Here is a 57,194-nt window from a genome sequence, read left to right as displayed (position 1 = left end):
ACCGAATCGAACGGCCTCGGCCTGGCCATCGTGCGCGCCATCATGCTGGTGCATGGCGGCAGCGCGGATGTCGCCTGTTCGGGCGAAGGGCTGATCCGCTTCAGCCTGTATTTCCCGGATAGCGCGGCGGCAGCCTGACAGCGCAGGCTGCGCCGGCACGGGTTTACCGTATGCGCGCCATTTCCAGCGCCATGCTCAGCTTGCCGAAACGTGCGGTAATTTCTTCAAAGGCTTTCTGCTTTTGCGCCGTGCTCAGTTTGCTGTCGTACATGTTGCTGCGCAACAGGCCGAACATGGTGAGGTCGGCGATCGGCTTGAGCTGGGCGTCGGTGGAATGCTGGAAGCCGGACAGGTCGAGGATGTTTTGCAGGACGTCGGGCTGGCTGGCCGGATTTTTCGGCTTGCCGTAGGTGACGAAGAACTCTTCGATCCTGGCCTTGGACGCGGCCGGCAGGTCCTTGCGGTACAGCAGCGGATCATTCGGAATCAGGGGCGACGACCAGATCACGCGCAGCTTGCTGAACTGCTCCGGCGATTCTTTTTTCAAGCGGTCCAGTTCCTCGGTATTGTTGGTCGCGACGTCGACCTGGCCGGCGATCACCGCCTGCAGGTTCTTCTTGTGGTTGCCGACCGTAATGGTCTTGAACAGCCGTTCCGGCTCCACCTTGTTCTTGGCGAAGGCGTAGTAGGCCGGCACCAGGTAGCCCGAGGTCGAGCTCTTGTCGCCGTCGTAGAAACTGTAGACGCCCTTGTTGGCCACAATGTCGTCGAACGATTTGAGCGGGCTCTTGGCCGGCGTGATCAGCACCGAGTTATAGCCGTGCGAACCGTCCTTCTTGACCATCTGCGCAAAGACAGTCGACTGGTTGTCTTCCACCGCTTCCAGCGCGATCTTGCTGCTCAGCCAGGCGACCTGGATGGTGTTGGATTTGAGGCCGGCCAGGATCTCGCTGTAGTTGGTGGACACCACCGCGCGGACTTCCATTTTTGTATATTTCGCGAAATCGTCAAGCACCGGCTGCCAGCGTTTCTGGGTATCTTCCGCGGTGGTGGTGGCGATCAGGCCGATGGTGATTTTCCTCGGCGCGTCGTCGTCCTTGGCGAATGCGCAGGATGCGAGCATGGAACACAATACAAGTACGGTTTTCAGTAATCTCTTCATAAATGCCTATCTGGTTATTGCGGGTGGTGATGGAAAACGGGTGCATCGGCCGCGCCAAGGCAGCGGCCGGGTGGTTCGATATGGGGAATGACTGCAGGGACCGGCTGCCTGACTGCTGGCAGCCGGCGTGCAACAGGCTCAGCCGAGCAGCGTTTCGCCGGTCTTGCCGTACTTGATGCTGGCTTCCGACGGCATCCAGTTGCCGGTCTGCTCGTTGCGGCCTTGCAGCAGGAAACGCGGCGACTTGGCCGGGATCTGCTCGGCGGCCAGCTTCGAGAGATCGCCGATCTTGCCCTTCTTCATGCGGTTGACGATCACGCCCAGCTGGGTGTCGGCGAAATCGCGCAGCATGTCGTAGTCGCCATCGCTGTCGCCGGCGACGAAGACCGGGCCGTAACCCTTGGCCGCTACCAGTTCTTTCTTGATGACTTCGGTTTTTCCCGGGCCCCAGTTGAGCGGCCAGCCCGCTTTATAGCGGTTGACGAAGACGCCGTTGGCGGTTTCTAGGCGCAGCCCGAGCACGTGCTCGCGCTTGACGTTGTAGCCGTATTTCGGCGTTGTCGCAAACACCGCCACCACGTCTTCCAGCGAGGCCGAACTGACGTAGACGTCGATCCCGCTTTGCTCGAACGCATTCATCAAGGTTGCGACCTCGGTGCACAGGCGGATCCCGTGGAAGTGCGTCACGCTGACGACGCCAGCCTGGCCCGGCTGCGCCGCCGGGCTGGTGTACTTGGTCTTGACCAGCCCCAGGCCCAGGTTGTGGTCGTTGGAAGCTTCAGCCAGCTGCTGCACTTCGGCCACCGACATGTTGGTGAAGAAATAGATCACCCACGGATAACCGACGTTCACGCCGTAAGTCTCGTTGACGGCTTCGTACAGGTAATACAGCTTGGCGCGGAAATCCTGGAACTGGGCGGTTTCGCGGATTTCTTCCAGCTTCCTGCTGCCCTTCAGCTTTTCATAATTGTCGTACAGGTACTGGTAGTCGTCATCGATATCGCTGCAGATGGCTTCCAGTTCGACGGCCTTGCCGGCAGCGTTCTTGAAGTCGGCGGCGAACGGCCCGGCCGGCACGTTCTGGCGGATGATGGCGCCCATTTCCTGCGGGCTCAGCTTGAACGACAGGGTGTTGATCTGGTACATGAGCAATGCCTCTTCGGTATCGTTCATGATGCTGGTGTTGTCCCAGTCGAATACCGCGTAGGGGCGGCGCTTGGGATTGTAGCCGGCGCTGCCGTTGCCGTTGCGCGCCAGCAGCGCTTGCAGCTGCTGATGGTTGCGCGCGCCCCACTTGGCGCGGTCCAAGGCCAGGCCCGCGGCCTTGCTGTCCTTGGCCAGCAGCTCAGACGGCAGCGCCGTCGCCGCCAGTCCCGCCGCCAGGCCGCCGGTCAGCAGTGCGCGGCGTTTTTGCAGCATGCTGTTGTCTTCTGTTTTTTTAACGCTTTTCATGGATACTCCCTGTGCCGGTTGAAATATTGTCCCTGTTCCATACGTTTTTTTATCTGCCGTTCGAGCAGCCGAATACACTAGCATGTTTCTAATCTGAAACGTATAGAAAAGGTAAAAGAAAAGCTCTATCCGCCGCTCGCAAGAGACATGCCTGCACGCACCGGAATTGCCGTTTTCAGCTATGCTGGCGGTGCCGCCGGACAACAGGGGTTGCCATGGCCGGCGATTGATCCAGACACGAGGCGCTGCTGATGAAAACGTCAAGAAGTCGAGCTGTGATTCAAGTTGTAACCCAAGCTGTAGAGCACGCTGTGAAGCATTCCCCGGGATTTGCCGGCTCGCATGGCCAGGTGCGGCGTCGCCATGTCTTTTGACGACACCGTGGCCGACGTGCTGATCGTCGGCGCCGGGCCGGCCGGCTCACACCTGGCTTACCTGCTGGCAGGGCAAGGCTTGGAGGTAACCCTGATCGACAAGCAGGCTTTCCCGCGCGCCAAGGTATGCGGCGGCGGCCTGTCGCGCAAGGCGATGGACCTGCTTGGTTTCGACCTGGGACCGGTAATGCACCGGGCGATAGGCGGCGCCATCCTCAATTACCGCAACCGCGACGCCATCCTCAAGGAAGTGCAGCCGATGGCGGCTTGCACCGTGGTGCGCAGCGAATTCGACCAGTTGCTGCTGGACCGGGCTTGCGCCAGGGGCGTGCGTTTCCTGGCCGAAACCGGGTTTGTCGATGCGACCGAGACGGCCGACGCCGTCAGCGTCGCCACCAGCCGCGGCGTCTTGCGCTGCCGCCTGCTGCTGGCCGCCGACGGCGCCGCCAGTGCGGTGCGCAACAAGCTGTTCGGCAAGGACCTGGTGGCTTACGTGCCGGCCATGGAAGCCATGCTATGGCCGGCGCCAGGCATGCTGGAGCGTTTCGGCGACCGCGCCCTGTTCGATTTCGACGGCATGCCGCGCGGCTACGGCTGGATCTTCCCCAAGCGCGATCATTTTAATGTCGGTGTGTACTCACCTTTCGGCGGCGCTGCATTGCGCCAGCACCTGGACCGTTTCATCGCGGCCTACGCCAGCTTGCGGCAGCCGTTGCGGCTTGAATGCCAGGGTTACGTCATCCCGCTGCAAAACCGCCGCCAGCTATACCAGCGCGGCCGGGTCTGGCTGCTGGGGGATGCGGCCGGCCTGGCCGAGGCCTTGTTCGGCGAAGGCATTTATTTCGCGCTGAAGAGCGCCACCATCGCCGCCAAGGCGATTGCCGCCGACGGCTTGCGCGCCGAGTCGGTGCTATACAGCCGCCTGCTGCGGCGCGAGCTGTTGCCCGAACTGCGCGCCGCCGCCTGGATGGCGCGCCTGATCTACCGCTTTCCGAAACGGGCTTTTTCGCATCTCGTGCTCAACCAGCAGATCAACCACGACTTTGCGGGCCTGATCAGCGGCCAGGTGGGCTACCGCGATTGCCTGCTGAAAACCGCGCTCGGTTTTCCGCGCTGGCTGCTGCCGAGCAAGGCGCCGGACAGCGCCGCCGACAATGCCTGTTAAGCAAACCGAGCTGGCTGTTGCATCGATGTTTCAAGCATTTCCCAAAAACCGCTTTTATGGATAATCCAATGGTCGCGAATTTCAGGCAATTCACTTTAAAAAACTCCAAGGCGCTTGTCGTTGACCGGCTGCCGGCGCTCCTGGCCGTGCCGCTGCTGCTGGGGGCCGCCCTGGCCTGCGGCCATGCCCTGGCTGCCGCCAAGGACAAAGGGGCGGACAAGCACGTCGATACCGATTCCATCATCAGCACCATCAGCGCTTCGGAACGCACGCGGCCGTTCCCGGTCGGCGAAAAGCTGGCTTATTTTGTCAACATCAAGGATGGCGACCAGGTCCGCTCGCCGTTCCGGGTCGCTTTTGCGGTGACCGGCATGGGCGTTTCCCCGGTCGCTGCCGGCGATATCCACGACACTGGCCATCATCACATCCTGATCGACATGCCGATGCCGGCCGATATCAAGGCGCCGATCCCGTTCGACAAACCGAATGAATACCAGCACCAGCACTACAAGCATTTCGGCAACGGCGAAACCGAAACCCTGCTCGACCTGCCGGCCGGCAAACATACGCTGCGCCTGCTGTTCGCCGACCATAACCACGTGCCTTACTATATTTCCAGCAAGGAGATTTCAGTGGTGGTGCTGGACAAGCCGCATTAGGCGCTAGAAACCCGGCAAGCGCAGGGTTTCGGGATCGCCTGCTTCGGCGCGTTCATGGCCGAGCAGCCAGGCCTTGCGCTCCAGCCCGCCGGCAAAACCGGTCAGCTTGCCGTCGGCGCCTACCACGCGGTGGCAAGGCACGATGATGGCGATCGGGTTGGTGGCGTTGGCGCTGCCTACCGCACGGGCGGCGCCGTTGTGCTCGCCCAGCTGCAGGGCGAGCTTGCCGTAGGTGGTCATGCGGGCCGGGGGAATCCGGCGCAGCGCCGCCCATACGCGGTGCTGGAAATCGGTGCCGTTGGTGGCGACCTCGATATCTTTCAGCGCATCCAGCTCGCCTGCGAAATACCGCTGCAGCGCCGGTTCCGCGCTGGATGGTTCAGTGGCGGGCTGCAAGTCGTAGTGGCCGTAGTGGGTCGCCAGCAGGCTGCGCATGCGCGGTTCATAATCTTCAAAATCCAGCGCGCGCACGCGGTGCTGGCTATCGGTAACCAGCAGGATGACGCCGATGGGCGAAGCGATCCGGTGCAGGAATAATTTCATGGTGATAATCTCGTCAGATAACAGGGTGTAGTTTATCGGCAGCCGCCGTTCCGTGCACCCCGCTGCTTGCTTTTAAATTCGATAAATGCCAGTGTAACGGTGAAGCCGTCTTTGTTTTTCATGTTTCGCTGTCTATAGTGGTGAAACAGCCATATGGCTGTGTGACAACGCAAAAGAATCCGCCTCAACCTCTTGGGAGAAATCGCAATGATCAGTCTTCAGGTGAATGGCCTTACGGTGGAAGTCGATGTCGCCGAGGATACCCCCTTGCTGTGGGTGCTGCGTGAAAACCTCAAGCTGACCGGCAGCAAGTTCGGCTGCGGCATCGCTGCCTGCGGCGCCTGCACCGTGCATGTCGGCGGCAATGCGGTGCGTTCCTGCTCCTATCCTGTTTCCGCGGTCGGCCAGCAGCCGGTGACCACCATAGAAGCGGTCGCCGCCGATCCGGTCGGCAAGGCGGTGCAGGTGGCCTGGATCAAGCACGATGTGCCGCAATGCGGCTACTGCCAGAGCGGGCAGGTGATGACCGCGGTCGATTTCCTCAAGAAGAAGCGCCATCCGAGCGAGGCCGAAGTGGTGGCCGCCATGGGCGGCAACCTGTGCCGCTGCGGCGCCTACCAGCGCATCAAGGCGGCGGTGCTGGACGCTTCCAAATCCTTGGCGTAAGGAGTCCATCATGTCCCCAGAATCCCTCGTGGCGAATGCGCAGCCGCTGAAACACTCGCGCCGCAAATTCCTGAAAGCATCGGCTGCCGGCGGCGCCGGCCTGGTGCTCGGTTTCTTTATTCCGGGCCTGGGCCGTATCGCCGAGGCCCAGGCGGTTGCGCCCAAGGTTTACCAGCCGAACGCTTTCTTGCGGGTCGGCGCCGACAATAGCGTGGTGGTGCAGGTATCCAAGGTTGACATCGGCCAGGGCACCCTGACCGCGCTGCCGATGCTGCTGGCGGAGGAGCTGGATTGCGACTGGGCCAATGTGCGGGCCGAACTGGCGAAGGGCGAAGACGTGTACCGCGACCCGGCGTTCGGCATGCAGATGGTGGGCGGCTCTACCAGCGTCGCCCACAGTTTCCAGCAATACCGCGAAGTCGGCGCCCGTGCGCGCAGCATGCTGGTGGCGGCGGCCGCCAGCGAGTGGAAGGTCGATCCGGCCAGCTGCAAGACCGCCAAAGGCGTCATCACCGGCCCGCGCGGCCAGCGCCTGAGCTACGGTTCGGTGGCCAACGCGGCGATGCAGCTGCCGGTGCCGGACAAGGTGCAGCTGAAGGACCCGAAGCAGTTCACCATCATCGGCAAGGCGACGCCGCGGCTGGATACGGCCGCCAAATCCAGCGGCCAGCAGAAATTCGGCATCGATGTCGACCTGCCTGGCATGAAAGTGGCGATGCTGGCCAGGGCCGTGCCGTGGGGCGCCAAGATCGGCAAGCTCGACGACAGCGCCGCCAAGGCGATTCCCGGGGTGCGCAAGATCTTCACGATTCCCGGCATCCGCGGCGGCCAGAGCGTGGTGGTGGTGGCGGACGGCTACTGGATCGCCAAGAAGGCGCGCGATGCGCTGAAGATCGAGTGGGACGTGACCGGCGTCGAGCAGCCCAGTTCGGAACAGCTGTTCGCCAGCTACCGGGAAGCGGTAATGAAACCCGGTACGCCGGCAACCAAGGCCGACGTATCGGCGCTGGCGGCTTCGCCCAAGATCATCGACGCTATCTTCGAGTTTCCCTACCTGGCGCATGTGCCGATGGAGCCGCTCAACATGACGCTGCACTTCACCGGCGACGCCTGTACGGTGTGGGCCGGTTCGCAGTTCCAGTCGATGGACCGGCAGGCGATCGCCAAGGTGTTGGGCCTGGCGGTGGCCAAGGTCGAATTCAACACCATGATGTCGGGCGGCGCGTTTGGCCGGCGCGCCTTGCCGGAATCGGAGAATGCGGTGGAGGCGGCGTATGTGGCCAAGGTCATGCGCGGCACGCCGGTCAAGATCATGTATGCGCGCGAGGACGATATCAGAAGCGGCTATTACCGGCCGATGCATGTGCACCGGGTCCGCGTCGGCTACGACGCGCACGGCAAGATCGCGGCCTGGGAGCACGTGATCGCCGGCCAGTCGATCCTGCTCGGCAGCCCGTTTGAATCGTTCCTGGTCAAGGACGGCGTCGACGGCACCATGACCGAGGGCGTGCTGGAGTCGCACTATGCGATCCCGAACCTGGCGCTGTCGGTGCACAACATGAAGGTCAATGTGCCGGTGCTGTGGTACCGCTCGGTGGGCCATAGCCACAATGCGTTCGTGATGGAAACCCTGGTCGACGAGATCGCCCGTTCGGTCGACCGCGATCCGGTCGAGTACCGGGCCAGCCTGTTCGACAAGTCGGCCAAGCGCAGCAAGCAGGCGCTGGAGCTGGCGGTGGCCCGTTCCGGCTACGGCAAGCGCAAGCTGCCGGCCGGCCAGGCCTGGGGCGTCGCCGTGCACCATGGCTTCAACACCTCGGTTGCGTATGTGGTGGAAGTGTCGTTGAAAGACGGCAAGCCGCAAGTGCATCGGGTGACCGCAGGCGTGCATTGCAACATGGCGATCAATCCGCGCACCATCGAAGCGCAGATCCAGGGCGGTGTGGTGTTCGGCATCTCGACCACCTTGCCCGGCAATGAAATCACCTTGAAGAACGGCGTGGTGCAGCAATCCAATTTTTCCGATTACACGCCGGCCTACATGGGCAGCTGCCCGCAGGTCGATGTTTACGTGGTGCCCAGCGCCGACGCGCCGACCGGAGTCGGCGAGCCGCCGGTGCCGCCGATTGCGCCGGCCATCGCCAATGCCGTTGCTGCCCTGACCGGCAAGCGTTTGCGCAAGCTGCCGTTCGCGGTCATGACCTGACCGGCATGTAAAAATGGCGCCGGAAGGCGCCATGATGAGACAGATGGGCAGGCACGCTGCGCCTGCCCTGCATGTCAGGGTTTTCTCTTAATGCTTGAAGCGTGCTTCAGCCAGCTTGTCCGCCACCACGCTGGTAGGCAGGCTTTCGGCCTCGGCGCGCTTGAAGATTTCGGCCAGGGTCACGCCGATTTCGCGCACGTGGGCTTCGACGTCGGCTTCCGGCTTGTCGTAGTACTCGTAGCACACCTTGATGATGCCGCCGGCGTTGATCACGAAATCCGGTACGTACAATATTTCCTTGCGGCGCAGCAGCTCGCCCACTTCGGCCGTGGCCAGCTGGTTGTTGGCGGCGCCGGCGACGATCTTGGCTTTCAGGCGCGACAGCGTGGCCGGGTTGAGCGTGGCGCCCAGCGCGCACGGTGCGTAGATGTCGGCCTGCACGTCATAGATGGCGTCGGTCGCGACGACTTCGGCGCCGAATTCGGCGCGTGCGCGTTCCAGCGCTGCCTGGTCGATATCGGTGACGACCAGCTTGGCGCCGGCGGCATGCAGGCGGCGCGCGTAGTCGTAGCCGACGTTGCCCAGGCCTTGCACGGCGACCGTCAGGCCTTCCAGCGAATCGCGTCCCAGGTAGTGCTTGACCGCCGCTTGCGCGCCGACGAAACAGCCGAGCGCGGTGAACGGAGAAGGATCGCCGCTGGCGCCGAGGCCGGCGACGTATTTTGTCTTGGCGGCGATGTGCGCCATGTCGGCCGGGCTGGTGCCGACGTCTTCCGCCGTGATGTAGCGGCCGCCCAGGCGTTCCAGGGCTTCGCCCATGGCTTCGAACAGGGCAGGGGTCTTGGCGGTTTTCGGATTGCCGATGATCACGCTCTTGCCGCCGCCGATAGGCAGGCCGGCTACTGCATTCTTGTAGGTCATGCCGCGCGACAGGCGCAGCACATCGTTGACGGCGACAGCTTCGCTGGCGTAGTCCCACATGCGGCAACCGCCCATGGCCGGGCCGAGGTTGGTGTTGTGGACAGCGATGATGCCTCTGAGGCCGGATTTTTCTTCTGCGACGAAGACCACTTGCTCGTGGTTGTCGAAATTCAATTCATTAAAAATGAAGGTGCTCATGCTTTTGGCTCCGTGCGGATAACATTTACCGTCCGGGTAGGGCGGGTCATGGTTTTCCGGTGTTCTAGGGTTAAGGACAGTAATGCGCATGTCTGCGGCGGGTTGTTGCCGGCAAACGGTATGGCCGTGATTGTGTCACGCAGGCGAGAGTGTAATTTATCGCTATGTGAAACTCAATCGGGTTCGGAGTTTTGTGCGGAAATTATATTATTGTTAATTTATTGGCTTGCAATAAACGTAATCAAGGCATGCTGCCTTTGCCGCCGTCAATTATCCGGTTCGCCGCGCGCTGCCGCTTCACGCAGCTTGTCTTTCTTGCTCTTGCGTTTGCCTTTGATGCCGCCGTTGGAGTTGTCGGCGGGAGATGCGGCGCCCGCGGCGTTTGCCGGAGCCGCCGCGACGACAGGTTCAAAACCGGGGATCTGCTCGCGTTCGCATTTCAGCGCGTGGCGTTTTTCTATGAGACGGAAATGGGCTTCCGTGTCGGCGCTGACGAAGCTGATGGCGATGCCGCTCTTGCCGGCGCGGCCGGTGCGGCCGATGCGGTGCGTGTAGTCCACCGCCGAGCGCGGCAAATCGTAGTTCAGGACCACCGGCAGCTGCGCGATATCGATGCCGCGCGCGGCGACGTCGGTGGCGACCAGCACCTGCAGCTTGCTGGCCTTGAAATCGGCCAGCACTTCGTCGCGCGCGCCCTGGCTGAATTCGCCGTGGAAGGCGGCGGCCTTGATGCCGGCGCGATGCAGCTTGTCGGCAATATGTTCCGCCGCGTATTTGGTGGCGACGAACACCAGCACCCGGCCCCATTTGTTTTCTTTCAGCAGGTGCCGCAGCAATTGCGTGCGGCGGCTGGCGTCGACCATGATCGCGCGCTGTTCGATATCCGGCTGGTTCTGCTCCAGCGCCGGGATCGCGATGCGCACCGGCTGATGCAGCATCCTGGCGGCCAGCGCATGTACCGCGGGCGGGAACGTCGCCGAGAAAAACAGGTTCTGGCGCCGGCGCGGCAACAGCGCCAGGATGCGGCCGATTTCGTCGGCAAATCCCATGTCGAGCAAGCGGTCGGCTTCGTCCAGCACCAGCGACGACACCGCCGCGATGCTGAGGGCGTTGTGCGCGATCAGGTCGAGCAGGCGGCCGGGAGTCGCCACCACGATATCGGCGCCGCCGCGCAGGTCCATCATTTGCGGATTGATCGAGACGCCGCCGAACAGGGCCGCGATCTTCGGCGCTTGCTGGCCGGCTTGCGCCAGGAGCCGCATGGCTTCAGCCGTCTGCTGCGCCAGTTCGCGGGTGGGCACCAGCACCAGCACCCGCAGCCGGCGCGGTTTTTCGCCGGGACTGTCTTGCAACAGCTGCAGCAGCGGCAGCGCAAACGCCGCAGTCTTGCCGGAGCCGGTCTGCGCCGCCGCCAAAACATCGCCGCCGCCCAATATCGCCGGAATGGCGGCGACCTGGACCGGCGTCGGCACGGCATACCCGCGCTCGGCAACGGCTTGCAAAATGGCAGGGGACAGGCCCAGGGAAGAAAATGACATGGCAACGGGCCGCAAAGCGTATAGGGACGCCATCTTACCATTTACCCCAAACCGACAATCCTCAGCATTTAATTAGGGTCAGAGTTGAATTGTTGACCGGTCAACAATTCAACTCTGACCCTAATTAATCTTGGAATAATTTGACTCTGACCCTAATTAATCGGCTGCGGCGTGTGTGTGCTGGTTTCAGGCTAGAGGGGCCAGCAGTAGCTGCAGATCCTCGCTGCTGAACTTGGTTGCCAGTGCGGCGTCGCTGCCGAGTACGCCTTCTGCTAGCGCCGCCTTGCGGGCTTGCAGTTCGATGATGCGTTCTTCTATGCTGCCTTCGACCACGATTTTATAGACAAACACGGTCTGTTCCTGGCCGATGCGGTGGGCGCGGGCGGTTGCTTGTTCTTGCACTGCGGGGTTCCACCATGGGTCGACGTGGATCACGGTGTCGGCGGCGGTGAGGTTGAGGCCGACGCCGCCGGCCTTGAGGCTGACCAGCAGCAAGGGTACGGTTTTGCTCTGGAACTCGGCCACCAGCGCGCCGCGTTTGGCCGGCGGCGTCTTGCCGGTGAGGGCCAGCCAGGGCAGCTGCATGGCGTCGAGTTCGGCTGCGATCAGGTCCAGCATTTCAGTGAATTGGGAAAACACCAGGATGCGCCGGCCTTCGGCCACCAGGGCCGGCAGCATGTCGCGCAGCAGCTCCAGCTTGGCGCGCTCGATGCCGGGCTGGTGTTCCATGCCTTTCAGCAGGAATGGATCGCAGCACACCTGCCTGAGCTTGAGCAAGGCATCGAGGATCGTGATCTGGCCGCCGCTGAAGCCTTTGCGCTTGAGGACGCGGCGTACCTGTTCGTCGGCGGCCAGCCGGACGCTTTCGTACAGGTCGCGCTGCTGTCCCTGCAGCTGCACCAGCTTGAACGTCTCGTTGCGCGGCGGCAGTTCGCTCGCCACCTCATCCTTGCGTCGCCTCAAGATAAACGGCCGGACCCGTTGCGCCAGCAGCTGCGCGCGCAGGGTCTGGCCGCCGATCTCGATCGGCTTGCGCCACAGGCGCGTGAAACTGCGCATGTCGCCGAGGAAACCGGGCATCAGGAAATCGAATTGCGTCCACAGTTCGCCCAGGTGGTTTTCCAGCGGCGTGCCGGTGATGCACAAGCGATGCCGCGCGCGCAGCCGCCGCACGGCGCCGGCGCTGCGGGCGGTGGCGTTCTTCACGGTCTGCGCTTCATCCAGGATCAGCATGTGGAAGGGCTGGGCTTCCAGCGCTGCGCGGTCGCGCCACAGCAGCGGGTAGGTGGTGAGCACCAGGTCGTATCCAGCCATGCGCGAGAAATCGCGATGGCGCTCCGGTCCTTGCAGGGCGAGCACGCGCAAGCCGGGCGCCATGCGCCGGGCTTCGGCCTGCCAGTTGAACACCAGCGAGGTCGGCAGCACGGCCAGCGTCGGCAAGTCAAGGCGGCCCGCCTGCTTTTCGATCAGCAAGTGCGCCAGCGCCTGCGCGGTCTTGCCCAGGCCCATGTCGTCCGCCAGGATGCCGGCCAGGCGATGCTCGCGCAGATACTGCAGCCAGGCGACGCCGTGCAATTGATATGGCCGCAAGGTGACGCCGAGTCCAGCCGGCGCCGCCACCGCTTGCGGCGTGCCGGCGCCTTGCAGCCGTTGCGCCAGCGCGCGCAGGCCGGCGTCGCCTTGCAGTTGCCAGGCGCCATGGACGCCGGCGCGCTGGCGCTGCGTATCCAGCAGGCTCAGGCGCATCGTTTCAAGCCGGTAGGCATCCCAGGAAGAGAGCTGCAGCGGCCCATCCTTGCGCAAGGGATCGGTCAGCAATTCCAGCATGTTGCCGACGATCGCCTTGAGCGGCGCCGCCAGCGCTTCGATCCGCTTGCCGCCGGGCGCCCGCAGCATGATCAGGGCGTGGTCGTCGATCAAGGCGATCTGCCTGGCGTCCAGCCAGCGGGCGTCGCGTTGCAGCAGGTGCGCCAGCAGCGGCACCAGGTCCACCAGTTCGCCGTCGATTTCGATGCCCAGGGTCAGCAGCCAGGAGCCTTCGCCGGCGGGCAGGCCGAGCGCAGTCACCTCCTGTTCGCGGCCGCGCATGCGCGCTGCGACCTGCTTGCCCAGCAGTTCGCCGGTCGCCGGGTTGACGATCAGGTGCCAGGCATCCACCGCCACGCTCTCATGGGCAAAACCGGGGCGCACCACGATCGCCCAGCCCTTGGCCTGCAAGGCGGGCAATTGCTCGGCCCAGAAATCGCCGAAGAAATCTTCCTGCACCAAGGTCCAGAGCGAGGCCAGGGAAGACTCTGCTTCCTGTGCGGCGGCATCGGTGCGCCATTGCAAGGTATCGCCAGGCAGCGGATACAGGCCCAGCTCCCACACCAGGTCCAGCGCATCGGCTTCGGCGCCCAGGTCGCGCAGCAACAGGCGCTGGCCGTGTTCGTTTTCCACTGTTTGCGAGGATGCCGGACGGCGGTTCAGCAAGGCGGTCGGCGCCGCGGTCTCCCATTGCAAGCCATCATCGGTGACATAAGTCCAGCTGATCTGCGCCACCGTTACGTTGGGGCCGCGCGGGCCGAACGGGCCGGAAGGCCGCATGCCGAGCAGGCCGTCGCCGCGGCCCAGGGTCTGCAGCGTCAGGCGCGGCCGGAAACGGCCGACGGAGCTTGCCGCCGGATTCATCGCGGCGAAAAATGCACAGCGAGCTTGCCCAGTGCGCCATATTGGATAACCAGGTCCTGCGCCACGGGCAGGCTGAAACTGCCGGCATAGGAGCCGGTGATGACGGCTTGTCCGGCTTGCAGCCCTTGTCCGCCGCCGCGCAGGAATTCGGCCAGCCAGTACAGCGGCGCGCGCGGGTCGGCGGCCGGGTGGCGGCCATCCAGCCGGATTGTTTCGCCGGCGCCGGTGTCGATATCGATCGACAGCACGGCCGCGCGGCGCGCGTGTTCGGCATCCACCTGCGGGCCGAGGTACAGGCCCTGGTTGAGCAGTCCGTCCGCCAGGTTTTCAAGAAAACCCGCTTCATCGGGATCGCTGTAGCGGCTGTCTATCAGTTCGAGCGCGAGGTGAGTGCGGACGATGGCGGCATCGACCTCCGCTGCGGAATAAGGCGCCGGGCGCGGCGGCAAATCGCGGCCGAGAATGAAAGCCAGTTCCGGCTCGACCCGTACCTGGCCGTCGCGCGCCCACGCTGTGCACAGGCCGCCGCTAAAGACTGTGTCGCCGTAGATAGGCGCCGCCACCGGTTGTCCTTCGACCGGCATGCCGCATTTCCAGGCAACTATCGCGGCGCCGGCCTGGGCGCTGACCAGCGCCTGTATCGCCAGCGCTGACTCGGCATCCAGCGGCCGCAACGGCTGCGGCAGGCGCGCACCCTGGGCGCCGGTTTTGCGGCGCATCGCCAGGATGGCGGCGGCGTCGGACAAGGCTTGCGAGGTGTGGGGCATGGCGGCTTTCAAATTGGCGGGTGCGGGCAGTTGCAGCGGTCTGCCCGATATTCTAGCCGCGAACGGCAAGCGCCGAGAGCCGGCATATTGTGTTTCCGCCGGATTGCAGGTAACTTAGCGGATTGCAACAGAGTTGCATATTAGGGATCGGCCTTACCCGGGCAAATCCAGGCGCACTGTCTATCCATACAAGGGATCTGTACTATATGTCTTTTCTTCCGCAACGCACCCATGCCCTGGGCGCATTTTTCCTGGCTCTGATGACCTCCGCTTCCACACTCGCCGCATCTCCTCCGACACCGCCGGTCGCCGCCAAGCAAGCCTGGCAGGAAACCCGCCACGGAGAAACCGTCACCGACGACTATCACTGGCTGCGCGAAAAAACCAATCCCAAGGTGATCGCCTACCTGAAGGCAGAGAATGCCTACACCCAGGCCATGACCAAGGACCTGGCGCCGCTCTCGAAAAAACTCTATGGCGAAATCAAGGGCCGCATGAAGGAAACCGACTTGTCGGTGCCGACCCGGCGCGGCAATTATTACTATTACAGCCGCACCGAAGCCGGCCAGCAATACCCCATCGTTTGCCGCCGCCTGGCCAAGGCCGATGCCGGTTTCGCCTATGACGCCAGCGCTGCGGAAGAAATCCTGCTGGATGAAAACCTGCTCGCCAAAGGCAAGAAATTTTTCGAAGTAGAGAGTTTTACAGTCAGTCCCGACGACCGTTACCTGGCCTATTCCACCGACACCGTCGGCTATCGCCAGTACCAGTTGCATGTCAAGGATTTGAGCACAGGCAAGCTGCTCGGCGATACGGTGGAGCGCGTGACCAGCCTGGCCTGGGCGGCGGATAGCCAGACCCTGTTCCTGGTGCAGGAAGACGCCACCACCAAGCGTTCCGACCTGCTGCTGCGCCTCAAGCTGGGCGCCAAGCCGGTAGAGGTATACCGCGAAGCGGTGGAGCAGTTCAACCTCGGCGTCGGCAACAGCGGCGACCGCAAATTCATCGAGCTCGAAGCGCAAAGCACCGACACCACCGAAGTCAGCCTGCTGCCGGCGGACCAGCCGCAGGGCAGTTTCCGTTCGGTGCTGGGACGTGAAACCGGACATCGCTACCATGTCGATCACCGCGACGGCGAGCTGTTCATCATGACCAACAAGGACGCCAAGAATTTCCGCCTGGTGACGGCGCCGCTGGCGACCCCCGGGCCGGAGCACTGGACAGAACTGGTAGCGCACGATCCCGACGCGCTGCTGGAATCCTTCGAGCTGTTCCGCGATTTCCTGGTGGCCAGCGAAAAATCGGATGCGCAAGAGCGTTCCCGCATCTACAATTTTTCCGACCACAGCTGGAAGACCGTGCAGTTCGACGAAGCGGTGTACACCTCGCATGCCGGCGGCACGCCGGAATTCACTTCAAGCCAATACCGCCTGATGTACCAGTCGCCGGTGACGCCGCCGACGGTGTTCGACGTCGACATGGCAAGCGGCCAGCGCAAGCTGCTGAAGCAGCAGGAAGTGCCGGGTTATGATCCGGCCCTGTATGAAACCAGGCGCCTGTGGGCTACCGCGCGCGACGGCGTCAAGGTGCCGCTCTGGACCGTCGCCAAAAAAGGCATCAAGCCGGACGGCTCGGCGCCATTGCTGCTGTATGCCTACGGCTCCTACGGCATCCCGGCCGAAGCGACCTTCTCCAACAGCCGTGTCAGCCTGCTCGATCGCGGCGTGGTGTTTGCCGAAGCGCATATCCGCGGCGGCAACGACATGGGCGAGCACTGGCATGACGACGGCATGCTGATGCACAAGAAAAACACCTTCTACGATTTCATCGACAGCGCCGAATACCTGGTCAAGCAGGGCTGGACCAGTCCGCAACGCCTGGTCGTCGAAGGCGGCAGCGCCGGCGGCCTGCTGATGGGCGCGGTCGCCAACCTGCGTCCCGACCTGTTCCACGCCGTGCATGCGGCAGTGCCGTTCGTCGATGTAATGAACACCATGATGGACGCCAGCCTGCCGCTGACCACGGGCGAATACCTGGAATGGGGCAATCCCAACGAAAAACCGGCCTACGACTACATGCGCAGCTATTCACCCTACGACAATATCGAGCGCAAGGCGTATCCGTCGATGCTGGTCACCACCGGCCTCAACGACAGCCAGGTGATGTACTGGGAACCGGCGAAATATGTCGCCAAGCTGCGCGCGCTGAAAACCGACCACAATCCCTTGCTGCTCAAGGTGAACATGGGAGCCGGCCATGGCGGCGCTTCCGGCCGCTACGACGCGATCAAGGAACGCGCGTTTGAAATGGCGTGGATGCTGTCGCAATGGGGTTTGCTGCACTCGGGAAAACGCTAGGCTGCACCTCGCAAAGATCAATCACGCCAACTAATTTACCAAGGATTGTCATGCAATTTTTGAACACACCATCGCGGCTGTTTGCAGTTACGTTAGCTACAGCAGTTGCAACACTTGCCGCGGCCTTGCCCGCCCAGGCAGTCAGCGTCGCCCCGGTGCAAGACGTGAGCGACGTCTTGCACGGCGTCACGGTCAAAGACCCGTACCGCTATTTCGAAAATGTGAAGGACCCCAAGGTGCAGTCCTGGCTCAAGGAGCAAGGCGAATCGGCACGCAAGGAACTGGACCGGATAGAACTGCGCAACCAGCTGGAACAGCGCATCGCCGATATTTCCGCCGCCACCGGCGACGACATCCGCGACGTCACGCGCATGCCGGGCAACCAGGTGTATTACCTCAAGCGCGCCCGCGGCGAAAAACAGTTCAAGCTGGTGACGCGCGACAGCCTGCAAGGCCCCGAGCGCGTCCTGGTCGATCCTGAGCTGGACGCCAAGCGCACCGGCGTGCCGCACGCCATCAATTATTTCGTGCCGGCCTGGGACGGCAAGCACGTAGCCTACGGCGTTTCCGCCGGCGGTTCGGAAGATGCCTCGCTGTATATCCTCGATACGGCAAGCGGGAAAAATGTCGGAGAACCGATTCCACGCGTGCATGAAGCCTTGCTCGGCTGGCTGCCGGACAGCAAGTCGCTCACCTACAACCAGCTCAAGGCGCTCAAGCCGGGCGAACCGGATTCAGAAACCTATCTCGACAGCAAGGTGATGTGGATCAAGGTCGGCGCGCCGGCCGCCGAAGCCAAGGCGGTGTTCGGGCCGACCGTCACAACTGATCTAGGCCTGGCCCGTCTCGATGTCGGCACCATCCTCTTCAATCCGGGCAGCCGCTGGATGGTTGCGCGCACCACCGACACCACCTTGCCGGAAGGTTTCCTGTTCGTGGCCGATGTCGCCGACCTCGACAAGCCGGCCGTCGCCTGGAAGAAGATTTCCAGCTTCGACGACAAGATCACCGATGCCGAACTGAAAGGCAACGACCTGTACCTGCTGACCCATGACCATGCGCCGCGCAACCGCGTACTGAAGCTCGACTTGCGCCACCCTGACCTGAAACTGGCGCGCGAAGTAGCCAGCGCGCCGCCAGACGCGGTGCTGGAAAAATTCTCGCTGACGCGCGATGCGCTGATCGGCGAAGTGCGCGAAGGCACCTCGATTGTGCTGCGGCGCTATGCGGCCGGCGACACCAAGGGCCAGAACATCTCCTTGCCGTTCAAAGGCGCCGCCACCGTCCATAACGATCCGGCCCATGCCTACAGCGATGTGCTGTACACCTTGAACGGCTGGACCGAGCTGCCGCGCACCCTGCTGCTCAAGGGCAAGGTATCCAGCGATCCCGGCCTGCGCGTGAATCCGCCCATGCCTAGCCTGCCCGAAGTGGAAGTGGTCGACGTCAAGGTGCCGAGTTACGACGGCGCGCTGGTGCCGATGACCCTGCTGTACAAGAAGGGCTTGAAACGCGACGGCAGCAATCCGACCTTGCTGGACGGTTATGCCGCTTACGGCTTTTCCCAGACCGCCGGTTTCTCGCCTGCCCGCATGGCCTGGCTTGAGCGCGGCGGCGTGCTGGCGTTCGCCAATGTGCGCGGCAGCGGCGTCTACGGCGACGACTGGTACCGGGCCGGCTTCAAGGCCACCAAGCCGAATACCTGGAAAGACGGCGTGGCGTGCGCCAAATACCTGATCGCCGAGGGTTATGCGACACCCAAGACCCTGGGCGTGATGGGCACCAGCGCCGGCGGCATCTTCGTCGGCCGCACCGTGACTACCGCGCCTGAGCTGTTTGCGGCAGCCATCTTCAATGTCGGCATCATGGACGCCGTGCGCGCCGAAGACAGCGCCAACGGCATCACCAATATCTCGGAATTCGGCAGCGCCAAAAATCCGCAGGAATTCCCGGCCTTGCTGGAGATGAGCACCTACCATAACATCAGGGACAACACCGCTTATCCCGCCGTCATGCTGGTGCACGGCATGAACGACCCGCGCGTCGACGTCTGGCACAGCGCCAAGACCGCGGCCCGCCTGCAGGCAGCCACCAGCAGCGGCAAGCCGGTCCTGTTGCGGCTCGACATGCAGGCCGGCCATGGCGTAGGCAGCACGGCTACCCAGCGCTACGCCTTGTCTGCCGATGTCTACAGTTTCCTGTTGTGGCAAATGGGGAAGGTAAAGCAGGTGGATTAAGCAAGCCGCAGCCGCCCGGCTGCCGGCGTCAATGCGCCGCCAGCCATCCTAGCAAGGCTTTGTGGAATTCTGCCGGCTGCTCCATCTGCGGCGCATGGCCGAGGCCGGCAAACTCGACCAGCGTAGCGTGCGGAATCAGCTTGGCTGCCTGTTTGCCCAGCACTTTGTATTTGCCTATCTTCGCCTTTACTTCCGGCGAAGCGGCATCGCTGCCGATGGCGGTGGTGTCCGCATCGCCGATCAGCAGCAGGGCCGGCATGCCGAGGTCCTTGAATTCGTAGACCACCGGCTGCGTAAAAATCATGTCGTAGACCAGCGCCGAATTCCACGCCACCAGGGTGTGGCCCGGCCCCTGGTTGAGCCCCGCCAGCATGGTCACCCAGCGTTCATATTCCGGCTTCCAGCGGCCGACATAGTAAGTGCTCTGCTCATAGTTGCGCAGGCCGTCGGCATTCAGCTTCAGTTCGCGCTGGTACCACTGGTCGACCGTGCGGTAAGGCACGCCCAGCGCTTTCCAGTCTTCCAGCCCGATCGGGTTGACCATCACCAGCTGTGTCGCCTGCTCCGGATACAGCAGGGCATAGCGGGTGGCCAGCATGCCGCCGGTCGAGTGGCCGACGATGACGGCTTTGCGGATGCCCAGCTGCTCCAGCAAACCATGGGTGTTGATGGCGAGCTGCTGGAACGAATATTGGTAATGCTCGGGTTTGCTCGAAGTGCAGAAGCCGACCTGGTCTGGCGCAACTACCCGGTAGCCGGCGGCGCTCAGCGCCTTGATGGTCTGTTCCCAGGTAGCGCCGCAGAAATTCTTGCCATGCATCAGGACTACGGTGCGGCCGTTGGCGGCGCCGGCCGGGGCGACGTCCATGTAACCCATCTGCAGTTGCTTGCCTTGCGATTCGAAGGCGTAGTGTTTCAATTCGTAGGGATAGTCGAAGCCTTGCAGCTCGGGACCGTAGACAGGCGCAGCAGGAAGCGCCGGTGCGGCAGCAGCGGATAACGCGGCGCCGAGCAGCAAGCTGCCGAGCAAGAAAGGCAAGGAATTCGGCATGCGGCAATCCTCCGGAAACGAAGCGGTTATCTTACTCCCGGATTTCGGTCGGCGCCACGCCGGTCCAGCGCTTGAATGCGCGCCGGAAATTCCTCACATCCTTAAAGCCGGTTTCGGCGGCGACATCGGCCACCGAAAACTTGGAATGCGACAGCAATTCCAGCGCGCGCGATTTCCTCACCGATTCCAGCAGGCCCTGGTAAGAAAAACCGGCATCGTTCAGGCGCCGCCGCAAGGTCCGCTCGCCGATGTTGAGCGTGGCGGCGATGCTCTGCAGCGACGGCAGGTCTTTCAGGTTGTCGCGGATCGCGCGCTCGATGGTGGTGGAAAGATCGACTTTTTCCTGTTCCACCGTAAGGTTCTCTTCGATCAGTTTAATGGCCGTCTTGGCTACCAGGGCATCGTGGGTGGGCAGCGGATAATTCATCCAGTTGACGTCGGTGATCAAGCGGTTGCGCGAGCAGCCGAAGCGCACCGGGCAGCGGAAAATCGTATCGTAGATGGCGGCGTGCGGCGGCGGCTGGTACACCAGTTCGATCGCTGCCGGCGTGAACTGCGGCCCGACCAGGTGGCGCACGATATTGACCATGCTGGAAAACGCTTCCTCGATCAGGAACATCTCGATATCGGGATCGTAGAACTGCGGGTCGGCCACGATCGCGACCTGCTGGCCGCGCAGCTCCATGGCGATATGGATCAGCGAACCGGCTCCTTTCTGGTAGTGGATGCCGATTTCGCTGGCTTCGCCCAAGGTGGCGCAGGTCATCATGCCGAAGCCGACCAGGCCCCACGACACCAGCGTCTGCCGGCTGCCTACCGCCAGCCCGAGCCCGGTATCGCCGATCAGCTTCTGGCCGCGGCGGATCATCATGCTGCCCTGGCGGTAGGAGATCTTGAAATTGGGCTGGTTCAGGTCTTCCGCGGTGAAACCGAGGCCGCGGCAGAGGGACACGGTGTCATGGCCGCGTTCGTGGGCGACGATCGACAGATAGCGCGGCGTCAGGGGATTGATCGATGCTGTCGAGTAGCGCGGATCAATCCGCTCGGGTTTGGCGGCGGCCGGTTTTGCGGCAGGTTTCGCGGTCGGTTTCATGCTTGCCATTGTGTCGGCAAGACAGGCGGCTGTCTAGCCACTATGCATGCGACGGACAATATTCTGTCCGTTAAAGACCCTTCCGCCGTCCGTTTCGGCCCTCACTCCGCGGCCCGGACTTCGTTACATTGGATGGACGCCAGACAATTCAAACCAGCCCAGCCGATGTCCAGGAGATTGCCAATGAGTGCTTCATCCGTTTCCAGCAGCAACGCAGCAGTGTGCATTATCGGCGGCGGTCCCGGCGGCCTGAGCGCCGCCCGCGCCCTCAAGCGGCAAGGCATCAGCTACGAACAGTTCGAGCGCCACAGCGACGTCGGCGGCATCTGGGACATGGACAACCCGGGCAGCCCGATGTACGAATCGGCGCATTTCATTTCATCGCGCGACCTGTCGGGTTATGCCGATTTTCCCATGCCGAAAGATTATCCGGACTATCCGACCAACCAGCAGATCGTCGCCTACGTCAGGTCATTCGCGCGCGCCTTCGGCCTGTACGACAACATCCGTTTCGGCGTCTCGGTGCAGGCCATCAACAAGCTGCCCGACCAGCGCTGGCAAGTCACGTTGGGGAACGGCGAGCAGCGCCACTATCGCGCAGTGATCTGCGCCACCGGCTGCAACTGGGATCCCAGCCTGCCGGAAATCAAGGGCAATTTCAGCGGCGAGATCCGCCACTCGGTAAGCTACAAGCGCGGCGAGGAATTCAAGGGCAAGCGGGTGATGGTGGTCGGCGCCGGCAATTCCGGCGCCGACATTTCCTGCGACGCCGCCACCTACGCCGATGCGGCATTCATCAGCATGCGCCGCGGCTATCATTTCATCCCCAAGCATCTGTTCGGCGTCCCGGCCGACGAGTTTGCCGAAAAAGGGCCGCAACTGCCGATGTGGCTGGAGCGGCCGGTGTTCAGCGGCATACTCAAGATGATCACCGGCGACCTGACCCGCTTCGGCCTGCCCAAGCCGGATCACAAGCTGTTCGAAAGCCATCCCTTGATGAACACGCAATTGCTGCACCATCTGCAGCACGGCAACATCGCGGTGCGCCCGGACGTCGAGCGCTACGACGGCGACGAGGCTGTGTTCAAGGACGGCAGCCGGGAACGGCTGGACCTGGTGCTGTACGCCACCGGCTACAAATGGAGCGCGCCGTACGCCGGCAAATATTTCGAGTGGCGGGGCGGGCGGCCGCAGATGTACCTGTCGGTGTTCAGCCGCCTGCACCGCAACCTGTTCGGCATCGGTTATATAGAAACCAACTCCAGCGCTTTCAAGCTGTTCGATGCGCAAGCTCACCTGATCGCCAGCTACCTGCGCGAGCAGAGCGCGGGCGCGGAGCGGGTGCGCGCCTTCGATGAGCTGATCGCGCACGACGATCCCGACCTGTCGGGCGGCATCAAGTTCATCAAGTCGCAGCGCCACACCGTGTACCTGGAAGTGCATGCGCTCAAGCGCTACCTGAATAAGCTGCACAAGCGCATCGGCTGGCCGGCATTGCGCGACGGCGATTACCGGCAGATGATCCAGGCGCCGGCCGCAGTTGCGCCGCAACCGCGGAAAGACGCCTTGCAGGAGGCGGCATGAAGCTCGGCCCGGAATTTGCCGGGCGGGTCGCCCTGCTGACCGGCGCCGCCGGCGGCATCGGCCGCGAGATCGCCAAGCGCCTCGACGATGCCGGCTTGCGCCTGGTGCTGTGCGATTTGAACCAGGATGGCCTGGCCGAACTCGCCGCCGGGCTGAAACAGGAGCCGCTGCTGATTGCCGGCGATCTCTGCCAGCGTCCGCTGCTGGAGCATATCCGCGAGACGGTAGAGGAAAAGTTCGGCCGCCTGGACATCCTGCTCAACAACGCCGCCGTGGTGCGCACCGACCGCTTCGACGAATATACGCTCGACCATATCGAAAGCGACCTGCATATCAACCTGATCACGCCGCTGCTGCTGTCGCGCATCATGGTGCCGCTGCTCAAGCAGGCGCCGGACCCGCGCATCATCAACACGATTTCCCTGGGCGGCGTCTTGCCGATGCCGGAGAGTCCGTTGTACAGTGCAAGCAAATTCGGTTTGCGTGGCGCGACGTTGTCGATTGCGGTGGATTTCGAAAAGAAGGGCATCAAGGTCGGGGGGATCTTGCCTTCCTCGGTGGATACCGCACAGCTGCGCCATGAAGCGCTGACCGGCGGCAGCGCCCTGAATTTCATCGATCCGCCGCAGAGCCCGTCGCATGTGGCCGATGAAATGCTGCGCATGCTGCTGGAGCCGCGCTACGAGCGTTACCCGAAAGTGTCGGACGCGATGCTGGTGCGGCTGGCCATGCTGTTCCCGAACAAGATCGGCAAGATCATCAACTGGTTTGAAAAGAAAGGGCAGGCCGGGCGCAAGCGCTATCTGGAAGAGCGCGGCCTGACCAGCCAGGTGGTGCGCTGGTAGCGCAGTTGTAGAGTTGCAGAGCCGAGAGATTGGCGCAGCCGCATTCCGCGACAGACGGATGGCTGCCCAGGCAGGATGTTCGTCCCGCTGTAAAAACAAAATATCAACCCGCCCGAGGGAGACCAAGAGATGGCTTCAAGTGCAGCGCCGGCTCCGGCCGTTGTGACACAGGCGCATGCCGCGCCGGCGTTCGCCGCGGGCGATCCCGGCACGGCCCTGGCGCCGGCCGCGCCCGGCCCGCGCGCCATGCTGCGGCTGGCGATCGTGTATGCGGTAGCGATCAACGGCACCATCCTGACGCCGTTCATCGTCTCTGCCCTGATGCGGCGCTTCGGCCTGGACGAGGGCCAGGCCACCATGATGACCGGATTCGAAATGCTGGGCATGGCGCTCAGCTGCATGGTGCTGCCGCGCTGGGCGTCGCGGCACGCCTTGCGCTTCGCCTGGATCGGCGCCGCCGGCACTGTCGCAGCCCAGGCCGCCAGCGCGCTGCTGGCCGGGGCGCAGGCGGTCGGCGTAGCCCGCGGCCTGGCTGGCGTATTCGAAGGAATGCTGTTCATGCTGGTGGCGGCCAGCGTCGCCAACCAGCCGTCGGCGGAACGCATCTGGGGCGTGATCATCCTGGTCGCCGGGCTGGTCAACGGCGCGCTGCTGATCGGCATTTCCTACCTGCCGGAGCGCTGGGCCGCGCAATGGCTGTTCCTCGCCATGGGCGCCTTGGTCGCCTGTGCCGCGCCGCTGCTGCTGCGCGCCAGCCGCGATATCGTCGACGAGCGCCGTCCGCGCAAATCTGCCGGCGCCGGTTTGCCATGGCTGCGCATCGCCGCCGTCTGGATCCTCACCGTATTGATCTATGGCGTGCAGGCAGGGCAATGGGCGGTCACCGAACTGGCCGGCCAGCACGCCGGCCTCGCCACCTCGACCATCGGCATGCTGCTGTCGACTTCATCTTTCCTCGGTTTCGCCGGCTGCGTCGCCTCCTCCTGGCGCGGCAGCCATCGCCATCGCATCGCGATTATCTGCGCGGCCCAGCTGCTGATGATCGGTTCCCTGATGTGGTTCTTTTCGGCGCGCAGCGGCGCCGCCTATTTCAGCAGCCAGCTGCTGCTCAACATCGGTTTCTACGCATTGGTTCCCTTCCTGACCGGTTTGCTGTCAGAGATTGACGAAGACGGCTCGCTGGTGTCCCGCACGGTGGTGGTGACGCTGCTTGGCGTGGCGTTCGGCACCACCCTGGCCGGCTGGCTGCTGACCGCGCTCGGCGCCGAGCGGTTCGGCATGGTGCTGGGGGCAACGGTGCTGCTCGGGATGCCTGCGGTGGCCGTCGCGTTTGCTCCGCGCCAGCCGCAATAAAGAAGCAACAGGATTGTCCGCCGAATTCCAATGATTTTGTGATGTGACCTGCGAGGAGATAAAAATGCACCCGATCAAACCGAGGGCATCCGTGATGATGCTGTCCGCCGCCTGGGCCTGCTGCCTGTTGACCGCGCCGCTGTGGGCGCAGCAGGCAGCCAGGCTGGGCGCAGAGCTGACGCCGGTCGGCGCCGAAAAGGCCGGCAACAAGGAAGGTACGATCCCGGCCTGGAGCGGCGGCGACGTCGCCGCGCCGGGCGGCTACAAGGCTGGCCAGCCGCGCCCGAATCCGTATGCGGCCGACAAGGCGGTGGTTTCGATCAGCGCCGCCAATGTCGACAAATACGCCGCCAGGCTGTCGCCCGGCCAGGTGCAGCTGGTCAAGAGCATCAAGGGTTACCGCATGGATGTCTATCCGACCCACCGCTCCTGCGGTTATCCGGACGTGGTGTACCAGCGCAGCAAGGAAAATGTCGGATTCGCCAAGATCGGGCAAAACGGCTACGAGCTGGTGGAGGCCAAGACCGCCGGTTATCCGTTCCCGATGCCGGCCAACGGCGTCGAGGCGATGTGGAATTTCAAGATGCGCTACCAGGGCGAGGGCCTGACCTGGGCCTATGCCACGGCGATCCCGCCGAAAGGCGGCAGCGGCATCGGCGAGCCGCTGATCCAGGAAGACTACATCATGTTCCCGCTGTCGAATCCGAAGAACAGCACGATCGCCGGCGCCAAGGGCGTCGAATCTCTTTACCTGAGCCCGTACATCGCGCCGGCCCAGTTCGCCGGCGACGTCACCTTGTCGCATGCCTACATCGGCAAGACCAACGATATCTGGCTGTACTTCGCCAGCCAGCGCCGGGTGCGCCGGGCGCCGACCTATTCCTACGACGCGCCCATCCTGAACGATGAAAACCTGGAAACCATCGACCAGTACACCATGTACAACGGCCCGCTGGACCGCTACGACTTCAAGCTGGCGGGCAAGAAGGAAATGATCGTTCCCTACAACTGGAACAAGGTCAACGCCGTGGAAAACAAGATCGGCGACGTCGTGCAGCCGGCTTTCCTCAACCGCGACATGACACGCTACGAAACCCATCGCGTGTGGGAAGTGGAAGCGACCGTCAAGCAGGGCGCGCGCCACACCTTTCCGAAACGGACGTTTTACCTGGATGAAGATTCCTGGCAGATCCTGGTGCAGGACCTGTACGACGGCCAGGGCAAGGTGCAGCGCGTGATGGAGAGCGGGGTGGTGATGGCGACCGAACTGCCGGCCTGCGTGCAGGAAGGTTACGCCAGCTACGACCTGTCGCTGGGGCGCTACATCGCCGAACGGATCCCGGCCGGGCAAAAACAGTCCGACTGGCTGGCCGGGCGCGAAGGCCGGGTCAAGGAATCGATGTTCGAACCCGACGGCCTGCGCCGCTTCGCCAGCCGCTGATCGCCGTCCATAAAAAAATCGCGCAGTTTGTTCGTATCCCGGGGAGAGAAGAATGAAGAAGATGGCGAGGAAGTTGAGGCAGGGCAGGCAGCCGGGTTTCAAGCCGGGCATCGTAGTGGCCCTGGTGTGGAGCAGCTCGACGGTGTTCAGCCATACGGCCAGCGCCGAACAGTTCGACCTGGGCAACGGCCTCAGGGGCAGCTTCGACTCTTCCATTTCCTTCGGCATGGCGGTGCGCACCTCCAGCCCGAACTGCGCCTTCATCGGCCAGGACAACGGCGGCTGCGCCAGCAGCGACCAGGTCGGCATCGCGCGCCGCGATCCGGTCAATTTCAACCAGTCGTATGACTTGACCAGGCTCAACCAGGACAACGGCAATCTCAACTACAAGAGCGGGCAGGTGTTCTCGGCGACCTTGCGCGGCGTGCACGACCTGTTCCTGAAAGCGCCGGACGGCTGGAGCGGCCTGGTGCGGGCTGCGTGGTCCTACGATTTCGCCGCCGACCGCACCCGTTACGCCGACCTGGAGCCGGATGCGCGCAGCCATGCGGTGCACGACATCCGCCTGCTGGACGCCTACGTCAACAAGGAATTCGAGATCGACCAGCATCCGGTGCGGGCGCGGGTCGGCAACCAGGTGATCAGCTGGGGCGAAGACATTTTCATTCCCGGCGGGATCAATTCGATCAACGCCATCGATGTGCGCCGCGCCCATAGCCCGGGCGTGCAGCTGAAAGAGATTTTCCGGCCGGCGCCGATCCTGTCCCTGAATGCCGAAGTGGCCAAGGGCCTGAGTGTCGAAGGTTATTACCAGACGCGCTGGAACGGTTATGAATTCGATCCGGTCGGCACTTTCTTTTCCACCAGCGATATTGTCGGCCGCGGCTCCACCGGCGCTTTCCTGCCGACCTCGCTGGTCAATTCGGTGACCGGCCCGCTCGGCCTGCCGCCGGCGCCGCCCGGCACCGTGGGCGATACCGGCACCCGCATCATCGGCATCAATCCGAGCACCGGGCTGCCGTTCAACCGGCAACTGTCGGCGAGCGAACTGGCCGATCCCAACCTGAATCCCCTGTACGGCCCGCTGGTCCACAGCGGCAGCGTGATCCCGCGCGGCGTCGACCGCAATCCCAGGAACAGCGGCCAGTTCGGCCTGTCGACCCGCTACACCTTCCCAGACAGCGGCGACGAACTGGCGCTGTACTACATCCGCTACCACGACAAGATTCCGTTCGCCAGCATCCGCGTCAACCAGGGCGCCACCGCCAATCCGTTCGGCTGGCAAGAGATTTACCTGGACTACGCCGAAGACCGCAACCTGTTCGGGGTCTCGTACAACACCCGCGCCGGCGACTGGGCTTTCGGCACCGAGCTGTCGTTCCGGCCGAAGGAAAGCACACCCATCGATCCGACCATCGTCAGCAACCCGAACAATCCGTATTACTGCAATGCCGACCTGAATCCAGCCAACTACCGTCCCACCGGCTATGTCTGCCGCGGCGCGGTCGACCAGAAGAAATACCAGTTCCACCTGACCGCGCTCAACATCTTCACTCCGGGCGGCAGCTTCGGCGGCTTGCTGCGTGCGCTAGGCGCGACCGAGGGCACGTTTACCTCGGAACTGGCGGCGGCCTACTATCCTGACCTTGACCTCAACCGCGGCATCCCCTATTCGGTGGCTTCCGACTACCGGTCGCCGACCAAACTGTCGAGCGGCCTGGTGGCGCAGATCGGCGTCAACTATCCGGCCGCGTTCGGCGGCCAGGCTTCCTATGCGCCCGACCTGTCGCTGTCGTACGGCATGTCCGGCGTATCAGCCAGCGCCTTGCCGGGTTTCATCCAGGGCGCGGGCGCGGTGGTGCTGGGCCTGACCGTGGACTTCAAGACCAAGCCGGCCACCAAGATGCGCGTCGACTACACCCACAACTACGGCGGCGGCTTGTCCAACCTGAGCCGCGACCGCGATTTCGCCACCTTCAGCTTCACGACGTCGTTCTGATGAAGCAGCTAACCAGCGATTGGATGCAGGCATGAGTAGTTCAACCCAGGGTCTTGGCAAGGATGGCCGGCTGCAGCGGCTGGTGGCCGGACTGGAATCGGTCCTGTTCCGGCGCCGCTTCGCGGTGCTGCTGGCGTTCGGCGCATTTACGCTGTGCATGGCGGTGCTGGCGCTGGGTTTGCGCATGTCGGCCGGATTTGAAAAGACCTTGCCGCAGCAGCACGCCTACATCAAGACTTTCAACCAGTACCGGGAAGCGCTGTTCGGCGCCAACCGCCTGATCGTGGTGGTGCACGCGCGCCACGGCACGATCTGGAATCCGCCGGTGCTGCGCCAGCTGCTGGGCGTGACGGACGCGGTCAATTACCTGCAGGGAGTGGACCGCAGCAGCGTCATGTCGCTGTGGACGCCAAATGTGTTCTTTACCGAAATCACGGAAGAGGGTTTCAAGGCGCTGCCGATCACCGGCGGCGACATCATTCCCGACAAGCTCAATCCGCAGGTGATCGCCGACATCCGCGGCCGGGTCGCCGCCGGCGGCTATCTCGGCAACCTGGTGTCGCGCGACCAGACCAGCGCCATGGTGCTGGCCGAACTGCAGGACAGCGATCCGCAGACCGGCCAGCCGCTCGATTACCGCGCCTTCAACCAGCTGCTGGAAGACAAGGTGCGCAAGCATTTCGAGAACGCCGACGTCGAGATCCAGATCATCGGCTTCGCCAAGGCCATCGGCGATATCGGCGAAGAAGCCAGCCGCGTCATGGAATTTTTCGGCATTGCCTTGCTGCTGACCGCGCTTGCGGTTTACTGGTACTGCCGCTCGCTGCGCCTGACCATGCTGCCGCTGGTGTGTTCGCTCAGTTCGCTGGTGTGGCAGTTCGGCACTTTGCGGCTGCTCGGCTTCGGCCTCGATCCGCTGGCCATCCTGGTGCCGTTCCTGGTGTTCGCCATCGGCGTTTCGCACGGCGTGCAGCAGATCAATTTCATCGTGCGCGAAATCGCCGCCGGCAACAATACCGAACACGCGGCGCGCCACAGCTTCACCGGTTTGCTGATACCGGGCACGCTGGCGCTGGTGACGGCCTTCATCAGTTTCATCACGCTGACCCTGATCCCGATTCCCATGATCCGCGAACTGGCGATTGCCGCATCGATAGGGGTCGGCTACAAGATCGTCACCAACCTGGTGATGTTGCCGCTGGCCGCTTCGTATTTCAGTTTTTCGCAGGAATACGCGCAGCGCGCCATCGGCCGCCGCGAACAGCACAGCCGCTGGCTGGGCGGCCTGGCGCTGGTGGCGCGGCCGCGCAATGCGTGGATCGTGGTGGCGCTGGGCGCCGCCTTGTTCGCCGTGGCGGTATGGCAAAGCCAGGGACGCCACGTCGGCAGCCTGCAGGCCGGCGCCGCCGAGCTGCGGCCGGAAGCGCGCTTCAACCGCGACGCCGCCGATATCACGGCGCGTTTCGATGTCGGCCTGGACTGGCTGACGGTGGTGTTCGAAGTAGCGCCGGCCGGCAAGCTGGATGCCTGTTCGCGTCCCGATGCGCAACTGTTCATGGACGATTTTGCGCAGCAGATGAGCGGCGTGCCGGGCGTGCTGTCGACCCGTTCGGTCGCCGACGTGCTCAAGGGCGTGAATGCCGGCCTCAACGAAGGCAACCCCAAGATGGCGACCATCACGCGCGATGCGCGCGGGCTGGGTTCGCAGTTCGGCAGCGCCAACAACCAGCTGCACGGTTTTTCTTCGTCGGATTGCCGTGCCCAGGGCGTCAACCTGTACCTGAGCGACCACAAGGCGACCACCATCAAGGGCGTGGTCGCGGCGGTCGAACAGTTTCGCCTGGCGAACCGGCTGGATGGGGTCAATATCCGGCTGGCCAGCGGCAACGCCGGCGTCCAGGCCGCCACCAATGAAGTGCTGGAGCGCAGCGAATTGCCGATGATGCTGTATGTGTACGCCGCCATCCTGCTGCTGGTGCTGCTGGCATACCGCGACTGGCGCGCGATGCTGGCTTGCTGCCTGCCGCTGACGGTGGCGACCTGGCTCGGCTACTGGTTCATGAAGGACTTGAATATCGGCCTCACCGTGGCCACCTTGCCGGTGATGGTGCTGGCTACCGGCATCGGCGTCGACTACGCTTTCTATATCTATAACCGCCTGCAGCTGCACCTGGGAGCGGGCATGGCGATCAGCGACGCTGTCGAGCGCACTTTGCACGAGACCGGCGTGGCGACCGTGTTTACTGCGTTGACCCTGTCGATAGGCGTCGCCACCTGGTCGTTTTCGCCGCTGCAGTTCCAGGCCGACATGGGCAAGCTGCTGACCTTCATGTTCCTGGTCAACATGGTCATGGCGGTGACCTTGCTGCCGGCTTTCGCGGTGGTGCTGGAGACCATCTTCCCGCGCCGCGCCGGCTTGCCGCGCATGTCGTCGTCCATTGCTCATTGAGGAAGCCCATGCCTTCAACATTCAATAACCTGCGTGTGTTTCCTGCTGCCTTGTGCCTTTTGCTGGCGAGCGCCGGCCCTCTCGCGGCGGAAGCGGCCGGCTCCGGCTGGCCCGCCAGCCGGCCGGCCCAGCCGCGCCAGCAAGCCGCGGCCACTGCCATGCTGGCAGCAGTGAGCACGACCGGCGGCAGGATCGTTGCCGTCGGCGACCATGGCGTCATCCTGCTGTCCGACGACGGCAAGCAGTACCGCCAGGCGCGCAGCGTGCCGACCCGCGCCATGCTGACCAGCGTGGCTTTCATCGACCGCAACACCGGCTGGGCCGCCGGCCATGACGGCGTGGTGCTGAAGACCGTCGACGGCGGCGAGCACTGGAAGCTGTTGCGCCAGCAGTACGGCCAGGAGCAGCCGATATTGTCGATCTGGTTCGCCGATGCCGACCGTGGGCTGGCAGTCGGCCTGTTCGGCATGGCCCTGAGCACCGGCGATGGCGGCGTGACCTGGACCGAAGTCAAGCTGAGCAGCGGCGACGCTGCCGACCGCCACCTGTACCGGATTGTCGCAACCGCCGGCGGCACGCTGCTGATCATGGCCGAAGCCGGAACGGTGTTCCGCTCGGAAGACGGCGGCAAGCACTGGGATGTGATCGACAGCGGAGAAAAGGGATCGCTCTGGAGCGCCACCGCATTTACCGACAACGGCGCCAGCACCGTGGTCGCGGTCGGCATGCGCGGCCATGTCATACGCAGCGCCGACGACGGCAAGAGCTGGCAAGCGGTGGCTTCCGGCACGACCCAGTCGCTGACCGATATCACGCAGCTGTCCGGCCGCGAGCTGGCGGCCGGCGGCATGGGCGGCACCGTGTTGCGCAGCAATGACGGCGGCCGCCATTTCACGCTGGAACATAGCGCCGGCGACGAGCCGATCACGGCGCTGCTCAAGGCGCCGCACGGGCAGGGCATGCTGCTGTTTTCCATGGCGGGCGTGGTGCCGGCGCCCTAGGCCCTAGTTTCATCCATTTGATTACCTGGGACGTAATCGACCGTGCCCGATGCCGGGCGGAGAATGTTCTTGTCGTCAACGACAAAGCAACTCTCCCAACCCATCCTTGAAGGAGCACGACCATGACCAGCACCGTCAGCGCCACGCATATCGCCAATGAAGCCGCGTCCATCGCCAGCCGCTACATCGCGGCCTGGGACGAACCTGACGCCGCGCGCCGCCGCGCATTGATAGCGGCGGCGTTTACCCCTGAAGCAACCTACGTCGACCCGATGATGAGCAACGCCGGCCATGACGGTCTGGATGCCATGATAGGCGCGGTACGGCAGCAGTTTGCCGGCTTGCGTTTCAAGTTGCACGGCAAGCAAGACGGCCATAACGATGTCGTGCGCTTTTCCTGGGCCTTGGCCGCCGACGGCGCCGAGCCGGTCGCCATCGGCACCGACATCGTGGTGGTGGCGGCGGACGGACGCATCAGCAGCGTCACCGGTTTCCTGGATGCGATGAACCTGCCGGTTTGAAATCGCTGGCTACCGGGCTACACTGCCCGGTAAATCTTTGGAGACAATTCATGGGCGCATCGCAAGCCGCAGAAAAAACAGGCCTGGAGCAGGCCGCGCACAACCGCTATTTCAACGACTTCGCCACGGCCTTGCGTTACTGGCGCGACAAGCGCGGCTACAGCCAGCTGCGCCTGTCGGCCGAAAGCCATATCTCGCAGCGGCATATCAGCTTCCTGGAAAGCGGGCGTTCGCAGCCGAGCCGTGAGCTGATCCTGAAACTGGGCACGGCGCTCGACATCCCGCTGCGCCAGCGCAATGTGATGCTGCTGGCGGCGGGTTTTGCGCCGGCCTACCAGGAGCGCAAATTGTCCGATCCCGAACTGGCCTCGGTCAAGCAGGCGCTGGATTTCATGCTGGCCCAGCAGGCGCCGTATCCGGCGCTGGTGGTGGACCGCCTGTGGAACCTGGTGATGAGCAACGGCCCGGCGGCCATGATGATGCGCTGGCTGCTGGACATGCCGGACAGCCAGCCGATCCCGCGCGAAGGCGTCAATATCCTGCAGCTGATGCTGGATCCGCAAGCCGTCAGGAAGCACCTGGTCAACTGGCAGGACGTCTGCGCCGACCTGCTGCACTGGATCCAGCGCGAGGCCATGAGCGACGGTCCCGGCAGCGAAGCCACCAGGCTGCTGGAACAGCTGGTGGCGCTGCCCGGCATCAAGGCCGCCAGCCAGACGCCGAACCTGGACACGCGCGTCTTGCCGTTCCTGGCGATGACCATCAGGAAGGACGGCGTCGAGCTCAACCTGTTCACCTCGATCGCTACCATGGGCACGCCGCACGACGTCACCGTGCATGAGCTGCGGATCGAATCTTTCTTTCCCGCCGACGCCGCCACCGCAGCCTGGTTCAAAAGCAAGGGCTAGTGGCGCGCTTTACAATAGGCACGCTGGAAACAGGCAGGTCCTATCGATCCACACAATGGAGAAAGCAAAATGACAAGAAAAATGCTGGTCACGGCAGCAACGGCCTGGAGCGCGCTGTTGCTCGCAGGCTGCGCCAGTTCACCGGCCACGACAGCGATCGCGGTTCCCGACAGCCTGAAGGTTGCGGATACGCAGGCCTTGTCGCTTGAGGCCAAGGCGACCGGCGTGCAAATTTACCAATGCGCCGCCGCCAAAGACGACGCCAGCCGGTTCGAGTGGCGCTTCGTGGCGCCGGAAGCCGATCTGTTCGACAACGATGGCCAGAAGATAGGCAAGCACTACGCCGGCCCGACCTGGGAATCGACTGACGGCAGCAAGGTGGTCGGCGCGCTCCAGGCGCACAGCGATGCGCCCGTGGCCGGGGCTATCCCGTGGCTGCTGCTCACTGCAAAATCGACCGACGGCATAGGCGTGTTTGGCTTGACGAAAAGCATCCAGCGCCTGCAGACCGCTGGCGGCAATGCGCCGGCCGATGGCTGCGACCAGGCCCAGCTGGGGAAAGAAGCGCGCGTGCCTTATACGGCGATATACCGCTTTTACTCCGCCAAATCGTAAACTCCCGGCGGCGCTCCGGCTGGATTGCCTGGCTGGAGCGCGCCGGCCAGGGTTGACGCAATCAATTTGCGCAACAAGCACCGCAAGCGCCAGAACTACTGATATATTTGTCGCGGGGAAATCTGCTCCTTAAACTATTTTTCGGCGGCCTGGTCTTTGCCGGGCCGGCGGCGACGACTCATTGGAGCTTACGATATGCATGGTGCCATCAAGCACGGTCTTACCCTGTTTCTTATCCTGGCACCGCTCGCCGCCACGGCTGGCGATACGCTCGGCAAGATCCGCGACAGCCAGAGCATCACCTTCGCCTACCGCCAGACTGCGCCCTTCTCGTATACCAATGACAACAAGCAGATCGTCGGTTATTCGATCGACCTCTGCCAGAAAATCGCCGACGCCGTCAAACGCGAGCTGAAGCTGCCGAACCTGAAAGTGCAGTACCTGCCGGTCGATTCCGCGACCCGCTTCTCCAGCATCATCGACGGCAAGGCCGACATCGAATGCGGATCGACCACCAACAACGCCGAGCGCCGCACCCGCGTCGGCTTCACCGTGCCGCATTTCTTTTCCAGCGTGCGGATGGTGGTGAAAAACGGCAGCGGCATAAAAAACTGGTCGGACCTGCGCAACAAGACCATGGTGATCACCAAGAGCACCACCACGATCGACCTGGTGAACGACCGCAGCAACGTCCGTTCGCTCAACATCAAGGTGCTGGAAGCGCAGGACGATACCGAATCGTTCGCATTCGTCGAACAGGGCAAGGCCGATGCCTATGCGATGGACGACGTGCTGTTGTACAGCCTGCGCTCGACGGCGAAAAATCCCGCCGACTACACGATCCTTGGCGATCCGCTGTCGATCGAACCGTATTCGCTGATGTTCCGCAAGGATGACCCGGCTTTCAAGAAACTGGTGGACCAGGAAATGGTGCGGCTGATCAATGAAGGCGAACTGAAAAAAATCTACAGCTACTGGTTCACCCAGCCGAACGGCCCGAAAGGCACCAACATGAACATGCCGATGGGTTACCTGCTGCGCGATTCGCTGCAATACCCGTCGGACAAGACGGCCCAGTGAGCGCTGCGGCTATTGCAGCAGGCGCCGCATGAACAGCTCCATGAACAGCGGCTTGTCGAGCGCCAGGCAGACCTCGGCGTTCGGCGCGCCGGGCTGTTCCCTGGTGTAGCCGTCCTGGTCCACCACGATATGCAGCGGCGTGGCCGGGCAGATGCGGCGGTCGGCCAGGTAGGCAACCGGCACCGCATCGAACAGCGTCGGCGTATTGCTGGACCATGGCTGGTAGCTGTCGGCCCACTGGTGGTACAGCAGCGCCAGCGCGTCGGTCAGCGGCGAACCGTGTCCAAACAGGGCGCTGCGCTCCACTTCATCCAGCCTGACCTGGGTCGAGTCGAGCGGCATCATCACGATAGGCACGCCTGAGGTAAACAATTTTTGCGCGGCCGGGATATCGGCCGCGATGTTGTACTCCTTGTCCGCCGGACGCGCCGCCGCGTACTCCGATTTCCGGTAGCCGGCCCGGACCGATCCGCCCATCAGCACCACCCGCTTGAGCTTGCCGAACGTGGCGGGGTCGCGGGTTATCGCGGCGCCGATATTGGTCAGGGGGCCGAGGGCGATCAAGGTGACCTGGCCCGGATGCCGGCGGATCTGCTGCAGCAGGAAATCCACCGCCGGCGGCGCGGCTGGCGGCAGGCTGCCGCGCTGAGCCCAGCGCGCCTGGGTGAACGGCGTCTGGCTGGTGGTGGCGATGCCGCGTGCGATCGGAATCGCGCCATGGCCGGTTTCGCGCAGCAGGCGCTCCAGCAGCTGCATGCGCAGTCCGGTGTCGCCCCAGGCGGCGGTAAAACCCAGGATTTCGAAACCGGGGCTGTTCAGCAGCAGGCCCAGGGCGAACGCATCGTCGATATCGTCGCCGATGTCGGTATCGACGACCACCTGTTCGGCCGCCGCCGCATGCGCCGCCTGCGGCGCAGACAGCAGGCACAGCGACGGCGCCAGCAGCAAGGCCGGCAGCGCGCCGCGCAATTTTTTCCTGGCCCAGGCAAGCATCATCGCGGTCCCATGCCGTTATCTGGCTGCCGGCGTCGGCAGGTTCATCAGCTTGATCATCAGCTTTTCAAAAGCCGGCACGTTGACTTCACGCACCACCGTGGTCGGGCTGGCGATCAGGCCCGGCGGCGCGTAGGCGGCAGGCCAGGACAGGGTGTTGCCGTAACCGGCGCCGAAGTCGGTGTCGATGCTGACGAACAGCTGGTCGGACTTGCTGACCAGCGCAGGATCCAGCCAGACCGCCGTGGCCAGTTCATCCCACAGGGGAAAGCCGGTTTCGGTGACCTTCTTCACCATCTGCGCCAGCGGCGTGCCGGACCTGGTCATGTCGTCCAGCAGGCGGGCGCTGAGTTCGGTCGCGGTGGACGGATCGGCCGGCACCATGACGATCCGTTTCCACGGCGCGCGCAGGACAATCTTCGCTGCCTCCGGATCCCAGCGGAAGTTGAACTCCAGGCGCGGCGTATTGATATATTCGCGCGCAAACTGTTCCGCCGACTTGGACGGCAGCACCTGGTGCGGATTCAGGCTGCCGCCCATGTAGACGATTTCTTTCGCGGTCTCCGCAAAACTCGGATCGAGGCTGATCGCTAGCGCCACGTTGGTCATCGGGCCGGTGGCCAGGATGGTGACCTGGCCCGGGAATTCGTGCACCTTGCGGATCATGAAATTGGCGGCGATTTCGTTTGACGCCTTGGTATGCGGCATGCCTTCCGGCAGCTGCGGCACCACGTCGTGGGCGTGGTAGTTGGGCTGGCTCTGGATGGTGCCGTCCGGCCATTTTTCATCCATCCAGGCGCCTTTGTAGACCAGCTTGCCGTACAGCGCTTCCCAGTGCCGCGTTGCTTCCTGCGTATTCAGCAAGGGAAACGTCGAGCCGGGCACGACTGGAATATCGCTGCGGCCGATGACTTCCAGCGTGCGCAGGGCGTGGGCGATATTCTCGTCGCGCCAGGTGGAGCCGCTGACGATCGTGATGCCGAGCACTTCCACATCGGCCGACTGGATCGCCATCAGCTGTGCCGCGCGCGGGCCGCCGACATCGTCGTCGATGATGACCTTGCGCTTGCCGGCGGCCTGCGCCTGCGATGGCAAGGCGGCGATTGCCAGCCCCAGCATGAATACCGTCGACAGCAGGCGGCGACGCATTGAATTCGATTTCATCGATTAGCTACTTTCAAATGGAAAATATAAAAACATGTCCGGCGCTGCCGCCGCAGGTTATCGCAAAAACGGCTGCAGCGCCGCCAGGAAGGCATCCGGGGTTTCAATCATCGGCGCATGGCCGCTGGCGGGGATGATCTTCAGTTCGGCGCCGCCGATTTTCGAGGCGAAATAGCGGCCGTCCTGCAGCGGCAGCAGCTTGTCGTGTTCGCCCCAGATCACCAGGGTCGGGATCTTGATCGCGCCTAGCTGGCGGTCCACGGTTTCGTCCAGCAAGGCTGGATTGCGCACCGCACGGATGGCCCAGGCGTCGCCTTTTGCCAGGCTCCAGGCCAGGCCGTCGCGCAATGCCTGGTCGGTCTGGTAGGAGGGCGAATGAAACACGCTCGCCAGCAGCTGTTTCTCGCCGGCCAGCGAGGCGCCGACAACTGCCGGCTTGCCGGGCGGAGGAGGCGCGGACAGGCGCTTCATGGTCGCGCGCAGGCCGGCCGAATCGGACAGCACCAGCCGCGCCGGCTTGGGCAAGCCCAGGCTCGGGCCGGCGGCGACGCCGCGCAACGCTTGTATCGTATATTGCGCCGAGATCCATCCACCCAATGATTCGCCTACCAGCGTGAAATCGGCTACCTGGTTCTGGCGCAGGAATTCGCCGAGGAAATCGACCCAGGTCTGGATGCCGTAATCGATTTGCGGCTTGTCGGAATTGCCGAACCCCAGCTGGTCCAGCGCCAGCACCCTGTGGTTTTGCGCCAGCGGCAGCATGACCTGGCCCCAGTCGCCCTTGGCGCTGCTGCCCAGGCCGTGCACCAGCACCAGCACCGGACCGCTGCCGATGTCGTAATAGCGGATGTTGGCGCCGAACAGGACCGCGCTCTTCTGTTCCGGCAAAGCGACCTGCTCAGCGGCGCCGGCCGGCGCCAGCAAGGCGATGCCGATCGCCAGCACCGAACATGCGGCAGCCGCCATCCGCCGCCAGGGTTTGCCGCAGCCGTCAGCGTCATGCATGTGTCTCTCCTGATGGAATCTTGCGCCTGCATCCGGGAACGGCAGCTGCGCCGCTCCCGGAATTCCTGCGCGATTGAACTGCCAGGCAGCTTAGAAGTTCGACCGGAACTGCACGCCGAACATGCGCGGATCGTTGATGAACGCCGTCCGGTTGTCGAAATCGATGCCGCCGACCGCCACGATCTTGTTGGTGATGTTGCGGGCGAATGCAGCGACTTCATACTTGTCGCCATCCCACTTGTAGCCTATGCGCAAGCCGCCTTCCAGCAACGGTTTGCCGGTGAACTCGGTGGAGTTGTACAGGAAGAAGTTGATCTTGCTGCGATAGGCCCAGTCGGTATAGAAGAACAGTTCGTCGTTGTTGCCCATCGGGATGCCGTAGCGTGCGGTGACGTTGGCGATCCACTTCGGCGCTTGCGGCAAGGAATTGCCGTTGATCGAATACAGCCCCGGCCGCACCTGGGTATTGAGCATGGTGCAGGAAGCGCAGCCGGCCACCAGCAGGTTCGGATCGCGGATCTGGGTGTAGTTGTAGCTGCCGCCGACGGTCACCCGCAGGCGTTCGCTCAGGTTGGCTTCCAGGTCCAGTTCGGCGCCGCGGCCCACGGTCTTGGCGGCATTTATCAGCATGATCGAGTTGGAGTTGCCGCCGACCGCCGTCAGCTGCTGGTTCTTGACATCGAAGCTGTAGACGCTGAAGTTGGCGCGGGCGCGGCGGTTGAACAGGTCGGCCTTGATCCCGGCTTCATACGAAGTAATGGTTTCCGCGTTGGCCACCGTGATCGGCACCGACGACGATGGCGCCGCAATACTCGGTGCGCGGAAACCGGTGGCTACCCGTGCATAAGTATTGACGTCCTTGGTCAAGGCATAGTTGGCGCTGAGATCCCAGCTGACGTTCGATTTGCTTTCGCTGATCGAGCCGGGGCCGGTGAACGTCACGTTGTTGGCGACTTCGTTGGAGAAATCCTTTTTGTCCTGGGTATAACGCAGGCCGCCGCGCAATTTGAGCCTGTCGTTGACGTCATAGGTCAGCGAGCCGAAAGCCGCGTAGGCGGTGTTTTTCTGGCGGTTCTGCAGGTAGCTGGTCTGCAGCTGGGTGGTGCTGTCGAAGTTGGAGCTGTTGCCTGCTACGTCTTCATAGAAATAGTAGAGGCCGGTCTGCCAGTTGAGCGGTCCTTCGTTCTTCGATTCGACCCGGAACTCTTGCGAGAACTGCTTGTGGTCGGCGACGCCGCCGCCGGTCTGCACCTGGAACGGGATGAAGCCGGGGCCGGTCGGCGTGCCGCCGTCGATGTCGCCGCGGCTGAAATAGCTGGAAATGGTTTCATAGCCGGTGATCGAGTACAGCTTGACCTGGTCCAGGTTCCAGCTCAGCCGGGCGCTGCCGCCGGCGGTATGCAAAGCCTGCGTGTTCAGGCCGTTGAAGGTAACCTGCGAAGGATTGAAGCCGGCGACGAAGCCATCGCTGCCTTTCTCCAGGATATTGGCGCGGAACAGGCGCGCGCTGCCGTCGGTCGCACGCGAGTGGATATTGAACAGGGCGTTGAACGTGCCGTCCGGCTTGTACAGGAATTGCAGGCGTCCGGCGCGTTCGTTGTAGCCCTCCAGAAAAGGCGTGCCGCCGCCGTTGTTGGTGACCCAGTCGTCGCGGTGCTGCACCAGGGCCGAGAAGCGCATCGCCCATTGGTCGCTCAGCGGCACGTTGACTGCTGCTTCGGCATTGGCGGTATTGTGGGTGCCGTCGGACACGCTGTAATAACCGGAGACCTTGTCCAGGCTCGGCTTGGCCGAATCGAACTTGACCACGCCGGCCGGCGTATTGCGGCCGAACAGCGTGCCTTGCGGGCCGCGCAGCACTTCGACGCCGGCCAGGTCGAACATCGGGAAGCCCTTGAGGGCGGCGTTTTCCTGCACCACATCGTCGAACACCAGCGATACCGGCTGCGAAGCGAAGGTGGAAAAATCGGTGTTGCCGTAACCGCGGATATAGAAGCGCGGGAAGGTGCGGCCGTTCGACGATTCGATGTTCAGGCTCGGCACCTTGGCCGCCAGCACGCGGATATCCTGGCCGCCGGAATTGAGCACATCCAGGGTTTCACCCTTGAGCAGGGTCACCGAAATCGGCACGTCCTTGATTTTTTCGACACGCCGCTGCGCGGTCACCGTCATGGTTTCCAGCTGCAGCGAAGAGCCGGCTTGCGGCGCTTCGGCGGTTGCCGCGGGCGCCGTGCCGCCTGCCGTCTGCGCCAGCGCTGCGCTGAACGGCAGGGCGGCTCCCAATGTCAGCACCATCTTTTGCGCGCAATAAATGCGGGCGCGTGCCCTCGCTCTTTTTCCCATTTTTCCCATCCCTCTGTTATCGACATTGATAAACCGGACTTGCTTGAATTCTTGTTTTGCCTTCGTCGCGCAAGGATCGGGCCATTGGCAGGCAATCCCCGCGATTGACCCGGAACGGATTCATGTAACGCAAAGACCGTGCCAGATTTTTTTCGGGCAGGAAGAAAGGAAAAAACGGTATTACGGTTTATGTGGAAAACAGATTGTATACATATGAAAAACGGTTTTCGATGGCGAGCCGCGCCGTTTGGATTGGCAATTGCGAAGACGCCGGAAAGCTGGATTTTGGTGAACGGCCACGCTATTTATTGGTGAGGCCCGCGCCAAATTAGGGATGGCTGCCGCCGGCGGGAACCGGTTTAGTGCGCATCCCTGTCGCGGATTAGCGACATTTTTTAATAATTTGTATACACTTTAAACCGCTTGGGGCAATGTCCGCCAAGAGAGGAAACGGGGCAACCGGCAAGCCGGTCCGGTTACGCGATATCGAGGATGTCGGCCAGGTCCACTTCGTGCTGGTCGTCGCTCAGGCGCAAGGCGCGTTCGATGTCGAGCAGGTGCTGGTCCATCATTCTGACCGCCAGCGCGGCGTCGCCGGCGGCGATGGCGTCGATCAGCTGTTCGTGCTCGTCGTTCGGGCAGGCGGTCTTGCCCGGCGCCTGGTACAGCGCGATGATCAATGAGCAGCGCGACACCAGTTCGCGCAGGAAGCGGGTCAGCACCGGGTTGCCGGCGCTGTCGGACAGCAGGATATGGAACTCGCCGCCCAGGCGTATCCATTTGGCGTGGTCGCCGGAGTGGAAGGATGCGTGTTCTTCCCGCACGATCTGGCGCAGGCGGGTGATCTGGGCGCGGGTGGCGTTGGCGGCCGCCAGCGGCACGATCGCCGCTTCGATGGCGCGCCGGGCGGCGAAGATTTCGCGGGTTTCCTGCGGCGTCGGCTGGGCGATGATGGCGCCGCGGTTGGGGCGCAATTCGAGGATGTGGTCGTGCGCCAGGCGCTGGATCGCCTTGCGCACGATAGTGCGGCTGACGGCGAACAGTTGGCACAGGCTGGCTTCGGTCAGCTTGGTGCCGGGCGGCAGGCGCTGGCTCATCACCGCCTTCAGCACGGAGTCGTAGATCTTTTGGTCGACAATGCCGCTGCCCCGCTTGGCGGCGGGCTTGGCCGGCGAAGAAACCGTGTCACCAGACTTTTTTCTCATGGGTCCCATTTCTGTTTCGGATAACAAGCCTGTGGCCATGCTACCGCAAATCCTGCTGCCGATCACAAGCTTGCCGGTAGCACGAATCACGCCAGATGCGGCGCGCCGCGCGCATCCGTGTCTGGCATGCAGTTTGCTTTTGTAAGGGCTTTATGCCGACAAGACATTGTGGTCGAGGTCGGCGATTGGCACAGGAATTGATGTAGCATGTTGCTTGCTTTGGCGCGCGCCGGATGGCGCAGCTGGCAGGGCGGCAACGCTGGAATCATTTTGCAACAGTCTTTTTATCGGCACAGGCAAAAGAAAGTGACTTCAACCATACCGCGTCTGGAAATCGCCCATATCCGCAAAGCCTATCCGGGCGTGCTGGCGAATGACGATATCAACCTGCGCGTCGCGCCCGGCGAAATCCATGCCGTCCTCGGCGAAAACGGCGCCGGCAAGTCGACCCTGATGAAAATCATTTTCGGCACCGTGAAACCGGACGCCGGCGAGATTTTCTGGAACGGCGAGCAGGTGCACATCGCCAACCCGCATATCGCGCGCAAGCTCGGCATCGCCATGGTGTTCCAGCATTTCTCCCTGTTCGATACGCTGACTGTCGCTGAAAACATCGCCCTCGGCCTGGCCTCGGACGTCAGCATGCCGGAACTGGTGATGCAAATCCGCCAGACCGGCGAAAAGTACGGACTGGAGCTGGAGCCGCATCGCCATGTGCATACGCTGTCGGTCGGCGAACGCCAGCGGGTCGAGATCGTGCGCGCCTTGCTGACCAGCCCGCAGCTGCTGATCCTGGACGAACCGACTTCGGTGCTGACGCCGCAGGCGGTGGACAAGCTGTTCGTCACCCTGCGCAAGCTGGCCGCGGAAGGCTGCAGCATCCTGTACATCAGCCACAAGCTGGATGAAATCCGCGCGCTCTGCCACAGCGCCACGGTGATGCGCAACGGCAGGGTCAGCGGCAACTGCGATCCGCGCAACGAAACCAGCGCCGGCCTGTCGCGCCTGATGATCGGCGACGAGCTGGTGCGCTTGCAGCGTGAGCGTAATCCGGATTCGCAGCGCAGCGAACGCAAGTTGCATCTCAATCGCCTGAGCTTGCCGAAGGCGCACCTGTTCGCCACCGAATTGCACGCTATCGAATGCGAGGTACGGGCCGGCGAGATTGTCGGCATCGCCGGCGTTTCCGGCAACGGCCAGCAGGAGCTGCTGGCGGCGCTGTCGGGCGAAGACCAGCGCGCAGCGCCCGGCATGGTGATGCTGGCCGGCCGCGCCGCCGGGCAGCTGGCGCCCAATCCGCGCCGCGCGCTCGGCCTCGGCCTGGTGCCGGAGGAACGGCTGGGGCGCGGCGCGGTGCCGGGCATGACGCTGGCCGCCAACATGCTGCTGTCGCACCAGAAACCGCCATACGTCAAGCGCGGCATGATCGATTTCGACTACACGCGCAAGATCGCCGCCCACATCATCGACCGTTTCAAGGTCAAGGCCGGCGGCCCCGATGCGCTGGCGAAAAGCCTGTCCGGCGGCAACCTGCAGAAATTCATCGTCGGCCGCGAGCTGGAGCGCAAGCCCGCCGTGTTCATCGTGGCGCAGCCGACCTGGGGCGTCGATGTCGGCGCCGCCGCGCAGATCCACGCCGAAATCCTGGCATTGAAAAAAGAAGGCTGTGCAGTGCTGATCATTTCCGAAGAACTCGATGAACTGTTCGCCTTGTGCGACCGCCTGCATGTCATCGCCAAGGGCAGGCTGTCGCCTTCGATCCCGATCGAACAGGCTACGCGCGAGCAGGTCGGCTTGTGGATGAGCGGCTTGTGGCAGGAAACGCCGGAGGCCGCGCATGCGTAATTTCTGGCCATGGAAACTGGAATTGCGCGGCACGCCGTCGCGCGCCATGACCTACCTGTCGCCGGTGCTGGCGGTGGTAATGACGATGCTGCTCGGCGCCTTGCTGTTCATCGCGCTGGGCAAGGATCCGCTGGCCGGGCTCAAGGTGTTCCTGATCGATCCGTTCAACGGCAAGCGCGCCATCAGCGAACTGCTGCTGAAATCGGTGCCCTTGATTTTGTGCGCGCTGGGCCTGGCGGTATGCTTCCGCGCCAATGTCTGGAATATCGGCGCCGAAGGCCAGTTCACCGTCGGCGCCTTGTTTGCCGGCGCTACGCTGGTGCTGGTCGATGTGCCCGGCCATGCGATTCCCGGCGGACTCGGCTTGTTCCTGATGATCGTTGCCGGCATCCTCGGCGGCGCCTTCTGGGCCAGCATCACGGCGCTGCTGCGCGACCGCTTCAACGCCAATGAAATCCTGGTGTCGCTGATGCTGACCTATGTCGCGCAACTGCTGCTGATGTATGCGGTCAACGGGCCGCTGAAAGACCCGAACGGCATGAATTTCCCGCAGTCGAAAGTGTTCTCCAGCGAATTCATGCTGCCGGCGCTGCTGGGCGGAACGCGCCTGCATATCGGTTTTGCCGTGACGCTGGTGCTGGCGGCGGTGATGACGGTGTTCGTGGCGCGCAGCTTGCGCGGCTTTTCGCTGTTCGTCGGCGGCACGGCGCCGCATGCGGCGCGTTATGCCGGCTTTTCCAGCCGCAGCGCGCTGTGGACCTCGCTGCTGATTTCCGGCAGCTTCGCCGGCCTGGCGGGCGCCTTCGAGATCGCCGGACCGATCGGCCAGCTGCTGCCGTCGGTATCGCCCGGCTACGGTTTTGCCGCCATCATCGTTGCGTTCATTGGCCGCTTGCATCCGGTCGGCGCGGTGCTGGGCGGGCTGGTGATGTCGCTGCTGTACCTGGGCGGCGAGCTGGCGCAATCGCGGCTCGGCTTGCCGTCGGCGATTACCGGCGTGTTCCAGGGCATGCTGCTGTTTTTACTGTTGGCCAGCGATACCCTGATTGATTATCGCCTGCGCCGCAAAGCCAAGGTCTGACGGATATGGAACAATTCGCTTCTCTCATCGCCGCCTCGATCAACGCCGGAACGCCGCTGCTGCTGGCGGCGCTCGGCCTGCTGATCAACGAGCGCGCCGGCGTCCTCAACCTCGGCGCGGAAGGCATGATGCTGGTAGCCGCGATCGCCGGTTTTGCCGTCGGCTACACCACCCATAGCCCGCTGCTCGGTTTCCTGGCGGGCGCGCTCAGCGGAGTACTGATGGCGGCGCTGTTTTCCTGGCTGGCGCTGGTGCTGGCGACCAACCAAGTGGCCACCGGGCTGGCCTTGTCGATTTTCGGCGCCGGGCTGTCGGCCTTCATCGGCCAGCGTTTTGTCGGCCTGGCCTTGCCTTCGCAAACGCTGGCGATTCCGCTGCTGAAGGATATTCCCTTTATCGGCCAGGCGCTGTTCCAGCAGCATTGGATGAGTTACCTGGCTCTGCTGCTGTGCGCCGCCATCGGCTGGTTCATTTACCGCACGCGCGCCGGCCTGGTGCTGCGCGCCGTCGGCGAATCGCCGGAATCGGCCCATGCGCTTGGTTACCCGGTGCGCTGGATACGCTTCGCCGCGCTGCTGTTCGGCGGCGCCTGCTGCGGCCTGGCCGGCGCCTACCTGTCGCTGGTGTACACGCCGATGTGGGTGGAAGGGCTGGTCTCCGGGCGCGGCTGGATCGCGCTGGCGCTGACCGCGTTCGCCACCTGGCGGCCGGCGCGCGTGCTGCTGGGCGCGCTGCTGTTCGGCGGCGTCACCATCCTGCAGTTCTACCTGCAGGGCATAGGCGTGACGCTGCCGTCGCAAATCCTGTCGATGCTGCCGTATGTCGCCACCATCGTGGTGCTGGCGCTGATTTCGCGCAACCCGGACTGGATCCGCCTGAACATGCCGGCATCGCTGGGCAAACCTTTTAAACCTGATGCAAGCTGACCAACCACCAAGGGAGATACACATGAAGATTTCACGCAGGGCATCACTCGCAATGCTCACAGCGCTGGCTGCCGCCACGCTGATCGGCTGCGGCAAGACAGACGACACGCCGGCGCCGGCCGCCAGCGCTCCTGCAGCGGCAGCCGCGCCGGCCAAGGCCGAGCCGCTGAAAGTGGCTTTCGTCTACATCGGACCGGTGGGCGACGCCGGCTGGACCTTCGCCCACGACAAGGGACGCAAGGCGGTCGAGGAAAAATACGGCGACAAGGTGAAAACCACGTTCGTCGAGAACGTGCCTGAATCGGCCGCCGACGCCGAGCGCGTGATCCGCCAGCTGGCGGTCGACGGCAACAAGCTGATCTTCGGCACCACCTTCGGTTACATGGAAGCGATGCTGAAGGTGGCCAAGGAATTCCCGGACGTCAAATTCGAACACGCGACCGGTTTCAAGACTGCCGACAACCTGGCCCAGTACGATGTCCGTACTTATGAAGGCGCCTACCTGGCCGGCGTGGTGGCGGGCAAGATGAGCAAATCGGGCAAGCTCGGGGTGGTCGCTTCGGTGCCGATTCCTGAAGTGATCCGCAACATCGATTCCTTCACACTGGGCGCGCGCTCGGTCAATCCGAAAGCCACTACGCGCGTGGTGTGGGTCAACAAGTGGTTCGATCCGGGCAAGGAACGCGAAGCCGCCACCACCCTGATCGGCCAGGGCGTCGACGTGCTGATGCAAAACACCGACTCCGCCGCCGTGGTGCAGACTGCCCAGGAAAAGGGTGTATACGCCTTCGGCTGGGATAGCGACATGACCAGCTTCGGCCCCAAAGCCCACCAGGCGGCATCGATGATCAACTGGAGCGTGTACTACAACAAGCGCGTCGGCGAAGTGCTGGACGGCACCTGGAAAACCGGCAGCAGCTGGCTCGGCCTGAAAGAAGACGGCATCGACCTCGGCGCCTTCAATCCTGACCTGCCGGCCGACGTCAAGGCGCTGGTGGCCGAACGCAAGAAAGCCATCATCGACGGCAGCGCGCCGATCTGGAAAGGCCCTGTGGTCGACAACACCGGCAAGGAGGTGGTGGCCAAGGATGCCGTGGCGGACGATGCTTTCCTGCATGGCATCAAGTTCTACGTGCAAGGCGTGGAAGGCAAAGTGCCGGGCTGATCGCTGATCTCGCCGGTTCCGGATCGGCTTTATCGGTGCGCCGATCCGGAATTTCATATAAGAGAGCCCACCAAGATGGACTCCCTCAGCTTTGGCGCTTAATCCTGCTTCAGCAGATCACGGACCGCATCACGATAATTTCGCAGCGGACGCCCCAGCATCTTCTCCAGTACCTCCACTACGCCTGGTGCGGCATGCATGCCGATGGTCTGGATGCGTCCCATCATCAGGCGCATGTCATAGGCCATCCAGTCGGGGCCATAGGCCGCCAATTGCTGCTCGAAACCGTCCAGGCTATCTCCGCCGTAGTGAATCTCGCGGTGAAGCTCCTCGCCCCACACGCCGGCGGCCACCGGTCCGGTCAGGATCTCGGGCCCCACCAGTTCGAGCGTGCGGCGCGGCAGCGCATGCGTCGTGTGATGGCGCGCCAACAGCTCGGCCGCCGCGATGTCAGCGATGTCGCGCACGTCGATCATTTCCACTCCGGCCTCGCCGATCGGCATCGGGTAGATGCCATAGCCTTCGATCACGGACTTGATGCGCTCGTCGTTCTGCATGAAATAGGCCGGCCGCAGGATGGTCGCCGGCAGCTCCAGGCTCTCGATCATCCGCTCAACTGTGTGCTTGCCCGTGAAGTGCGGAACATTTGTGTAGAGATCGGCGTGGATTACCGAGAGGTAGACGATGCGTTCGATTCCCGCCTCCTTGGCCAGATTCAGCGTCATCAGCGCTTGCGTCACTTCATCTGGCGTCACCGCGTTGAGCAGGAACAGGGTGCGCACCGACGACAGCGCCGCGCGCATGGATTTGGGGCTGCTCATGTCGCCCACGACCTCGGTCACGCCGTCGGGTAGCACGGCCTTGCCGGGCGTGCGAACCAAGGCCTTGAGTTCGACGTTGGCCGACGCCAGGCGTTGCAGGATCAGGGAGCCGATGGTGCCAGAGGCACCGGTAATCAGGATGCTCATGTCGTATTTCCTTTATGAATGGATGCGGATGGATGAATCAGAGGAGAAGGCGACGACGGTCTTGCCGAGTTGCGGTCGGTTGCGGTTGCGCTCGATCGCGGCGGGCAGATCATCGAAGGGAACGACGGCGTCGATCCGAGATTGCAGGCGGCCGTGCGCGACGTCTACGGCGATCTCCTGCAGCCGCTCGGCGTCGGGCTTGTTCATGAACCACAGGCCGCGGCGGCCGGCGGGAGTGCTCTGCAGGATCGCTGGGGAGGCGGTGCTGACGATGGCGCCGTTGGCAGAGAGCACCTGCCAGGAGCGAGCGAGGGTGTCTGCGCCGACGTAGTCGAGCACCAGGTCAATGTTACTGACAGCGGCCTCGAACTGGCCGGTCTGGTAGTCGATGGCATGGTCGGCGCCCAGGCCGAGCACATAGTCGAAATCGCGGGTCAGCGCAGTGGTGAACACCTTGGCGCCGGCGCGACGCGCGAACTGCACCGCGAAGCCGCCCAGCCCGCCGGCCGCGCCATGGATCAGGATGCGCTGTCCGGCGTGGACGGGCCCGGCGAAGTGCAGGCTTTGCCATGCGGAGACGGCCGCCACCGGCAGTGCCGCGGCGTCGGTGAAGCTCAATGACGCGGGCATGGGAGCGAGGTTGGCTGCATCCACAGCCGCCAGCTCGGCATAGGCGCCCAGCCCGCCGAGCGGCCCCATCACGCGATCACCCTTGGTGAAGCGGGTGACGCCGGGGCCGACTTGCTCGACCACGCCGGCCAGCTCGATGCCCAGCACGGTCGGCAACGCCAAAGGGAAGGCGTCCCTGACGTAGCCTTCGCGGACCTTCCAGTCCAGCCCGTTGACGCCGGCGGCGTGCACGCGCACCACGACCTGGCCGGCGCCCGCGACCGGCGCCTCGATGAGGGAAATCCTGGCGGCGTCGGGACCGCCATACTGCATCAGCTGCAAAGCACGAATCTTTTTCATGACAACTCCTTGTGGTTGGGTACGGACCTAACAATAATGTGTTTCATATTCAAAACAAAGACCATAAAATATAGACACACTGTATTGATATTGAGACGACATGGACATTAACGCGCTGGCAGATTTCCAATTGGTGGCGACTCACGGCGGGTTCGGCCGCGCCAGCCGCGCGAGCGGGCGCTCAAAGGCGACCTTGTCGCGCCGGATCGCCGAATTCGAGGAAGCGCTGGGCGTGCGCCTCATCGAACGGGGCGCGCGCAATCTTGAGCTGACGGAGGCGGGACGGCTCCTGCTGAAGCGCTCCGAGGCGCCGATGCGCGAACTCGCCGAGGCGCTGGCCGAGGCCCGGGAAGGAGTGGACAAGCCGCGCGGGCGACTGCGCATAGCGGCGCCCCTGGTCTTTTCGCAGATGGCACTGGGAGGAATACTCGCCAGGTTTCAGGCGAGCTATCCGGAGGTGGAGGTCGAGGCCGTGGCGGAAGACCGATTGGTCGACTTGGTGGAGGAACACTTCGACGTCACCATCCGTATCAACCCGCGCAAGGACAGCGTTCTGGTAGGCAGGTGCTTCGCCAGAGACCGGCTGGTCCTCGCCGCCGCCCCGTCGCTGCGCGCCCCGGGTGGACGAGCCGCCAAGCCCGTCTCTACGCCGGCGGTAGTCATGCCGACCTACCGCGACGGCGACCTTTGGTCAGCTACCGACCGCAAGCTGGTGGTGGAGCCGCGGCCGGTCCTGCGCCTGTCGTCGTTACTAATGGTGCGCGATGCCGCCGCGGCCGGCGCCGGCGTGGCGCTGCTGCCGCAATCCTTGGCACAAGGCCTGGTCGACGAAGGCAGACTGACCACTTGGGGAATGGTCGGCGAGGAGGTCGAACTCTGGATCCTCTACACGTCGCGCCGGCTGCAGAGCCCGAAAGTGCGGGCGTTTGTCGACTTCATTTGCGGGCAATATCCAACAGGATGGTTTGCTGTTTAACCCTGTGAGCCAGGCGATCCTTGCTCGTTTTGCCATGCCGAGTCCATCTTCGTCAGTATCGCTGTGCGCAGATAGCCTGCCGATGGCGGATCCAGTCGTTCTCGCTATTCCGCAATGTCCGCAACCGGCTGTGGATTCAACCGGTGGATGCGTTTCTCCGATGCACAAGTATTCATTTTTAGATGAAACGTTGACGCACAGGGATGAACAGCATCAGCGCCTCCAGCCATGACTGGTAACCCTAGCTGACCGTAGCCGCCACATTGGCCCGAGCCTTATGCAATTTCCTGTAGCTGTCGATCAGGCGCTGGTGCCTGTCGAGCCCCTCCAGTTTCATGCTCGTCGGCGTTAACCCGAAGAAACGCACGCTGCCGTCCACGGACCCCATCACCGCGTCCATCCGAGCATCGCCAAACATCCGGCGGAAATTGACCGCGTAATCGTCCAGTTCCAAGTCGTCATCCAGCAGCACCTCCAGCACCACATTCAATGCCTGATAAAACAATCCGCGCTCGGCCGTGTTGTCGTTGTACTGCAGGAACGCTCCCACCAGCTCATGCGCCGCCTCGAATTGCTGCAAGGCGAGATGAACCAGCAGCTTCAACTCGAGGACCGTCAGTTGCCCCCAGTCCGTATTCTCGTCAAATTCGATGCCGATCAACGTGGCGATGTCGGAATATTCATCGAGCTCATTGTTATCCAGGCGCTCGAGCAGCGCTTCCAGGCTGGCATCGTCCAGGCGATGCAGGTTCAAAATATCGGCGCGGAACAACAGCGCCTTGTTGGTGTTGTCCCAGATCAAATCTTCTATCGGATAAATTTCGGAATAACCGGGCACCAGAATCCGGCAGGCCACGGCGCCTAAATTGTCGTACGCCGCCATGTACACCTGTTTGCCCATGTCTTCGAGAATGCCGAACAAGGTCGCGGCTTCCTCGGCATTGGAGTTTTCACCCTGGCCGGAAAAATCCCATTCGACAAAATCGAAATCCGCTTTGGCGCTGAAAAAGCGCCATGACACGATACCGCTGGAATCGATGAAGTGTTCGACAAAGTTATTTGGCTCAGTCACGGCTTCGCTTGCAAAGGTGGGCCGAGGCAATTCGTTCAGGCCTTCAAAACTGCGGCCCTGCAGCAGTTCCGTCAGGCTGCGCTCCAGCGCCACCTCCAGGCTTGGGTGCGCGCCGAACGAGGCAAACACGCCGCCTGTCCGCGGGTTCATCAAGGTGACGCACATCACCGGGTACACCCCTCCCAGCGACGCATCCTTCACCAGCACCGGAAAGCCTTGCTCTTCCAGTGCCTGGATGCCGGCCAGGATGCCAGGGTATTTCGCCAGCACTTCCTGCGGCACATCGGGCAACGCGATTTCACCTTCCAGGATTTCGCGTTTTACCGCCCGTTCGAAAATTTCCGACAGGCATTGCACCTGCGCTTCGGCCAGCGTGTTGCCGGCGCTCATGCCGTTGCTGACGTACAGGTTTTCGACCAGGTTGGATGGAAAATACACCACTTCGCCGTCCGACTGCCGCACATACGGCAGCGAACAGATACCGCGCTGCACATTGCCGGAGTTGGTGTCGACCAGATGCGAGCCATGTAACTCGCCGTCGGGATTGTAAATTTGCCGGCAATACTCATCCAGAATTTCAGCCGGCAGCGCATCTTTAGGGCCAGGCTTAAACCAGCGCTCGTTCGGGTAATGCACAAACGCCGCGTTGGCGATGTCTTCGCCCCAGAATGTGCCGGCGTAGAAATGGTTGTTATTCAGCCGCTCGATATACTCTCCCAGCGCCGACGCCAACGCGCTTTCCTTGGTCGCTCCCTTGCCGTTGGTGAAGCACATCGGCGAGTGCGCATCGCGGATATGCAGCGACCACACATTGGGAACAAGATTACGCCACGAAGCGATTTCAATCTTGATGCCCAAGTTCGCCAAAACGCCCGACATATTGGCGATGGTTTGCTCCAACGGCAGGTCCTTGCCCGCAATATAGGTGCTGACGTCGGAAGCCGGCTTCAATGTCAGCAGCGACTGGGCATCGGCATCCAGGTTCTGTACTTCTTCAATGACAAACTCGGGGCCCGCTTGCACCACTTTTTTCACCGTACAACGGTCGATGGAGCGCAAAATGCCCTGGCGGTCTTTGGCAGAGATATCCGCCGGCAACTCGACCTGAATCTTGAAAATCTGCTGGTACCGGTTTTCCGGATCGACAATATTATTCTGCGACAGGCGGATATTTTCAGTAGGAATATTGCGAGTTACGCAATACAACTTCACAAAGTACGCAGCGCACAAGGCCGACGAGGCCAGAAAATAATCGAAGGGACCAGGCGCCGAGCCATCGCCCTTATAGCGGATAGGCTGGTCGGCCACTACCGTGAAGTCATCGAACTTGGCTTCCAGACGCAGCTTATCGAGAAAGTTGACCTTGATTTCCATGGGGGAATTCTAAAAATGATGTAGCCGCTATTATCCGCCGCCACGCCGGTACCGTGCAAAGTATCGGTGGTTTCCTCAAGCGCTGGCGCATATTGGTAATTTGGCAGGCGAACGCCATGGCGCAGTACATGGTTGGAACCGGCGAGCTTTCATGCTGCATGGCGATTCCCACCAAGTCCGTATCCAGGCGGTATTGGCCGCACAGGGTGGCGGCCTGATCATGGTTCCTGGCCACGTGCTGACGATTGTGGGGTGGGTCAGTGGCGAGCCCTATGTCATGCAGGGCGTATCGTTTGCCGCTTTTTTGCGACTCGGCGAAAAGTCCGAACGACGAAACTGAACCAGGTTTAGGTCACGCCGTTGTTGCCGCTACTGACACTAGTTCACCAGATTAGGATCCAGATTCTCGCTGCCAACACAAAAATTTTGCACTATCGGTACTCCCCATGGCGTGGATAACCGCGTCGTTGTTGAATCCGGGAAGTTCCTGCAGCTTCGATAGCAATTCCTTTACGCCTTCTGCCTGGCTCGGCACCAGGCATCCACTTGATGTGCCGCGCAACTCCCAGAACACATCGTCAACATATGGTCCGCCATCAGTTGTGATAATGCTGACCGCTTGAAGTTCGCTCCATAAAAGAGTGTCTCGTATCCCGTCTGCCGTCGTGCGAGTGACTTGTTCGTCGTTGAATTCAACGACATTTTGCGGCGGAATGGTCAAAGATTCCGGTTTTTTGCTGGACGGAACGGCTGGAGCTTCTGGCTTTTTTTTGAATAGACGAAATAGAAAATTCATATGTGCTCCAACGATTAATTAGACAAAATAATATCAATTTTATAATAAATTCAAAGTTAAATCGTCTATAGGCACGTTGTTTTGAAATTTCTCAATTGCTCCTCTCATGGAAAGCCCAAATTTCCAGATGGCGATTTTATGTGAATGTATGCATTATCAAGTACGCCTATTGATTGGATGGCGCTACCGTTCATTTATCTGATCGTCGGTTTTATCTGTAAGCTGTCCGGTGCCTCGGTTTACAACCTTGCTGCAAAATGGATTGGCGGCATTGAATTCACCTCATTCCCAAGTGCAAATTCCACCGCAAGTCTTAGCATGGCTGGCGCGATGTAGTGCCGATGGATGTAGGTAATGGCTTTCATGTAAAACCTGCCGAACAGATTCTTGCAATGAACACGGGTGCCCAGTGTTATATCGACATGATGCTTGTCAACGATTTCAACGGCGACGCACGACCTGAACAACAGATGCTTGTCGTTGGCGCCAAGAATGACTTGTGCCCACGTGTCACCAGGATTGACTGATTGGTCGAAAACTGGATAGCACTTCGCAAAGAATGTATTGGTATCGGACGACAGCAGCGACGAAACCGGACATCCCAGCGGCGAAGTACGCAAGCCCAAAGGTTTGACCAATGCATTTCGCAGCGCCATCAGGCCGGATACCCCACCTGGCCGGTTAAGTAAAAAGCCCTCCAGCACGGAGGCCAGCAATTGCGCGGCGCTGGCGTCCTTGAAACTGGCGCCCGTAATCCGCAGAGAAAATGCATCGTCATGATGCACCGGCATGCCGGCAAGCTGCTTGTTCAACAAGGAACCTGCAGGCGCTGCCTTGAGTTCCTTGACGGCACGGCCAGATCCGCCGTATGACACGAAACCAGAGGCTTCCTGCCACGAACTCCATGCTCCGCGCAGCCAGCCCACGCTGGCCCTTACTACGTTGCAGAGCGCGTGATGCAAAGTTCCTGGCGGCGCATCCAACGATAGAATCGTTGTAGGAATCGACGCCGCGTCAAATTCTTGCGCCTCAAGAAGCGCCGTAACCTCCGGCGGCAGCAGTTCGGTCAATGCCGGAATGCTAGCCTCATTGGCGAGGACCTTTTCTTTCAACTCATGCGACAAATTTCCGCCCAGTTCATTGGTATGGCAAGAAAGCGCAAAGAATGCCGGATGCATCGATCTGCGCGATAGAGGGGAAAACTGATGCCAGGTTTCTCCTCCGAAACGCACTGTGAACATGCAATCCGGCGGGATATTGACAAAACGCAGTGCCCTCACAAAATTACGCGGGTCCTCCGTAACTTGCTGTGTAGACGCGCTGGAAAAACGCAACTGCGCGCCGCCGCTTCCGGACACCGCGGTAAAGATCCGATGGCCGGCATGGCGGTGAAACGGATGCCCGGAGGGACCGACTGCAAACGAATACAAAGAAGTGGCGTCACCTTTGGGGAAATTGGTCCCGCCCAGTTTGACGGAAGGCTCATCCAGCTCATCCACAAAAGCATCATGCTGCCGCTGCCTAGAGGCTACGCTTTCAAACAAATGGCTGCCCGCACCGTGGCCCATTTGAGCAATCAAACATACTTCCACTGCTAAACCGCCGGATTCAGAGGGAATCCGAACGGAAGGGAAGGAATCGGCAATCTGAGTCAGGTTTGGCATTGGACATTCTCTTCTATTCAGTTTTACGACGTTTGGCAATGCCTCGAGATTCCTGCTTGAGCGGACGGCCTACCGGACAGAGTTCCAGCGCATAACCGGTAAGGCTGTTAACCAAGCTGTCAGCGTTGAGTTTGTAGAGGACGAACTGGCCTTTGCGCTCGCTAGTGACCAGCTCAGCGGCTTCCAGGACCGACAGATGCCGCGAAATCGCCGGCGCACTCATGGAAAAGCGCTCGGCAAGCTCAGACGTGCTGAGTTCGGCCTCGGTAAGGTAGGCCAAGATCTGGCGTCTTGGTATTGAAGCTAAGGCTTCAAAGATTTTGTCGAGAGATGCGGCCATTTTTCACAAACCAATCTATTAACTTATTTGTTAATTATATTAATCTTGAAAAAATAAAGAAGCAAGCAATTTATCGAGTGGCTGCGACCCGAGCGAACCAAGAAGACATCTGAAGCAGCGTTTGAGAGCGGGGCGAGTATCTTTTCTGCCATCCAGCAATACCGCCATCTGCCAAATATAGAAGTACAGGCAGCTGTCTTATTTAATATTGATTGCTCCCCTTATTCGTGGCAGCATAGGCAATTCTTTGCGTACGGCAATATGGCGCGGTGTTTGATGCGCAAGCACATGGGAGGTCGATGATGGGATTTGACAGGAAGTTCCTGGTTTCCGGAACGGCTTATGCGGTTCTCGGCCTTTCATCGATCGCGGTCCTTTTAGGAATGTTGCCGACGCTGTTCATGGCGATGCGCACGCCGGCGGGAAAGGTTTGAATGCCCTGGGAACCGAACCTGTCTCGGCGCCTTCCTCGCGGGATCGCCAAATGAAAATGGCGCTGGCCAAGCCGAGGAGATCGATGTTCCGTGGGCTGGTGTTTCCTCTCTTGCTCTGTATCGCGGCAACCGCCGCCGCGCAAAACAATGTGCTTGCGGTTCCACCGTCGGGAGTGATCGGTTTCGACCAGGCGATGCTTGCTCCCGACTACTGGATCGCGCGGGCTTCCAGTCCGGACAAAGTCTTGATGTCGCGGCAGCAGATCGATGTCCTGAATGCAAAAACATATGCGGCGGATCCCGCCATGCACGATCTCGCCAAGGTCGGGCCCGCCTTGTCCCGCGAGCAGGTGCTCCTGTGGCTGAAAGAGGCTGCAGAACCGCTGACCAAGCCGCTGGTGGATGCAGCCGGAAACGCCATCCCGAAAGCAGCGATAGTGGCGATCGAGGCCAATATCGGCGCCGGCCGGATCCCGGCCAGCACTCCCACCCGCTACGGGTTAAGCGTGCGGCGCGCGCAGCTGCGCACCTATCCGACGTCGCTGCAGGCTTTCCCGTCGAAGGATCTCCTGGATTTCGAAAGCTTCCAGGGCGGCACGCTTTTCCCCGGCGATCCCGTCATCGTTGCGCATGCGAGCGTCGACGGCCAGTGGCTGCTGGTCTTGAGCGAACAAGCTCCTGCCTGGGTAGCGCGCGCGGACATCGCCGAGGGGGCTGCCGCAGAAGTGTTTGCCTATGCCGGCAAGCAGCCGTTTCGGGTAGTGACCGGAGACAAAGTGCGGACGGTATTCACGCCGGAAGCGCCCGAGGTCTCGGAGCTTCAGCTTGACATGGGCGTGCGGGTCCCGCTTGCGCGGCTGGCTGAGGGCGAGCCGGTGAACGGCCAGGGGCCTTACGTATCCTGGACGGTAGATCTTCCGGTACGCCGCGAAGACGGGTCGTTAGGTTTCAAGGCCGCATTGCTGCAGAAGATCAAGGACACTTCTCCCGGCTATCTGCCGTTCACCAAAGCCAACATCATCCGCCAGGGATTCAAGTTCCTCGGCGAACGGTATGGCTGGGGGCATCTCTACAACGCCCGCGACTGCAGCGGATTCACCAGCGAGGTGTACCGCAGCATGGGAATTTTCCTGCCTCCCAATTCCGGCGCCCAGGGCCGCAGCCCGGCATTGCAGCAGCGCGTTTTTTCAGCTTCGGATTCTCACCAGGCCCGCGTCGAGGCGGTAATGGCGGCACAGGTCGGCGACCTGATCGCGGTTCCCGGACATGTGCTGATGATTCTGGGGCAGGTCAATGGCGAGCCCTATGTCATACAGGACGTGCCGTTTGCCGTTTTCCGCGATCCGGGGGGAAAGGTCCGCATGACGAAGCTGAACCAGGTTTCGGTCACGCCGCTGCTGCCATTGCTGGCAGATGAACAGCACTTGTATGTGGATGCGATGACGAGCCTGGTGCATGTGGCTGCCAGGTGAATCGATGCCAAGGCCGTAAATCAGTGAATGGGGTAATCGCGGGTAGGCAATTTAAGCTGGTAATTCAATAATTCATAAAAGGGAAAAAAATCATGAAAAAACAGATCTTGAACATTTCGCCGGTGCAGACAGCCAAGGTGGTGGCGATTCTTTATTTCGTTGTTTCCTTGCCGATCATTATCCTCATGATCCTGTTTCTTTCAGTGATGCCAGGGAGCAAAGCGCCGGCGATCGGCGCGATGCTGGCGCTGCCGTTCATTTACCTGGTTGTCGGTTTTCTCTTTACGCTGTTCGGCGCATGGGTCTACAACCTGGTTGCAAAATGGGTCGGCGGCATTGAATTCACCACGTCGGAAATTGAAAATTCCTGAGAGGGCCGGCAAGCAGGACCGCGCCGGCTAGATAGCGCGCAATCCTGCTGCATTTGACCCGGCTCAGTAAGCCTCAGGCACTGAAACGCACCGCCTGGCGCGCCAGCAAGCGCCAGTGGCCGCCGTGCTTCTTCCATACCATCAGGATCTTCAGGGAGACATTGCCCGGTTTGCCG

Annotated in this window: 48 protein-coding genes (2 of these 48 only partly in view); 27 read left to right on the top strand and 21 right to left on the bottom strand. The window is 62.3% G+C overall.

Annotation, left to right across the window (positions count from 1 at the left end; all coding sequences use genetic code 11):
• Positions 1 to 138, top strand: partial view of a heavy metal sensor histidine kinase gene (locus AC07RZ_RS16820; RefSeq protein ID WP_494668784.1) — the 3' end only. It extends 1,275 nt beyond the left edge of the window; only the last 138 of its 1,413 coding nucleotides appear in the window; its start codon lies off the left edge, out of view; its stop codon occupies positions 136 to 138.
• 25 nt (positions 139 to 163) lie between these two features.
• Here the strand turns inward: AC07RZ_RS16820 and phnD are convergent, their stop codons facing one another.
• On the bottom strand, positions 164 to 1,162 hold the full coding sequence (phnD, locus tag AC07RZ_RS16815; protein ID WP_494668783.1) for a phosphate/phosphite/phosphonate ABC transporter substrate-binding protein: 999 nt from the start codon (positions 1,160 to 1,162) through the stop codon (positions 164 to 166).
• Between the two features lie 138 nt (positions 1,163 to 1,300).
• Complete coding sequence (locus AC07RZ_RS16810; protein ID WP_494668782.1) at positions 1,301 to 2,614, bottom strand: haloacid dehalogenase-like hydrolase; 1,314 nt, start codon at positions 2,612 to 2,614, stop codon at positions 1,301 to 1,303.
• Between the two features lie 363 nt (positions 2,615 to 2,977).
• Between AC07RZ_RS16810 and AC07RZ_RS16805 the strand changes: the two genes are divergently transcribed.
• Positions 2,978 to 4,153, top strand: coding sequence for a geranylgeranyl reductase family protein (locus tag AC07RZ_RS16805; RefSeq protein ID WP_494668781.1), 1,176 nt, complete (start codon positions 2,978 to 2,980; stop codon positions 4,151 to 4,153).
• Between the two features lie 68 nt (positions 4,154 to 4,221).
• Positions 4,222 to 4,812: a DUF4399 domain-containing protein gene (locus tag AC07RZ_RS16800; protein ID WP_494668780.1), complete on the top strand. Its 591-nt coding sequence runs from the start codon at positions 4,222 to 4,224 to the stop codon at positions 4,810 to 4,812.
• A gap of 3 nt (positions 4,813 to 4,815) precedes the next feature.
• Here AC07RZ_RS16800 and AC07RZ_RS16795 read toward each other — a convergent pair whose 3' ends face one another.
• Positions 4,816 to 5,355, bottom strand: coding sequence for a methylated-DNA--[protein]-cysteine S-methyltransferase (locus AC07RZ_RS16795; protein WP_494668779.1), 540 nt, complete (start codon positions 5,353 to 5,355; stop codon positions 4,816 to 4,818).
• Between the two features lie 207 nt (positions 5,356 to 5,562).
• Between AC07RZ_RS16795 and AC07RZ_RS16790 the strand changes: the two genes are divergently transcribed.
• Positions 5,563 to 6,021, top strand: a complete 459-nt coding sequence (locus AC07RZ_RS16790) for a (2Fe-2S)-binding protein (RefSeq protein ID WP_144738047.1) — start codon at positions 5,563 to 5,565, stop codon at positions 6,019 to 6,021.
• A gap of 10 nt (positions 6,022 to 6,031) precedes the next feature.
• Positions 6,032 to 8,227 carry a xanthine dehydrogenase family protein molybdopterin-binding subunit gene (locus tag AC07RZ_RS16785; protein WP_494668778.1) on the top strand — a complete coding sequence of 732 codons (2,196 nt, stop codon included), beginning with the start codon at positions 6,032 to 6,034 and terminating at the stop codon, positions 8,225 to 8,227.
• A gap of 87 nt (positions 8,228 to 8,314) precedes the next feature.
• On the opposite strand, the gene AC07RZ_RS16780 is transcribed toward AC07RZ_RS16785, so the two are convergent.
• The 4 genes from AC07RZ_RS16780 to AC07RZ_RS16765 form a co-directional block, all read right to left on the bottom strand.
• Positions 8,315 to 9,346, bottom strand: a complete 1,032-nt coding sequence (locus tag AC07RZ_RS16780; protein WP_494668777.1) for a Glu/Leu/Phe/Val family dehydrogenase — start codon at positions 9,344 to 9,346, stop codon at positions 8,315 to 8,317.
• Between the two features lie 266 nt (positions 9,347 to 9,612).
• Positions 9,613 to 10,884 (bottom strand): DEAD/DEAH box helicase, encoded by a 1,272-nt coding sequence (locus AC07RZ_RS16775; protein WP_494668776.1) that lies wholly within the window; start codon positions 10,882 to 10,884, stop codon positions 9,613 to 9,615.
• Positions 10,885 to 11,070: 186 nt separating this feature from the next.
• Positions 11,071 to 13,554 carry a DEAD/DEAH box helicase gene (locus tag AC07RZ_RS16770; RefSeq protein WP_494668775.1) on the bottom strand — a complete coding sequence of 828 codons (2,484 nt, stop codon included), beginning with the start codon at positions 13,552 to 13,554 and terminating at the stop codon, positions 11,071 to 11,073.
• Complete coding sequence (locus AC07RZ_RS16765) at positions 13,551 to 14,321, bottom strand: hypothetical protein (protein ID WP_494668774.1); 771 nt, start codon at positions 14,319 to 14,321, stop codon at positions 13,551 to 13,553. The genes AC07RZ_RS16770 and AC07RZ_RS16765 overlap by 4 nt, the downstream gene beginning before the upstream one ends.
• A 206-nt stretch (positions 14,322 to 14,527) precedes the next feature.
• Here AC07RZ_RS16765 and AC07RZ_RS16760 point away from each other — a divergent pair, with 206 nt between their 5' ends.
• Complete coding sequence (locus AC07RZ_RS16760) at positions 14,528 to 16,678, top strand: S9 family peptidase (protein ID WP_494668773.1); 2,151 nt, start codon at positions 14,528 to 14,530, stop codon at positions 16,676 to 16,678.
• 50 nt (positions 16,679 to 16,728) lie between these two features.
• The gene (locus tag AC07RZ_RS16755; RefSeq protein WP_494668772.1) at positions 16,729 to 18,915 is read left to right on the top strand and encodes a prolyl oligopeptidase family serine peptidase; all 2,187 of its coding nucleotides are present in this window, start codon (positions 16,729 to 16,731) and stop codon (positions 18,913 to 18,915) included.
• 28 nt (positions 18,916 to 18,943) lie between these two features.
• Here the strand turns inward: AC07RZ_RS16755 and AC07RZ_RS16750 are convergent, their stop codons facing one another.
• On the bottom strand, positions 18,944 to 19,966 hold the full coding sequence (locus tag AC07RZ_RS16750) for an alpha/beta fold hydrolase (RefSeq protein WP_494668771.1): 1,023 nt from the start codon (positions 19,964 to 19,966) through the stop codon (positions 18,944 to 18,946).
• A 31-nt stretch (positions 19,967 to 19,997) separates the two neighbouring features.
• Positions 19,998 to 21,059, bottom strand: coding sequence for an AraC family transcriptional regulator (locus AC07RZ_RS16745; protein WP_494668770.1), 1,062 nt, complete (start codon positions 21,057 to 21,059; stop codon positions 19,998 to 20,000).
• A gap of 183 nt (positions 21,060 to 21,242) precedes the next feature.
• Here AC07RZ_RS16745 and AC07RZ_RS16740 point away from each other — a divergent pair, with 183 nt between their 5' ends.
• The 11 genes from AC07RZ_RS16740 (at position 21,243) to AC07RZ_RS16690 (ending at position 34,855) form a co-directional block, all read left to right on the top strand.
• A complete protein-coding gene (locus tag AC07RZ_RS16740) occupies positions 21,243 to 22,643 on the top strand; it encodes a flavin-containing monooxygenase (RefSeq protein WP_494668769.1) in 1,401 nt (466 codons plus the stop codon).
• Entirely contained in the window at positions 22,640 to 23,488 is an 849-nt protein-coding gene (locus tag AC07RZ_RS16735) for an SDR family oxidoreductase (RefSeq protein WP_144738036.1), read from the top strand. The genes AC07RZ_RS16740 and AC07RZ_RS16735 overlap by 4 nt, the downstream gene beginning before the upstream one ends.
• Positions 23,489 to 23,617: 129 nt before the next feature.
• Positions 23,618 to 24,841: an MFS transporter gene (locus tag AC07RZ_RS16730; RefSeq protein ID WP_494668768.1), complete on the top strand. Its 1,224-nt coding sequence runs from the start codon at positions 23,618 to 23,620 to the stop codon at positions 24,839 to 24,841.
• A 64-nt stretch (positions 24,842 to 24,905) separates the two neighbouring features.
• Positions 24,906 to 26,282: a DUF1329 domain-containing protein gene (locus AC07RZ_RS16725; protein WP_494668767.1), complete on the top strand. Its 1,377-nt coding sequence runs from the start codon at positions 24,906 to 24,908 to the stop codon at positions 26,280 to 26,282.
• 52 nt (positions 26,283 to 26,334) lie between these two features.
• Positions 26,335 to 28,281 carry a DUF1302 domain-containing protein gene (locus AC07RZ_RS16720; RefSeq protein ID WP_494668766.1) on the top strand — a complete coding sequence of 649 codons (1,947 nt, stop codon included), beginning with the start codon at positions 26,335 to 26,337 and terminating at the stop codon, positions 28,279 to 28,281.
• 31 nt (positions 28,282 to 28,312) lie between these two features.
• Entirely contained in the window at positions 28,313 to 30,730 is a 2,418-nt protein-coding gene (locus AC07RZ_RS16715) for an efflux RND transporter permease subunit (RefSeq protein ID WP_494668765.1), read from the top strand.
• Positions 30,731 to 30,738: 8 nt separating this feature from the next.
• A complete protein-coding gene (locus tag AC07RZ_RS16710) occupies positions 30,739 to 31,731 on the top strand; it encodes a WD40/YVTN/BNR-like repeat-containing protein (RefSeq protein WP_494668764.1) in 993 nt (330 codons plus the stop codon).
• A gap of 122 nt (positions 31,732 to 31,853) precedes the next feature.
• Positions 31,854 to 32,252, top strand: coding sequence for a nuclear transport factor 2 family protein (locus AC07RZ_RS16705; protein ID WP_144738030.1), 399 nt, complete (start codon positions 31,854 to 31,856; stop codon positions 32,250 to 32,252).
• A 50-nt stretch (positions 32,253 to 32,302) separates the two neighbouring features.
• Positions 32,303 to 33,160 carry a helix-turn-helix domain-containing protein gene (locus AC07RZ_RS16700; protein ID WP_494668763.1) on the top strand — a complete coding sequence of 286 codons (858 nt, stop codon included), beginning with the start codon at positions 32,303 to 32,305 and terminating at the stop codon, positions 33,158 to 33,160.
• A 69-nt stretch (positions 33,161 to 33,229) separates the two neighbouring features.
• Positions 33,230 to 33,775 (top strand): DUF3455 domain-containing protein, encoded by a 546-nt coding sequence (locus AC07RZ_RS16695; protein ID WP_494668762.1) that lies wholly within the window; start codon positions 33,230 to 33,232, stop codon positions 33,773 to 33,775.
• 195 nt (positions 33,776 to 33,970) lie between these two features.
• A complete protein-coding gene (locus AC07RZ_RS16690; RefSeq protein ID WP_254785183.1) occupies positions 33,971 to 34,855 on the top strand; it encodes an amino acid ABC transporter substrate-binding protein in 885 nt (294 codons plus the stop codon).
• Positions 34,856 to 34,864: 9 nt separating this feature from the next.
• On the opposite strand, the gene AC07RZ_RS16685 is transcribed toward AC07RZ_RS16690, so the two are convergent.
• The 5 genes from AC07RZ_RS16685 to AC07RZ_RS16665 form a co-directional block, all read right to left on the bottom strand.
• A complete protein-coding gene (locus AC07RZ_RS16685) occupies positions 34,865 to 35,851 on the bottom strand; it encodes a nucleoside hydrolase (protein ID WP_494668761.1) in 987 nt (328 codons plus the stop codon).
• A gap of 15 nt (positions 35,852 to 35,866) precedes the next feature.
• The gene (locus AC07RZ_RS16680; protein WP_494668760.1) at positions 35,867 to 37,012 is read right to left on the bottom strand and encodes a nucleoside hydrolase; all 1,146 of its coding nucleotides are present in this window, start codon (positions 37,010 to 37,012) and stop codon (positions 35,867 to 35,869) included.
• Between the two features lie 57 nt (positions 37,013 to 37,069).
• A complete protein-coding gene (locus AC07RZ_RS16675; RefSeq protein ID WP_494668759.1) occupies positions 37,070 to 38,017 on the bottom strand; it encodes an alpha/beta fold hydrolase in 948 nt (315 codons plus the stop codon).
• A gap of 90 nt (positions 38,018 to 38,107) precedes the next feature.
• Positions 38,108 to 40,360 (bottom strand): TonB-dependent receptor, encoded by a 2,253-nt coding sequence (locus AC07RZ_RS16670; protein ID WP_494668758.1) that lies wholly within the window; start codon positions 40,358 to 40,360, stop codon positions 38,108 to 38,110.
• Positions 40,361 to 40,836: 476 nt separating this feature from the next.
• Positions 40,837 to 41,565: a GntR family transcriptional regulator gene (locus tag AC07RZ_RS16665; RefSeq protein ID WP_494668757.1), complete on the bottom strand. Its 729-nt coding sequence runs from the start codon at positions 41,563 to 41,565 to the stop codon at positions 40,837 to 40,839.
• Between the two features lie 306 nt (positions 41,566 to 41,871).
• Here AC07RZ_RS16665 and AC07RZ_RS16660 point away from each other — a divergent pair, with 306 nt between their 5' ends.
• The 4 genes from AC07RZ_RS16660 to AC07RZ_RS16645 are packed head-to-tail and all read left to right on the top strand — an operon-like array spanning position 41,872 to position 46,582.
• Positions 41,872 to 43,410, top strand: coding sequence for an ABC transporter ATP-binding protein (locus AC07RZ_RS16660; RefSeq protein WP_494668756.1), 1,539 nt, complete (start codon positions 41,872 to 41,874; stop codon positions 43,408 to 43,410).
• Positions 43,403 to 44,491: an ABC transporter permease gene (locus tag AC07RZ_RS16655; protein ID WP_254785180.1), complete on the top strand. Its 1,089-nt coding sequence runs from the start codon at positions 43,403 to 43,405 to the stop codon at positions 44,489 to 44,491. Before AC07RZ_RS16660 ends, AC07RZ_RS16655 begins: the two co-directional genes overlap by 8 nt.
• Before the next feature lie 5 nt (positions 44,492 to 44,496).
• A complete protein-coding gene (locus tag AC07RZ_RS16650; protein WP_092400169.1) occupies positions 44,497 to 45,417 on the top strand; it encodes an ABC transporter permease in 921 nt (306 codons plus the stop codon).
• A gap of 22 nt (positions 45,418 to 45,439) precedes the next feature.
• On the top strand, positions 45,440 to 46,582 hold the full coding sequence (locus tag AC07RZ_RS16645) for a BMP family ABC transporter substrate-binding protein (RefSeq protein WP_494668755.1): 1,143 nt from the start codon (positions 45,440 to 45,442) through the stop codon (positions 46,580 to 46,582).
• Between the two features lie 98 nt (positions 46,583 to 46,680).
• Here the strand turns inward: AC07RZ_RS16645 and AC07RZ_RS16640 are convergent, their stop codons facing one another.
• Together AC07RZ_RS16640 and AC07RZ_RS16635 are read right to left on the bottom strand one after the other, a co-directional pair.
• Complete coding sequence (locus AC07RZ_RS16640) at positions 46,681 to 47,550, bottom strand: SDR family oxidoreductase (protein WP_325661738.1); 870 nt, start codon at positions 47,548 to 47,550, stop codon at positions 46,681 to 46,683.
• 12 nt (positions 47,551 to 47,562) lie between these two features.
• Positions 47,563 to 48,519, bottom strand: a complete 957-nt coding sequence (locus AC07RZ_RS16635; protein WP_494668754.1) for an NADP-dependent oxidoreductase — start codon at positions 48,517 to 48,519, stop codon at positions 47,563 to 47,565.
• A 100-nt stretch (positions 48,520 to 48,619) separates the two neighbouring features.
• Here AC07RZ_RS16635 and AC07RZ_RS16630 point away from each other — a divergent pair, with 100 nt between their 5' ends.
• The gene (locus AC07RZ_RS16630) at positions 48,620 to 49,495 is read left to right on the top strand and encodes a LysR family transcriptional regulator (RefSeq protein WP_325661742.1); all 876 of its coding nucleotides are present in this window, start codon (positions 48,620 to 48,622) and stop codon (positions 49,493 to 49,495) included.
• 241 nt (positions 49,496 to 49,736) lie between these two features.
• Here AC07RZ_RS16630 and AC07RZ_RS16625 read toward each other — a convergent pair whose 3' ends face one another.
• A complete protein-coding gene (locus AC07RZ_RS16625; RefSeq protein ID WP_494668753.1) occupies positions 49,737 to 51,941 on the bottom strand; it encodes an OsmC domain/YcaO domain-containing protein in 2,205 nt (734 codons plus the stop codon).
• A 151-nt stretch (positions 51,942 to 52,092) separates the two neighbouring features.
• On the opposite strand from AC07RZ_RS16625, the gene AC07RZ_RS16620 reads away from it, so the two are divergent.
• Complete coding sequence (locus AC07RZ_RS16620; RefSeq protein ID WP_494668752.1) at positions 52,093 to 52,281, top strand: hypothetical protein; 189 nt, start codon at positions 52,093 to 52,095, stop codon at positions 52,279 to 52,281.
• 51 nt (positions 52,282 to 52,332) lie between these two features.
• Here the strand turns inward: AC07RZ_RS16620 and AC07RZ_RS16615 are convergent, their stop codons facing one another.
• The 3 genes from AC07RZ_RS16615 to AC07RZ_RS16605 all read right to left on the bottom strand — a co-directional run bounded on the left by AC07RZ_RS16615 (position 52,333) and on the right by AC07RZ_RS16605 (position 54,741).
• Positions 52,333 to 52,737: a hypothetical protein gene (locus AC07RZ_RS16615; RefSeq protein ID WP_494668751.1), complete on the bottom strand. Its 405-nt coding sequence runs from the start codon at positions 52,735 to 52,737 to the stop codon at positions 52,333 to 52,335.
• Between the two features lie 239 nt (positions 52,738 to 52,976).
• Complete coding sequence (locus tag AC07RZ_RS16610; protein WP_494668750.1) at positions 52,977 to 54,401, bottom strand: DUF2867 domain-containing protein; 1,425 nt, start codon at positions 54,399 to 54,401, stop codon at positions 52,977 to 52,979.
• A gap of 13 nt (positions 54,402 to 54,414) precedes the next feature.
• A complete protein-coding gene (locus tag AC07RZ_RS16605) occupies positions 54,415 to 54,741 on the bottom strand; it encodes a metalloregulator ArsR/SmtB family transcription factor (protein WP_494668749.1) in 327 nt (108 codons plus the stop codon).
• Positions 54,742 to 55,040: 299 nt separating this feature from the next.
• On the opposite strand from AC07RZ_RS16605, the gene AC07RZ_RS16600 reads away from it, so the two are divergent.
• The 3 genes from AC07RZ_RS16600 to AC07RZ_RS16590 all read left to right on the top strand — a co-directional run bounded on the left by AC07RZ_RS16600 (position 55,041) and on the right by AC07RZ_RS16590 (position 57,018).
• Entirely contained in the window at positions 55,041 to 55,175 is a 135-nt protein-coding gene (locus AC07RZ_RS16600) for a hypothetical protein (RefSeq protein ID WP_494668748.1), read from the top strand.
• Positions 55,176 to 55,225: 50 nt separating this feature from the next.
• Positions 55,226 to 56,647: an SH3 domain-containing protein gene (locus AC07RZ_RS16595; protein WP_494668747.1), complete on the top strand. Its 1,422-nt coding sequence runs from the start codon at positions 55,226 to 55,228 to the stop codon at positions 56,645 to 56,647.
• A gap of 92 nt (positions 56,648 to 56,739) precedes the next feature.
• Entirely contained in the window at positions 56,740 to 57,018 is a 279-nt protein-coding gene (locus tag AC07RZ_RS16590) for a hypothetical protein (RefSeq protein WP_144738011.1), read from the top strand.
• A 73-nt stretch (positions 57,019 to 57,091) separates the two neighbouring features.
• On the opposite strand, the gene AC07RZ_RS16585 is transcribed toward AC07RZ_RS16590, so the two are convergent.
• Positions 57,092 to 57,194, bottom strand: the end of a protein-coding gene (locus AC07RZ_RS16585; protein WP_494668746.1) for a nuclear transport factor 2 family protein. Its footprint extends 344 nt past the window's final position; only the last 103 of its 447 coding nucleotides appear in the window; its start codon lies off the right edge, out of view — the gene reads right to left on this strand; the stop codon is at positions 57,092 to 57,094.

This window comes from Collimonas sp. GW821-FHT07E08 (genome assembly GCF_059418905.1).
Note: the sequence above shows the minus strand (reverse complement) of the source record. Positions and strands in the feature narration are given on the sequence as shown.

Bases quoted from the DNA above. Each gene is read 5' to 3' on its own strand.
- AC07RZ_RS16635 (WP_494668754.1), bottom strand. From the start codon at position 48,519: ATGAAAAAGATTCGTGCTTTGCAGCTGATGCAGTATGGCGGTCCCGAC.
- AC07RZ_RS16700 (WP_494668763.1), top strand. From the start codon at position 32,303: ATGGGCGCATCGCAAGCCGCAGAAAAAACAGGCCTGGAGCAGGCCGCG.
- AC07RZ_RS16725 (WP_494668767.1), top strand. From the start codon at position 24,906: ATGCACCCGATCAAACCGAGGGCATCCGTGATGATGCTGTCCGCCGCC.
- AC07RZ_RS16670 (WP_494668758.1), bottom strand. From the start codon at position 40,360: ATGGGAAAAAGAGCGAGGGCACGCGCCCGCATTTATTGCGCGCAAAAG.
- AC07RZ_RS16755 (WP_494668772.1), top strand. From the start codon at position 16,729: ATGCAATTTTTGAACACACCATCGCGGCTGTTTGCAGTTACGTTAGCT.
- AC07RZ_RS16640 (WP_325661738.1), bottom strand. From the start codon at position 47,550: ATGAGCATCCTGATTACCGGTGCCTCTGGCACCATCGGCTCCCTGATC.
- AC07RZ_RS16630 (WP_325661742.1), top strand. From the start codon at position 48,620: ATGGACATTAACGCGCTGGCAGATTTCCAATTGGTGGCGACTCACGGC.
- AC07RZ_RS16760 (WP_494668773.1), top strand. From the start codon at position 14,528: ATGTCTTTTCTTCCGCAACGCACCCATGCCCTGGGCGCATTTTTCCTG.
- AC07RZ_RS16710 (WP_494668764.1), top strand. From the start codon at position 30,739: ATGCCTTCAACATTCAATAACCTGCGTGTGTTTCCTGCTGCCTTGTGC.
- AC07RZ_RS16735 (WP_144738036.1), top strand. From the start codon at position 22,640: ATGAAGCTCGGCCCGGAATTTGCCGGGCGGGTCGCCCTGCTGACCGGC.
- AC07RZ_RS16650 (WP_092400169.1), top strand. From the start codon at position 44,497: ATGGAACAATTCGCTTCTCTCATCGCCGCCTCGATCAACGCCGGAACG.
- AC07RZ_RS16625 (WP_494668753.1), bottom strand. From the start codon at position 51,941: ATGGAAATCAAGGTCAACTTTCTCGATAAGCTGCGTCTGGAAGCCAAG.
- AC07RZ_RS16805 (WP_494668781.1), top strand. From the start codon at position 2,978: ATGTCTTTTGACGACACCGTGGCCGACGTGCTGATCGTCGGCGCCGGG.
- AC07RZ_RS16705 (WP_144738030.1), top strand. From the start codon at position 31,854: ATGACCAGCACCGTCAGCGCCACGCATATCGCCAATGAAGCCGCGTCC.
- AC07RZ_RS16680 (WP_494668760.1), bottom strand. From the start codon at position 37,012: ATGAAATCGAATTCAATGCGTCGCCGCCTGCTGTCGACGGTATTCATG.
- AC07RZ_RS16780 (WP_494668777.1), bottom strand. From the start codon at position 9,346: ATGAGCACCTTCATTTTTAATGAATTGAATTTCGACAACCACGAGCAA.
- phnD (WP_494668783.1), bottom strand. From the start codon at position 1,162: ATGAAGAGATTACTGAAAACCGTACTTGTATTGTGTTCCATGCTCGCA.
- AC07RZ_RS16620 (WP_494668752.1), top strand. From the start codon at position 52,093: ATGCTGCATGGCGATTCCCACCAAGTCCGTATCCAGGCGGTATTGGCC.
- AC07RZ_RS16745 (WP_494668770.1), bottom strand. From the start codon at position 21,059: ATGAAACCGACCGCGAAACCTGCCGCAAAACCGGCCGCCGCCAAACCC.
- AC07RZ_RS16645 (WP_494668755.1), top strand. From the start codon at position 45,440: ATGAAGATTTCACGCAGGGCATCACTCGCAATGCTCACAGCGCTGGCT.
- AC07RZ_RS16695 (WP_494668762.1), top strand. From the start codon at position 33,230: ATGACAAGAAAAATGCTGGTCACGGCAGCAACGGCCTGGAGCGCGCTG.
- AC07RZ_RS16590 (WP_144738011.1), top strand. From the start codon at position 56,740: ATGAAAAAACAGATCTTGAACATTTCGCCGGTGCAGACAGCCAAGGTG.
- AC07RZ_RS16610 (WP_494668750.1), bottom strand. From the start codon at position 54,401: ATGCCAAACCTGACTCAGATTGCCGATTCCTTCCCTTCCGTTCGGATT.
- AC07RZ_RS16810 (WP_494668782.1), bottom strand. From the start codon at position 2,614: ATGAAAAGCGTTAAAAAAACAGAAGACAACAGCATGCTGCAAAAACGC.
- AC07RZ_RS16685 (WP_494668761.1), bottom strand. From the start codon at position 35,851: ATGATGCTTGCCTGGGCCAGGAAAAAATTGCGCGGCGCGCTGCCGGCC.
- AC07RZ_RS16600 (WP_494668748.1), top strand. From the start codon at position 55,041: ATGATGGGATTTGACAGGAAGTTCCTGGTTTCCGGAACGGCTTATGCG.
- AC07RZ_RS16665 (WP_494668757.1), bottom strand. From the start codon at position 41,565: ATGAGAAAAAAGTCTGGTGACACGGTTTCTTCGCCGGCCAAGCCCGCC.
- AC07RZ_RS16720 (WP_494668766.1), top strand. From the start codon at position 26,335: ATGAAGAAGATGGCGAGGAAGTTGAGGCAGGGCAGGCAGCCGGGTTTC.
- AC07RZ_RS16750 (WP_494668771.1), bottom strand. From the start codon at position 19,966: ATGCCGAATTCCTTGCCTTTCTTGCTCGGCAGCTTGCTGCTCGGCGCC.
- AC07RZ_RS16775 (WP_494668776.1), bottom strand. From the start codon at position 10,884: ATGTCATTTTCTTCCCTGGGCCTGTCCCCTGCCATTTTGCAAGCCGTT.
- AC07RZ_RS16675 (WP_494668759.1), bottom strand. From the start codon at position 38,017: ATGCATGACGCTGACGGCTGCGGCAAACCCTGGCGGCGGATGGCGGCT.
- AC07RZ_RS16730 (WP_494668768.1), top strand. From the start codon at position 23,618: ATGGCTTCAAGTGCAGCGCCGGCTCCGGCCGTTGTGACACAGGCGCAT.
- AC07RZ_RS16770 (WP_494668775.1), bottom strand. From the start codon at position 13,554: ATGAATCCGGCGGCAAGCTCCGTCGGCCGTTTCCGGCCGCGCCTGACG.
- AC07RZ_RS16605 (WP_494668749.1), bottom strand. From the start codon at position 54,741: ATGGCCGCATCTCTCGACAAAATCTTTGAAGCCTTAGCTTCAATACCA.
- AC07RZ_RS16595 (WP_494668747.1), top strand. From the start codon at position 55,226: ATGAAAATGGCGCTGGCCAAGCCGAGGAGATCGATGTTCCGTGGGCTG.
- AC07RZ_RS16715 (WP_494668765.1), top strand. From the start codon at position 28,313: ATGAGTAGTTCAACCCAGGGTCTTGGCAAGGATGGCCGGCTGCAGCGG.
- AC07RZ_RS16765 (WP_494668774.1), bottom strand. From the start codon at position 14,321: ATGCCCCACACCTCGCAAGCCTTGTCCGACGCCGCCGCCATCCTGGCG.
- AC07RZ_RS16800 (WP_494668780.1), top strand. From the start codon at position 4,222: ATGGTCGCGAATTTCAGGCAATTCACTTTAAAAAACTCCAAGGCGCTT.
- AC07RZ_RS16785 (WP_494668778.1), top strand. From the start codon at position 6,032: ATGTCCCCAGAATCCCTCGTGGCGAATGCGCAGCCGCTGAAACACTCG.
- AC07RZ_RS16690 (WP_254785183.1), top strand. From the start codon at position 33,971: ATGCATGGTGCCATCAAGCACGGTCTTACCCTGTTTCTTATCCTGGCA.
- AC07RZ_RS16655 (WP_254785180.1), top strand. From the start codon at position 43,403: ATGCGTAATTTCTGGCCATGGAAACTGGAATTGCGCGGCACGCCGTCG.
- AC07RZ_RS16795 (WP_494668779.1), bottom strand. From the start codon at position 5,355: ATGAAATTATTCCTGCACCGGATCGCTTCGCCCATCGGCGTCATCCTG.
- AC07RZ_RS16615 (WP_494668751.1), bottom strand. From the start codon at position 52,737: ATGAATTTTCTATTTCGTCTATTCAAAAAAAAGCCAGAAGCTCCAGCC.
- AC07RZ_RS16790 (WP_144738047.1), top strand. From the start codon at position 5,563: ATGATCAGTCTTCAGGTGAATGGCCTTACGGTGGAAGTCGATGTCGCC.
- AC07RZ_RS16740 (WP_494668769.1), top strand. From the start codon at position 21,243: ATGAGTGCTTCATCCGTTTCCAGCAGCAACGCAGCAGTGTGCATTATC.